Here is a 55,281-nt window from a genome sequence, read left to right as displayed (position 1 = left end):
CGGGGCGGACGGACGGCAGGCGCTGGGCGAATTCGGTGCTGGCAGCCAGAAATCGGCCGAGGGCGTCGGTCATGACTGCCAGTCTTTCGCCGCGAGGACGTTCTCGCTGGCGAAAATCCGACGTCGCGCTAGCGCTCGATGAACGCGGTCAGCGCCGCCACGACCGCGGCGGGCTGTTCGTCCGGAATGAAGTGTCCGGAATTCGGGATGACGACGCCGGTCGCGTTGTCTGCCCACGGGCTGATGGAAGCGGCCATGTCGGGGATCGAGCCGTGGGAGCTGGAGATTCCCAGGACCGGGACGGTCAGGTGCCGTTGTTCGAGAGCGGCGTGATTCTTGCGCGCCGATTCCGCGGCATCGCGGTAGTAGGCGAGCGACGCCCGGAGTCCGCCCTCGGCGGCGAGAGCGGCGGCGTAGTGGTCGATTTCGTTGCTGTCGAAGGTGCTCAGCGCTTTGGCCTTCAAGAACCAGTCGACGTATTCGCGCTCGCGACCGGTGAGGAGGGTTTCGGGGAGATCGGGCACCAGGTGGAACGCGAAGTGCCAGGTCTTCCAGGCGCGGTCGGGGTCGGTGGGGATGGAGTCCGGGAGGGTGATTCCGGGGATGCCGGCGTCCAGCAGTGCGAGGCCGTGCAGGTGCTCTTCGTGTTTCAGGGCCAGCGAGAAGGCGACCCAAGCCCCGATGTCGTGGGCGGCTAGCCAGTATTTCGGCACGTCGAGCGCAGTCAGCGCGGCTTGGATCCGCGAGGCGACGGTGTGCGTGTCGTAGCTGTCGTGCGGGCGGTCGGAGTGGCCTTGTCCGGGCAGGTCGATCGCGATGACGCGGAAGCGTTCGGCAAGACCTGGCATCACTGTGCGCCAAGCCCACCAGGTCTGCGGGAATCCGGCGAGGAGGACGACGGCGGGGCCGGTTGGCTGGCCGCCTTCCGCGGCGTGGAGGCGGATGCCTTCCGCGTCCACCCAGCGGTGAGTGAAGCCCGGCAGGTCGGGCAGCGGTAATTCGGGGGTCATGGCTCGAGCCTAGCTCATCTTGAACCGAACAGTTCAAGATGAGCTAGGCTGGGCACGGCGGCGAGAGAACGGGGTGCGGGATGGCCGGAAAGAAGCAGTTCGACGTGGACGTCGCGCTCGACGCGGCGATGGTCCAGTTCTGGCGGGCCGGGTACGCGGACACTTCTCTCGACGACCTCTCCCAGGCGACCGGGTTGAACCGCAGTTCCATCTACTCCTCATGGGGAGACAAGGTTTCGCTCTATCTGCGCTGCCTGGATCGCTACGTCGCGCGCTACGGCGACCGGTATGACCAGGCCTTATCGAGGGCGGCCGAGGATCCGCTCCGGGCGGTACGGGAGTTCTTCGGCATCACCCTCCAACGCATCGCCGACCCCGATGTGCCGGACGGATGTCTAGTCGCCCAGACTGCGATGGCGATACCGGTGCTGAGCCCGGACATCGCCGCGCGCGCGACCAAAGCTCTGGGTTTCCAGCAGGCGCGGCTGCGAAAAGCGTTGCGTGCCGCGAAGTTGGCCGACGCCGAGGACTTCGCCGTTCACCTCGCGGCGGTCAACCAGTCGTTGGCCGTGATGAGCCGGGCGGGGGCGAGTCCGAAGCAGCTTCGCGCGATAGTCGACGTTAGCTTGGGTGCGCTTTCGCGGGCATTGCGGGCGCGGAATTAGGGCAGGCCCGCGCTGGAGTCAGGTGCCGCGGCGCTCCGCGGTCAGCAAGTCGAGCAGGCCGGGGAGCCGCCGGTTGATTTCCGCCCGGCGCAACCGGATTCCCTTCCGGTTCCCGTAATTGATCTCGTGGATGAGCCCGGCCTCGCGCAAAACCCGGAAGTGGTGCGTCTGCGTCTGCTTGGACACCGGGAGATCGAACGAGTTGCAGGTGCGCTCGCGGTCGCTCCCGTCCGCCGCCAGTTCCGCGATCACGGTGCGGCGGTGCTCGTCGGCGAGCGCGCGGAACACCGTGCCCAGGTCTGCGTCCCCGGCCGGACCTGACTCGGTCATCGCCTCACCTCTTTCAGGTACGTCTTGCATCGTACCTCAAGGCCGTGCTTGACTGCAGGTACGACGAGAGACGTACCTGAGAACCCGCGCCTGACTCGAAAGCCCGCGCGGCGCTCGTCGTTTCCCTCCAACGAAAAGGTTGCGGCATGACGCCTTCCCGCGTCCTGATCCACGGCGCCGGTATCGCCGGTCCCGCTCTCGCCTACTGGCTGGCCCGGCACGGGTACCGGCCGACGGTCGTCGAGCAGGCCAAAGAGCTGCGGTCCGGCGGCAGTGCCGTCGTCGTCAAGGAACCGGCGCTGACGGTCGCCAGGAGCATGGGCATCCTCCCGCAGTTGCACGAGATCGCCACCGGCTCAAGGGTTCTCTCGCTGCTCGATCCGGACGGGCGGCAGCTCCTCCGGGTCCCGACGACGTCCCCGCAGTCGGTCGAAGTGACCCGGTCCGACCTGTCCGCGGTGCTCCACGGGGCAGCGCGCGACGACGCCGAGTTCCTCTTCGACGAGACGGTCACCAGGCTCCGGCAGGACCCGTCGGGCGTCGAGGCCACCTTCCGCCGGTCGCCGCCGCGCCGGTTCGACCTGGTCGTCGGTGCGGACGGCATCCATTCTCCGGTGCGCCGCATGGTCTTCGGGCCGGCGGAGCAGTTCACGACCGGCCTTGGCATGTACAGCGCGACGGTGCCGCTGGAGCCTGGTGCACTCGAAGACCCGGAGGTGGCGGTGATGCTGACCGCGCCCGGCCGGATGCTCACTCTCCACCCGTCCCGGGGCAAGCCGCTCGCGATGTTCACTTTTCGCGGCGGGCGCGTGCCCGGCTACGACCGTCACGACACCGCGCTCCACAAGCGTCTGGTGGCCGGGGCGTACGCGGGAATCGGCTGGCGAAGCCCGGAACTGGTCGAGGCGTACCAGAACCACCCCGCGCCGTTCTTCGATCCGCTCGCCAACGTGCGGATGGACAAGTGGTCGCACGGTCGAGTGGCATTGCTCGGCGACGCGGCATCCGCGGTGGCCCTGCTCGGCGACGGGTCGAGCATGGCGATGGCTGGCGCGCACACGCTGGCCGAAGCGCTCGCGGCGCATCCCGGTGACCATGCGCGCGCCTTTCAGGCCTACGAGGCGAAGCACCGGCGGCACGTGGAGCCGAGGCACCGGCGCGTCAGCTTCGTTGCCACGCTGCTTGTGCCACGGACTCGGTACGGGCTGGCGCTGCGCAATACTGTCGGCCGAGCTGTCGGCCTCGCCACTCGGAAACCCTTGCCCGCCAAGCAGAACGGCCGGGTTTGAACGGCCGGGCCGGGAGCCTTTAGCGGTCTTTGGCGATCTCGCAGAGGGAAGTGCGCAACGGCGAGCTGTGAGGTTTGCTGAGCGTCTCGTGCGTGTTCATCCCGGTGCTACCCGGCATAAACACACACGAGGCCCTCGCCCGTCAGCCAGCAAGAACCGAAGTCTCCCAGCCGAATCCGTCCGGGTCCGTGATCCGCCCCGCGTCCCCGCCGATCGTCAGCAGATGCGAACCCGAACCCTCCTCCGGAACCCCGGCGTCCTTCGCCAAAGCCTTCCGGCCGTAAAGGGCCAGCTTGATCGGGCTCGTCTCGAATTCCACATACTTTTTGCCGTAGCTCTTGCCCACAGCGAGCCCGTGCGAGACGTAAAACTGCTTGGTCGCCGCCACATCCGACGCGCCCAGCAGCAGCACCATCTGGTCGTATTCCCGGACCCCCGCGCCGGAATCCTTCTTCGTGGAAGTCGCGACCTTCCAAATCGCACCGTCCGGAGCCTGCACAACCCCGCCGAAACCCCACAGCGACTTGGCCGCTGGCTTCAGCGAAGTCGCGCCCGCGGCGAGGGCCGCGTCCAGGTAAGCGACGGCGTTCGCGGGCTGGGAAACGGTGAGCGACAAGGTAAATCCGCGGAAACCGGTGCTCGGCGCGGCGGCGTGGCGGAAGCGGAGACGGTCGCCCAGATCGAACGCGGCGGTGTAGAAGCGCTCGGCGGCGGCGACATCGGGAACGTCCAGGGTGACAAAGTCGAATGAGGTCATGCGGTAAACGCTAAGTCCGGCACCAGCCCCGACGCTTCTCGATTCCTGATCGCTTACCGAGCCGGACGCCCGGCCAGCCACGCTTCGCGCCGGCGCGGTGACGCTCGGGACAACCAGGCGTCCTCGACGACTTCGGTCAGCTCCTGCCGCGTCAACGAGCCGAGGTGGGCGGCGCGGACGAGCACCGACAGGTGGCCGTCGAAGTGCGGAGTGGTGAAAAACGGGCTGTCCGGGTCCTGGACCAGCGCCTGCTTGTCCGATTCGGACGGTACCCAGAACACGATCACGTCCGGGTATCGCTGCCCGGTGTCCGGGTCGAAGGCGTCCGGCCGCGGCGTCCGGAAGAACACGAACGACTTGCCGCCGACCTGGTAGACGGGGTTCTCGCGCGAGCCGCGCACCACCGTGACGTGGGGCATCCCCAGCGCCAGCTCGTGCACGTCCTCGACCCGCGCCCGCATGACTTGCACGATACGACTCCCAGCGCACCGCGTCAGGTATGAACAGGGCATGGTCACGCTGGATCGGCTCGTCAACGTCCTCGGTGGGTACGGCGCGCGGTTGTGCTGCTGTCCCGTCGCGCGCGCGGTCGCGTTGCGGGACGTGGTGATGGACGACCCCGCCGACCCGCGCGGGTTGCGCGGCGACGTTTACCTCGCGGTGGGCGTCGAATCAGTGCTGGAAGCCGTTGAACGGGCCGCTCAAGCGCGGGCGTCGGTCGTGTTGGTGCGCGGAGCCACGCCGCCGGGACCGGACGAGGTCGCGAAAGCCGAGGACGGCCAGGTCGCGGTGCTGCTCGTGGACCCGGAAGTGTCGTGGGGGCAGCTCGCGGGCGTGGTCTACGGCTTGGTGCTCGAAGGGCGCGAGACGGAATCCGGCCGCGGCCCGACCGACCTGTTCGCGCTGGCCGACAGCCTCGCCGACGCACTCGGCAGCGCGGTCACCATCGAGGACCAGCTGTCGCGCGTGCTCGCGTACTCCAGCCGTCAGCAGGGCGCGGACCGGGTGCGGCTGGAGACGATCCTCGGGCGGCGAGTGCCGGACCAGGTGCGCGAACTGTTCGAGCGCCGCGGCGTGTTCGCGCATCTCGCCCAGTCGGACGAGCCGTTGTTCGTCGAGGCCGATCCGGAGCACGGGCTGACCGGGCGCATGGTCGTCGCGGTCCGGGCCGGGCGCGAGACGCTCGGGTCGATTTGGGTGGAGTGCGAGGAGCCGCTGTCGGACGTCCGGCGCACTGTCCTGCACGACAGTTCGCGCACGGTCGGGCTGCATCTGCTGCGGTCGCGGGCGAGCGCCGACCTCGAACGGCAGGTCGAGTCGGACCTGGTGATCCGGCTGCTGGAAGGCACCCCGGACGCGGCGGCCGTGCTGAGCAGGCTCGGTTTGCCGCCCGGCCGGTTCCGCGTGGTCGCGCTCCAGGCGCACATCGCCGACGAACGGCACGCCGCGCTGCTGCTCGCGTTCGAGCGCGCGACCACCGGGTTCGGCTGGTCGCGGCCGGGCCGGAGCACGCTGTTCAGCAACACCGTCTACACCGTTCTGCCCGGCGAAGACGTCGAAACCGCCCGCGCGTGGATCGACGGGATCCGCGACGCGTTGCCCGCGCAGGTCACGGTCGCGGCGGGGATCGGCGCGCCCGCGTCCACCGCGGATCTTCCCGCCAGCAGGCGGGAATCCGACGAATGTCTCGCGCTGCACGACGTTCGCCCGGAACCCGGCGCGGCCGTCGCGTACGACGAGTCCTGGGACGACATCCTGATCCTCCGCCTGCGCGCCGCCGCGGCAGCGGGACGAGCCCCGGCGCGCGGTCCCATCGCGGATCTGGCCAGGCACGACGCGGCCAACTCGACCAGTTACGTCGCGACCCTGCGCGCGTGGCTCGAGACCCAAGGCGACCTCACCGAAGCCGCCGAACGGCTCGGCGTGCACCCCAACACCATCCGCTACCGGCTGCGGAAGATGGCCGACGTGACGCCGCTGCGGCTCGACCTGCCCGCGAAACGGCTGGCGATGATCATCGAGCTCGCCGTCGCCGATCCGCGGGATTGACCGATCCGGACAACCGGGCTTGCTCCGTTTGGCCGAACTCGACAAAGACCGTCCGCCGAATCCGGGTCATCCTGGCCGCACCAGCACAACCAGCGGCACGGCTCGGCGGAGGAAACACCATGGGCGATCTCGACCGGAAGGGCGGCGGACCGCGTTCGGCGATCGTGGTCGGCGCGGGCATCGTCGGACTGTCGACCGCCTGGTTCCTGCAGGAACGCGGCGTGCGGGTGACCGTCGTCGACCGCGAGGGCATCGCGGCGGGCTCGTCGTGGGGCAACGCGGGCTGGCTCTCGCCCGGGTTGTCGATCCCGCTCAACGAACCCGCCGTCCTCCGCTACGGCCTGCGCACCCTGCTCGACCGGCAGGCACCGCTGCACGTCCCGGCCACTCCGGACCCGCGGCTGTGGCAGTTCCTCGCCCGCTTCGCGGCGAACTGCACCCACCGTTCCTGGAACCGGGCAGTGCGCGCGAACCTGCCGTTCAACGAGGAATGCCTTGAAGCGTTTGACATCCTGACCGCGAGCGGCGTGGACGCGCCGACCATCGACGCGCCCATCACCGCCCTGTTCGAGACCTCGGCGAAGGCACAAACGCTCGTCAAGGAACTGGACCGGCTCGGCGACGCCGGGCAGAAGGTGTCCTGGACGCAACTCGCCGGACCGGAACTGCGCGAGCACTTCCCGCAGGTCACCGACCGGATCGGGGCCGGCATCCGGATCGACGGCCAGCGCTACGTCGACCCCGGCCGGTTCGTCGAATCGCTCGCCCGCGCGGTGGTCAGCCGCGGCGGCACGATCCGGCACCGGTTCGAGGTCGCCGCGATCCGCAGGCACGAGTACGCCTACACCCTGCTGTCAGCGAACGGCCAGACGGTTAACGCCAACGCCGTCGTGCTCGCGACCGGTGCGTGGCTGGGCGAACTGGCGCACAAATGGGGCGTGCGCGTCCCGGTGCGCGCCGGGCGCGGGTACTCCTTCACCGTGCCGACCGACGATCCGGTGCCGAGCCCGATGTACCTGCCGGACATCCGGGTCGCGTGCACGCCGTACCAGGGCGGGCTGCGGGTGGCCGGGACGATGGAGTTCCGCAAGCCGGACGACCCGCTGTACCCGGCGCGCGTCGACGCGATCGTCGCCTCGGCCCGGCCGCTGCTCAAGGGCCTGCGCTGGGACCAGCGCACCGACGTCTGGGTCGGCTCGCGCCCGGTCAGCGCCGACGGCCGGCCGGTGATCGGCCAGACCGGCGCGCCGGGGATGTACGTCGCGGGCGGACACGGCATGTGGGGCCTCTCGCACGGCGCGGTCACCGGGAAGCTGCTCGCCGAGCAGATCGCCACCGGCAGGCAACCGGAAGCGCTGCGGCCGTTCGACCCGCTGCGGTGACCCGACGGTGTCTGATCCAAGAATGTCCGCCGAACCCGCCGGTCCGCCGCCGCTGACCGGCGACGAGCACGCCGAGCTGATGTTCCTCCGCGCGGAGAACGCCTTGCTGCGCACCGAACGAGACATCCTGGTGAAAGCCGCCGGCTGGTTCGCCGCCGACGCCGGCGTGCTCGACCGCCGCACCGGGCCCGAGCCCCGCTGACCGCCGCGGGACTCCTCGAAAGTCCGTGGGGGCTGGACGCCTCCCGCTGGCCCGGCCCCCACGGACGACATCCGAAAGGCACCTCCCATGTCGACCACCTCTTCGCGTCCCTGGCTGACCGCCGACGCGCACGCCCGCCTCGCCGCGGAACTCGCTGACCTGCTGCGCGAACCCGAACTCGGCGAGGGGGCGGGCGAGCACGACCGGCTCGACCGCAGGCAGCACCGGCAGGCGCGGATCCGGCAGCTGCAGGACCTGCTGCGCAGCGCCGTCGTCGGCGAAGACCCGCCGGACGACGGAATCGCCGAGCCCGGCATGGTCCTGACCGTCCGCTACGACGACGGCGGGGTCGAGACGTTCCTGCTGGCCGCCCGCGACGAGGTCGGCACCGACCTGGAGGTCTACTCGCCGGACTCGCCGCTCGGACGCGCGCTGGACGGCGCCAAGCCGGGGGAGCAGCGGGAGTACGAGGTGCCCAGCGGCGCGGTCGTGCGGGTCACCCTGGTCGAGGCCTATCCGTACGGGCGCTATCAGAGCCATGGCTGAAGCCCGTTTCGTGGCTACCCTGAAAGAGTGACCGACGAAGAGCTCATCATCGAGTTCGCCCTCGCCCGGCTCGACAACCCGAGCCTCGACCTCGAGGAGGTCGCCGCGCTCCTCGTGCGCCGGGTCGGACCGGACCGGATGCTCGACCTCGCCGCGCGCAACCTCGAGACGCGCGGCGAACTGCGCGGCGCGATGTTCGAGTCGGCCGTCGAACACGTCTTACGCGTGGTCCTGACACTGCGCGGCCCGGCTGACTGAGCCGTGGACAATTCGCTGACCTGCGTGGACAACATCCCGCTTTGACCATGGACAGCGAGGGAGTTGAGGACAGAACGGACGGCGCGCTGGGATGAGTGCACCGGGATTTCCCGGCTGTAACTCCATTCCGTTTCGTCCGAGGGGACACCCATGAAGATCGGCAAGACGCTGATGGCCGCCTCCGCGCTGGGGATCGCATTCGCCGGGATCGCCGCGCCCGCCGCGTCGGCGGACACCGCGGCTCCGGTGAGCGCGCAGAGCAAGCACACCGCGAGCATCAAGTGCACGAAGCCGTCCGGGAAGAAGGCCAACTACTCGTGGGGCGACGGCGCCACGAACGTCACCGTGTACTTCAACAACCACTGTTCGCACAAGGTGTCCGCGGGCATCGTGCTGAAGGACACGGACGGCGCGATGAGCGTCCAGTGCATGACCACCAACGGCGGCACCAAGGGCAAGAAGAAGTTCCACATCGGCCTCGACCACTCGGTCGTGCGCATCCAGAAGGGCTGCAAGCTCTGAGCCCCGTTCGCTGACGAGCCGGGCGGGCCCGGGGCTGCGCCGCCCCGGGCCGCCTGGCAACCTCCAAGGGTCGATGTCGATCATTGGAGGTGTCATGAGCGAGCCCGCGGCCGGGCAGCCCCAGGCCCGCCGAGGTCGCAAGCACATCGTGCCCGACGCGGGCGCGGGTCCCGTCTCCCGTTTCGCCTGCGGGCTGCTGGACTTGAAGCGGGAAGCAGGCGACCCGTCCTACGACCGGATGCGCACGGAACTCGGCGCTGTTGCGTCGAAATCGGCGCTGTCGGCCGCCACGCGCGGACGCAGCGCGCCGTCTTGGCCGACGACCTGGGAGTTCGTCCGGAGTCTCGCGGTGACCGGCCTCGGCCGCGACGAGGAGACGGTGCGGCGCGAGTGGCTGGCGCGGTGGGAAGAGGCGGTCGAAGGGCAATCGGACCCGGCTTGGGCTGCTTCGGCGGGCTCTGCAGGCGAGACCGATTCACCGGACCAGGCATTCGATACCTCGGCGCACGCCGATCCGCCCGGCGCAGGGGACTGGAGCGCGGTCGACGCCGCTTCTCCTGTTGAGAGCCACCCCGCCGAGCCATTCTCCACTCCGCCCTGGGAGCCTGCCAAGACCCGCCGCTGGGGCTCGATCGTCGTCGCGGCCACCGTTCTGGTCGTCCTCGGACTCGTGGCCGCGGTCGTAGTCCTGGCCACCCCGTCGTCCCGCGACAAGGAAGCCGCCGCCCCGCACTACCCGCTGCCCGGCGACTCGTCCGGCTTCGGCGGCGACGGCCTCTCCGGCGATGTCACCTTCCCCGACGGCGCGAAAACCCGCTACGGCCGGACATTCACGAAGATCTGGCGGCTGAAGAACACCGGCTCAGTGCCGTGGCGCAGCCGCTTTCTGCAGGTCGCGGGCGGCACGACGGTGCTGTGCCCGTCCCCGCCGCGCGTCCCGGTCCCGGATGCCGAGCCGGGGCAACTGGTGGAGGTGAGCGTCCCGGTGAAGCCGACCGGCACCGGCGTCTGCCACGTCCTGTGGAAGATGGTCGACGAACGCGGCGCGCTGGTGTTTCCGGACCGGACCGGGATTTTCTACCAGGTCACCGTCGCTGTGGAGTAACCGGAGAACGCGCCGACAGTCCTTTTCGGACTGTCCACAATCGCGCATTGCCGCTGGTCACCGCCCTGGGCAAGAAAACCGTACCCTTTTTCCCGTTCGCTCGTTCCGTTCCCGCTGATTCCCTTGCGGACATTTTCCGCCGATGCCCGCGCCGGTCGCGGGGCGAATTGGCGAACCAGGAATGGCCGCCGGGGAACGGTAGCGGTCACATGACAATGAGTATCCGAATCGAACCCTTCGCAGGATCACCCCTCCGGGTGGACCGAGGCGCAATCCGCCAGGCGGTCCCCGATTCCGGTAGCTCAGCGTGAGAAAACCGCGTCCGCGACGCCGCGTTACATCACTCTTTAGTGGTTAAATTGCGATAATTGTGGTCACCGGAACCGTCGGGCGGGCGCGCTGCGCGACGGATCTTGCTTTGCGTTTCCGGGGCGTCTTGATAATGTCGCGCCCTGCCGGTGACCGACAGTTGTGTGCGGTCACGCGTGGATTCGGGGATCCGTGCGGCGGCTCCATTCTTGATGTTCGGAAGGACAATTCATGCGTTCTGCCCTGCTGCGCGGACGGACCGTCGGCCTCGCCGTTCCCGCGCTGGCTTTGCTCGCCACCGCCGTCGCCCCGTCGGCGCTCGCCGCCGAGTCGCCCGCCGGGTCGGCCTACGGCGCGTCCGCCTCGGTCTCGCTGCTGCCCGGCGTGCTCGGCGACAAGGGGATCACGGTCGACACCGGCAAGATCGCCCCGTCCTCGACCGAGGGCCCGGAGTCCGCGCAGGTGGTGAACGTGCCGCTGAAGGGCCTGGTCACGGCGAAGGTCATCAGCAGTTCGGCGAAGCAGGACGGCAGCAGCGGCCCGGTCGACTCGAAGGCCTCCATCGTCGACGCCGCGCTCCCGGTGCTCGCCCCGCTCGCCGGTTCCACCCCCACGGCCCGCGTGATCAGCTCCGAGTGCAAGTCCACTCCGGACGGCATCACCGCCTCGTCCGAGCTGGCCGGCCTCGACCTCGGCAAGATCGGCAAGATCCCGGTGTCGACCAAGCCGAACCAGAAGCTCGGCATCGACGGCGTGCTGCAGGTGATCGTCAACGAGCAGATCAAGCACTCCGACGGCAGCCTCACCGTCAACGCGCTGCACATCAAGCTCCTCGGCGGCGACGTCACCGGCGCGCTCGGCAAGGGCGACATCGTCCTCGCCTCGGCCACCTGCGCCAAGGTCGCGGGCAACCCGACCACCCCGCCGTCGTCCACCCAGCCCTCCGAGCCGGGCAAGCCGGGCACCCCGCCCGCCGAAGGCCCCGGCCAGGTGACCGTCGTGCCGGTCGGCGCGCCGGAGACCGGCGACGGTTCGCTGGCCGCGGTGACCGCCCGGTGACCCGTTCCCGGTTCGGGCTTTTCGCGCTCCTGCTGGCTTTCGTCGCGAACTTCGCCCTGCTGGGCTGCGGTTCGGCGGATACCCCGCCCGCCGCGGCCCCGGCGAGTTCCGCGGCGGCCGCCCAGCAGGTCGCGGACCCGGTCTCGCTCGACGTTCCCAGCATCTCCGCGCACTCGTCGCTCGTGCCGCTCGGCCTCAACGACGACAAGAGCGTCCAGGTGCCGCCGGTCGACCAGCCGCTGCAGGCAGGCTGGTACCACTTCGGCCCCAAGCCGGGCCAGGTCGGACCGGCGGTCGTCCTCGGCCACATCGACGGCAACCACCAGAAGGGCATTTTCTGGCGGCTGCACGAGATGAAGAAGGGCGACAAGGTCATCATCGGGCGCAAGGACGGGTCGACGGCCTCGTTCACAGTGACCAAGGTGGACCAGATCGCGAAGAAGACGTTCCCCACCGAAGCCGTGTACGGCAACACCACCGACTCGCAGATCCGCCTGATCACCTGCGGCGGCGCGTTCGACGCCGAGAAGAAGAGCTATCTCGACAACATCATCGTGTACGGCACGCTCGACAGCTGAGCGACCGATACCAGGGCCTCGTCGTTTCGCGCTCGGGCGAAGCGGCGAGGCCCTTTGTCATTCCCCGGACAGTTCGTCGGTCGCCGCCCGGCCCGCTTCGGCGGTGCGGCGGAGGAATCCGGCGATGAGCATGAGTTCGTCTTCGGTGTATCCGGCGCACAGGTCGTCCATGGCTGAGCTCATCCCGCTGTACACGCGAAACAGCTCCTGCGTACGCCCCGGCACCGCCCGCACGGTGACCGCGCGCCGGTCGGCCGCGTCCGGATCCCGTTCGCGCGCTATCCATCCGCCGCGCTGCAGCCGGTCGAGGATGCCGGTCACGGTCGCCGGGTGCAGGCCCGCGCGGCGGGCGAGCGCGCTGGGGCTCAGCGGTCCGGCGGACGAGATCAGTTCGAGGCAGTCGAGGTCGACGTCCTTGAGCTTCAGCCGTCCGCCGACCTGGTGGTTCAGCAGCGACAGCTGATTGCGCAGTTCCCGCAGCGACTCCTTGAGGGCCGCCGTGGTGCGCCGCCTGCGCCGCGCCGTGTCCGTTCCGGCTGCTCCGGAAGCCATCTGCTCCGCCCTCCCGTTCCCCCGCTGGTCAGGGTAGCCGGGGCGAGCACGGCGGGCACCGGTTGCCCGAGCGGCGCCGGTTCTCCCCGGATTTCGACCTAACCTGAGGAGGGAAAGCGGACCGGAAGAACGCGGGAGCCCCCATGCTGATCGACGACCTGCACACCGTCCTGCCGGACGACCGGATCGTGCGGGACCCCGACGTGCTGCGCAGCTTCGCGCACGACGAGGCGGAGTGGGCTCCATACGGCGAGCCGGCGGTCCTGGTCCGCCCGCGCACCGCGGACGAGGTGCGGGCGATCGTCCGGCAATGCGTCAAACACGGCACGCCGGTGGTGCCGCGCGGCGCGGGAACCGGGTTGTCCGGCGGGGCGAACGCGCTGGCCGGGTGCGTCGTCCTGACGACTGACCGGATGACCGCGATCAAGGAGATCGACCCGGTGGAACGGCTCGCCGTGGTCGAACCCGGCGTGGTCAACGACGACCTCCGCGCGGCCTGTGCCGAACAAGGGCTTTGGTATCCGCCGGACCCGGCCAGCTCGCCGTGGTCGACGATCGGCGGCAACGTCGCGACCAACGCGGGCGGCGTGTGCTGCGTGAAGTACGGCGTGACTCGCGACTACGTACTCGGGCTGCAGGTCGTCACCGGCACCGGCGAACTCGTCCGGCTCGGCCGCCGCACCGCGAAAGGCGTGGCCGGATACGACCTCGCCGGGCTGATGGTCGGGTCGGAGGGAACGCTCGGCGTCATCACCGAAATCACCGTGCGGCTGCGGGCGAAACGCGCGCCGGAGGCGACCGTCGCCGGGTACTTCGACTCGACGGTCGCGGCGGGGGAGGCGGCGGCGGCGATCCGCGCGGCCGGGATCGTGCCCTCGGCGCTGGAGCTGGTGGACCGGCATTGCCTGGCCGCGGTGGACGCCTGGAAGAACATGGGTCTGTCCGCGGACGCGAACGTGGTGCTGCTCGGCCGCAGCGACGTGCCGGGCGGGCACGAGGCCGCGGTGATGGTGGAGTGTTTTGAGAAAGCGGGCGCGACCTGGGCCGCGCAGTCGACCGACGAGGCCGAGGCGGACGCGCTGTTCGCCGCCCGGCGGCTGGCGTACCCGGCGCTCGAACGGCTCGGGCCGGTGCTCACCGAGGACGTCTGCGTGCCGACGCATTTGGTGCCGGAAATGCTCGCCAGGATCGATCTGGCCGCACAACGGCACGACACGCGAATCGCCAATATCGCGCATATCGGCGACGGGAATCTGCATCCCCTGCTGATCACGCCGACCGGGGACGACGACGCGCAGCGCCGCGCGCAGGCCGCGTTCGACGACATCGTCGCCGACGCGCTCGAACTCGGCGGCACGGTGACCGGCGAGCACGGCGTCGGCCTGCTGAAGCGGCCAGGGCTGGAGAAAGAGCTGGGACCAGCGGTTCTCGACCTGCACCACGCGGTCAAGAACGCCCTCGACCCGCACGGGATCCTCAATCCCGGAAAGGTCGTCGGAGGTCCCGCACAGCGTAACTCGACCGAGTGAAAGTAAACAGTCCACAAAGGATAGTCATCCGTTTGTGACCCTTGTCTCCCAGTCGTTTTCTTTTGTTGGTTGCCTACCGCAAGCAACTTGCTTAGCCTAGCTAAGGGAACGGCTGGGAGAGGGGTTTTCGACAGTGGCGGAGCGCAGGACGTATTCGATCGCGGAACTCGGTCCGCGGTACAAGTGGATCGCGCTGTCCAACACGACGCTCGGGATGCTGATCGCGACGATCAACTCGTCGATCGTGCTGATCGCGCTGCCCGACATCTTCAAGGGCATCGGCATCAACCCGCTGGAGCCGTCGAACACGAGCTACCTGCTGTGGATGATCATGGGATTCCTCGTGGTCACCGCGGTGCTGGTGGTGGCGTTCGGCAGGCTCGGCGACATGTACGGCCGGGCCAGGATGTACAACCTCGGCTTCGCCGTGTTCACCGTTTCCTCGATCATGCTGGCGATCACCTGGTTCGACGGCGACGCGGCCGCGCTGTGGCTGATCGGCTGGCGGATCGTGCAGGGCGTCGGCGGCGCGTTCCTGATGGCGAACTCGTCGGCCATCCTCACCGACGCCTTCCCGGCCAACCAGCGCGGGCTCGCGCTCGGCATGAACGGCGTCGCGGCCATCGCGGGCTCGTTCCTCGGCCTCGTGGTCGGCGGCGTGCTCGCGCCGGTGAACTGGAACCTGATCTTCCTGGTGTCGGTGCCGTTCGGCGTCGTCGGCACGGTGTGGGCGTACCTCAAACTGCACGACACCGGCGTCCGCCAGCACGCGAAAATGGACTGGTGGGGCAACATCACCTTCGCCGTCGGCCTCATCGCGGTGCTGGTGGGCATCACCTACGGAATCCAGCCCTACGGCACTTCGCAGACCGGCTGGGGCAGCCCGATGGTGCTGTCGTGCCTGATCGGCGGGGTCGCGGTGCTGATCGCCTTCATGGTGATCGAGACGAAGGTGCCCAATCCGCTGTTCCGGCTGTCGCTGTTCCGGATCCGCTCGTTCAGCTGGGGCAACCTGGCGAACCTGACGGCGTCGCTCGGCCGCGGCGGGCTGCAGTTCGTGCTGATCATCTGGCTGCAGGGAATCTGGCTGCCGCAGCACGGTTTCACCTTCGAGCAGACGCCGCTGTGGGCCGGGATCTACATGCTCCCGCTGACCATCGGCTTCCTGGTGGCCGCGCCGACGTCCGGCATCCTGTCCGACCGGATCGGCAGCCGCGCGCTCGCCTCCGGCGGCCTGGTCATCACCGCGCTCACGTTCTTGCTGCTGATGCTGCTGCCGGTGAACTTCGACTACTGGGCGTTCGCCGGGATCCTGCTGCTCAACGGCATCGGCATGGGCATGTTCTCCTCGCCCAACCGGGCCGAGGTGATGAACAGCCTTCCCGCCGACGCGCGAGGTTCCGGCGCGGGCATGATGACGACCTTCCAGAACGCGGCGATGGTGCTGTCGATCGGCTTCTTCTTCAGCCTGATCATCGCCGGTCTCTCGGACCACCTGCCGATCGCGATGTCGCAAGGCCTGACCCAGCACGGCGTCCCCGAGGCGGCCGCGCAACAGGTCGCCCACCTGCCGGCGGTCGCGGTGCTGTTCGCGGCTTTCCTCGGCTACAACCCGATCCAGCAGCTGCTGGGCGGCCAGTTGGGCAGTCTGCCCGCGGACCAGGCGAACTTCCTGACCGGCCGCAGCTTCTTCCCGAACCTGATCTCGGGCCCGTTCCAGGACGGCCTCGCGGTGGCGTTCGGCTTCGCGATCGTGGTGTGCCTGATCGGCGCCGTGGCGTCGCTGCTGACGAAGGACACGAAGAAGGCGTCGGAGTCGGTGGGGGAGGAACTGGCGGCGGTGGCTGGGGAATCTGGTGGCGGGCCTAGTGAGCTGGTGTCTCCCCGGAGCGACCGCTAGCGGGTTCCGGCTTCCGGCCAGAGCACGGCTTGGGCGACGATGACGTTCTCGCCGTTGAAGGTCAGCGCTGGGCCCTCGTGCAGGCGGTAGCCGAGCGCGAGGGCTTCGCTGACCCGGCGGCAGAAGGCAGCGTCGTCGGGTCCGGTGAGGACTCGGTAGGCGGGGAGACCGTCTGGGGGTTGGCTCATGACGGTCATGATTCCAGCTTCAGCGCAGCGGCTGCGCCCGGGAAGCGCGGGCCACCAGCAACGCCGTCCCCAGTGCCCCCACCGCGCCCACGCTGATCGCCCCGAATCCCAGACGGAACGCGGCATCGGCGTCCGGCAACCGTCCGGCGATCAGCACCGCGAACACCGCACCGCCGAGCGATCCGCCGACCCGCAGCAGGATCGTCACCTGTGCGGCCGCATCCGGAAGCCGTGCCGGTTCGACGGTCTTGTACGCCGCGATCCCCATCGGCATGCTCACCAACGCCACCGAAGCCCCGTACCCGGCAAGCAAAACCTGCACCACCACGCCAGGCGCGTCCACCGGCAAGAACGCGAACGGCACCGTGCTCACCACCGCCAGCACCGCACCCACCAGCGCGACCGGTGCGGCGCCGTACCGATCCACCGCCCGTCCCGTCACCGGCGCGATCGCCGCCGTCGCACCGGCGAAGCCGAGCAAACTCAGGCCGGTGCCAACGAAATCCAGGTGCCGGCCCAGCTGGAAATACAGCGTGACCACGATTCCGCTGCCGAAGATCAGCGCCCCGTTGAAAGCCGCGGCCAGGCTCGCCGCGCGGTAAAGCCGGTTGCGGTACAAGGAAAAGTCCAGCAGCGGATGCGGATGCCGAAGACATCGCAGCACGAACCACGCCAGTAAGGCCAGGCCAGGCACCAGAATTGGCAACTCAAGACGACCAGTGTCGCCCCACGTCGTCACGGTGTAGAGAACCAAGGGCAGCCCAGCGGCGATCAAAGCCAAGCCGACGAAGTCGATCCCGCCAGTGGCCGCCCGAGCGCCGCGGGGCACGTATCGAAGGCCGAGGAACAGGCCTGCCGCCCCGATCGGCAGATTGATCAGGAACAGCCACGGCCACGAAAGACCGTGCAGGATCAGCCCGCCAGCGAGCGGGCCGAGCGCGGGCGCGACGCTCACCGCGATCCCGAGCGTCGCCATCACCCGCCCAAGGCGTGCCGCTCCGACCTGTTGTCCCAGAACGGTTTGCCCGGCCGGGATCAGCACGCCCCCGGCCAGCCCTTGCAGGAATCGGAAAGCGATGAGCGCCACGACATCCGGGGCGAGCGCGCACAAGCCGGACGCCACGGTGAACGCGGCCAGCGCGACAAGCCACACCCGGCCAGCGCCGTAGCGGCGCGCCAGCCAGCCGGTCAAGGGAAGCGACAGGGCGAGCGCGAGCAGGTAGCCGCTCGCAACCCGTTGTGTCACCGAGAGATCCGCGCCTAAATCGCTGCTGATCGAGTCCAGGCCGATCGTCACGACAGAAGCGTCGAGTCCGCTGGCGAACGCACCGAACACGATGATCCAGCAGATCCGCCACGTCGCGCGGTCGATGGGGGCGGCGACGGTGGTCACGGCGAGACCCGCAGGGTGCGCAGCGCGGCCGACCAGTCGACAAGTTCCCCCAGCATCCGCGTCAGGATGCCTTCGTGGTGGTCGGCGGGGGCGAAGGTGCCGGGTTCGGCCAGGTCCGGGACGACGAAGTCGGTGAACAGTCCCAGTGCGACTTGGGAGCGCACGCAAGCGACTTTGACCTCGGCGAGCGTGAGCCGCAGGTGCTCCACCGCGCGCGTGCCGCCGTTGGTTCCGTAGCTGACGAAACCGGCGGCTTTGTCGCTCCATTCGGAAAACAGGAAGTCGATGGCGTTCTTGAGCGCCGCGGGCATGGAGTGGTTGTACTCGGGTGTCACGAAAACGAAGCCGTCGAAACCATCGATCAGCTGGGCCCAGCGCTGGGTGTGGTCGTTGCGGTAACCGCCGATCGCGGCGGGCAGCGGTTCGTCCAGGAACGGCAGGTCGATGTCGGCGAGATCGAGCACGCGCACCTCGGCCCGGTCGCCGAGGAAGGCGGCGGCACGGGCGCGGGTCCATTCGGCGACCTGCGTCGCCCGGCGGCCGGGGCGGGTGCTTCCGGAGATGACGGCGATGCGAAGCGGAGAAGTCATGCCCCGAAGGTACAACGCTCGTTGTAGTTTTTGCAACGATCGTTGTACTTCGGCATACTGAGCCGGTGCGGACAGACAAACAACGTGCTCTGCTCGACGGCGCCCTGCGGGTTTTCGCCCGGGACGGCTACTCGCGCGCCAGCATCGACGTGCTCGCGGCGGAGGCCGGCGTCTCGTCGCGGACGATCTACAACCACTACGGCGACAAGGCCGGACTGTTCCGCGCGGTGATCCTGGACAGCTCGGATCGCGTGGCCGAACGCCAGATCGCGGTCGCCGACAAACTGCTCGGCCGGATCGCCGACCTGGAGGCCGACCTCGTCGAATTCGGCCTCCAGTGGGCGAAACGCGACCCGGAAACCGAACCGCACTGGGCACTGGTTCGGCAGATCGAGGCAGATCTGGACCACATCGACCCGAAGACGGTCGCGGCCTGGAAAGAACGCGGCCCGACCCGCGTCCGGCAGGCGCTGGCCGGACATCTGCGCAGGCTCGCCGCGGAAGGCCACTTCGAACTGGAAGACCCGTCGCTGGCCGCGGTGCACCTCGTGCAACTCACCGCGGGCAGCGCCGCCGCGGCCGAGCCTGGGGAGGACTGGGAAACGGTGATCCGGTCGGGGGTTGGGGTTTTCTTGCGCGCTTACGCGCCGGGGCTACCAGCCGAATCTGATGGGGACGTGCTGCCATGAACCAGGATTTCAGGAAGTTCGACGAATTCGTGCGCGCGACCGATCCCGGACGCCGGAGCGACCTCAGTTTCCTGGCGGAAACTCGCCGCGTCGAGGAGTTGATCACTCGTGGGCTGCGGGAAAATCTGGCCCGCTCCGACTGGCGGTGGTTCCAGACCTATCTTTCTCTGGCCGGAGAACGTCCTTCGGCCCAGTATGTGCCGGTATTTACCGAGGCGTTGGATCTGCGTGACGGGGGCGTCAATCCGGGGGACGTGCTCGCCTACCTGCTCGACATCAAGGATCCTTCGTCGGTGCCCGCGATCGAACGCGCGTTGCACTGGCGGCCGGACTGGGACGAGTTTCACGATCTGGCGTTCAAAGCTCTCGACGCGTTGCTGGCGATCGATGACGACGCGGCGTGGCGGGTGATCGAGTCGGTGCGGGACGACGACCGGGAGCGTGTCCGCGAGATCGCGCGGAGGGTTCTGGCCAGGCGTGCGAACGGCTGGCCGGCGTCGAACCGCGCGATCTCGTCGGATCTCAGAAGCCGAAGCTGACTCGTTCGATCCTGACCGGCTTGGCAGGAAGACCGTCGAGCGGCCCGCGTTCGCTCGGAATGATCCCCGCCGCCACGATCCGGTCCAGCACGTCCATGCCGCGCACCACCTTGCCGAGCACCGAGTAATTCGCCGGAATGTGCGCAAACGAATGCACGATGAAAAACTCCGACCCATTGGTCCCCGGCCCCTGGTTCCCCATCGCCACAGTGCCGCGCTCGTAAGTCTCCGCACCGGTGACCTCGTCCGGGAATTTGTACCCGGGCCCGCCCTTTTCGACCTCGTAGATGTCGCCGCACTGCAGGACTCCGAGGCGCGCGGAGTTCGTCAGCCGCCAGCACTGCGAGCGGTCGTAGAAGTGCTGCAGCACCAGGCTCGCCATGTTCGCGACGGCGCACGGGGCCGCTCCGCCGCTGTTGAGGCGGACGGTGACGGGGCCGTAGTTGTAGTGGAAGGTGACGTCGATCGTGCCGCGGGTGAGCGCGAACGGCAGCGGGCGCAGCACGGGACGCGCCGCCGGGTTGTCCGGCGTCGGCGTGAAGGTGCATTTCACTACCGGCGGCTTCACCGACGGGGCAGCGCTGGCCGGGGCCGCGGTGCACAGGGAGAGACCGGCGATGACGGCGGCCGCGAGCGCGGCCCAGCGTGGCTTCATGGGCCCGGAAACTAGCGAATCAGGGGCCGCCGGCGCCAGGGCTTACTTGCGCCAGGCGGTGCGGCTCTTGCGCAGGTCGAGCAGCAGGAGCAGGACGATGAACGCGGCCAGCCCGACGAGCCACACGTTCTCGGTGTTGTTCTCGTGGTTGCCCTTGATCATCAGCAGCAGGATGACCGCGGACAGCCAGCCCGCGATGCGGGTGGCCTTCGGGAACGAGCCGTGCCAGCCCCACTCCGCCGACGGCTCGTCGCGCGGGTCGACCTCGGGGCGCTTCTCGACCGCCTTGCCTGCCACGACCACTCCTTCAAACTCCCCTGACGTTGTGCCCTCGCATGATCCCACACCGCTGGCCGCCGCGCGGACACGACCCGGGCGATAATGCTTGCTGATGACTACTTCGCGAAGCATCCTCGTGCTGGGCTCCACCGGGTCGATCGGGACCCAGGCGCTCGACGTCGCCGCACGTAACCCGCATTTGTTCACGATCGCCGGCCTCGCCGCCGGCGGTTCCGACCCGGCGACGCTCGCCGAGCAAGCGATCGCGCACGAAGTAGCGGCCATCGCCGTGACGAAGCCCACGGCGGTCGAAGACGTGCAGCTCGCCCTGTACGCCGAGGCACAGCGCAGGGGGTACTCGAAGGGCGAGTTCCGCCTCCCGCGCATCCTCGCCGGCGCCGACGCGGTCGGCGAGCTGATCGATTCGGTGCCGGTTGACGTCGTGCTCAACGGGGTGCCGGGTTCCCAGGGTCTCGACCCGACGCTGCGCGCGCTCGCCACTGGCGCGACGCTCGCGCTGGCCAACAAGGAATCCCTCATCGCCGGCGGCCCGCTGGTCCTCGCCGCCGCGAAGCCGGGACAGTTGGTTCCGGTCGACTCCGAGCATTCGGCGATGGCGCAGGCGCTGCGGTCCGGCGAGGACAACGAGGTCGCGCGGCTCGTGCTCACCGCGTCCGGCGGTCCGTTCCGCGGGAAGAAGCGCACGGACCTCGGCGAGGTCACCGTCGAGCAGGCGATGGCGCATCCGACCTGGTCGATGGGCCCGCTGATCACCATCAACTCGGCGACGCTCGTCAACAAGGGCCTGGAGCTGATCGAGGCGTCGCTGCTGTTCGGCATCGAGCCCGCGCGGATCGACGTGACGGTGCACCCGCAGTCGATCGTGCACTCGATGGTCACCTTCGCCGACGGCTCCACCATCGCCCAGGCGAGCCCGCCGGACATGCGGCTGCCGATCGCGCTGGCGCTGAACTGGCCGCACCGCGTGCCCGGCGCGGCCGCCGCGTGCTCCTGGGACACCGCGGCGAGCTGGACCTTCGAGCCGGTCGACAACGAGGCGTTCCCGGCTGTCGAGCTGGCTCGCGAAGCGGGTGCCGCGGGCGGTTGCCTGCCCGCGGTTTTCAATGCGGCGAACGAGGAATCGGTAGCCGCGTTCCTGGCGGGCAAGGCCGGGTTCCTGTCGATTGTGGACACCGTCTCGCAGGTGGTGTCCGACGCGGACGAATGGCGGCGCGAACCTCGCGACGTCGCGGACGTGCTCGCCGCCGAGCAGTGGGCTCGCACCCGGGCCGCCGAGCTGCTGGGATGAGCGCGACCGGTGCGCGAAGGCGGGCCGGTTGATGCAACACTGGTTTCACGCTGGCGGCGGATACTTGAACCCGTGACTTTCTCGGGTGGTCTCACCGCCTGAAGCCGTGAAAGACGACGAAACCTGCCGCCACCGCATCGCGGGCCGCGGCTGAGGGGTGAGGTGCAGGGCCCGTGCTTGCCTATGTGATCGGTGTGGTGCTCTTCGCGCTCGCGATCTGTGTTTCGGTCGCGTTGCACGAAGCGGGCCACATGGTCACCGCCCGGATGTTCGGGATGCGGGTCCGCCGGTACTTCGTCGGCTTCGGTCCGACGGTGTTCTCCTTCCGGCGCGGCGAGACCGAATACGGCCTCAAGGCGATCCCGCTCGGCGGCTTCTGCGACATCGCGGGCATGACCGCGCTCGACGAGGTCACCCCCGAAGAAGCGCCGCGCGCGATGTGGCGGTTCAAGACCTGGAAGCGGACCGTCGTGATGTCGGCCGGTTCCATCACGCACTTCCTGCTCGGCTTCATCGTGCTGTTCGTCATGGCCGCGACCATGGGCCTGCCGAACGTGGACATGAAGCCGATCGCCGCGCAGATCTCCGACTGCGTGCAGAACGCCACCACGGTCGAGGCGGCCAACAACCCGGTGTGCAAACCGGGGGACCCGGCGCCCGCCAAGCGGGCCGGTCTGCTCCCCGGCGACCAGGTGCTGTCGGTGGCGGGCAAGCCCACTCCGACCTGGGACGACATGGTCGCCCAGGTGAAGTCGCTCTCCGGGCCGGTCCCGGTGGTCGTGAACCGCGACGGGGCCGAGCGCACGTTCGTCGTCGACATCCCGAAGGTGATCCGGCCCGCCGCGAAGGGCGGCACCGAGTCGGTCGGCGCGGTGGGCATCGCCAGGGCCACGGCCATCCACTACAGCGTGGTCGGCGCGTTCGGCGGCGCGGCGTCGTTCACCGGCGACATGTTCGCCCGCACGTGGGACGGGCTGATGGCCTTCCCGAAGCGGATCCCGGCGGTCTTCAACTCGATCTTCGGCGGCGAGCGCGACCCGGACACCCCGGTCAGCGTCGTCGGCGCGAGCAGGCTCGGCGGCGAGGCGGTCGAGGCCGGGCTGTGGCAGGTCTTCCTGCTGCTGCTGGCCAGCCTGAACTTCTTCATCGGCGTGTTCAACCTGCTGCCGCTGCTGCCGATGGACGGCGGGCACATCGCGATCGTCTGGTACGAACGCGTCCGCGACTGGCTGCGCGGCCTGCGCGGCAAACCCGCGGGCGGCCCGGTCGACTACACGAAGCTGTCCGCGATCACGATGGTCCTGGTGGTGATCGGCGGCGGCGTCACGCTGCTCACGGTGACCGCCGACATCGTCAATCCGATCCGCCTGCAGTAACCGCGCGCACCGGCCGGGTCACGCGCGCGTCCCCGGCCGCCCGAGAAGGGGTAACGCTGCTCACCGCGTCGGCTGACTTCGTTGAAACGCGCCCGGGTGGGGTGGGTACGCTGGAAGCGTGACCGTCGCGTTAGGTATGCCCGCTCTGCCCCCGCCCGTCCTCGCCGAGCGTCGCAAGACCCGCCAGCTGATGGTGGGGTCGGTGGGCGTCGGCAGCGACCACCCGATCTCGGTGCAGTCGATGACCACGACGCTGACCTCCGACGTCAACGCCACCCTGCAGCAGATCGCCGAGCTGACCGCGGCCGGCTGCGACATCGTGCGGGTGGCGTGCCCGTCGGCCGACGACGCCGAGGCGCTGCCCGCGATCGCGAAGAAGTCGCAGATCCCGGTGATCGCCGACATCCACTTCCAGCCCAAGTACGTGTTCGCCGCGATCGAGGCCGGGTGTGCCGCGGTGCGGGTGAACCCGGGCAACATCCGCAAGTTCGACGACCAGGTCAAGGAAATCGCGCAGGCCGCGAAGGACCACGGCACGCCGATCCGGATCGGCGTCAACGCCGGGTCGCTCGACAAGCGGCTGCTCGAGAAGTACGGCAAGGCCACTCCCGAAGCGCTCGCCGAATCGGCGATGTGGGAGGCGTCGCTGTTCGCCGAGCACGACTTCCACGACATCAAGATCTCGGTCAAGCACAACGACCCGGTCGTGATGGTGCGCGCCTACGAGATCCTCGCCGAGCAGTGCGACTACCCGCTGCACCTCGGCGTCACCGAGGCCGGGCCGGCGTTCCAGGGCACGATCAAGTCCGCCGTCGCGTTCGGCGCGCTGCTGCGCCAGGGCATCGGCGACACCATCCGGGTGTCGCTGTCCGCGCCGCCGGTGGAGGAGGTCAAGGTCGGCATCCAGATCCTGCAGTCGCTGAACCTCAAGCAGCGGAAGCTGGAGATCGTGTCGTGCCCGTCGTGCGGGCGCGCGCAGGTGGACGTCTACACCCTCGCCGACCAGGTCACCGCCGGGCTGGAGGGGATGGAGATCCCGCTGCGCGTCGCGGTGATGGGCTGCGTCGTGAACGGTCCCGGCGAGGCGCGCGAGGCCGACCTCGGCGTCGCGTCCGGCAACGGCAAGGGCCAGATCTTCGTGAAAGGCGAGGTCATCAAGACCGTGCCGGAGCACGCGATCGTGGAGACCCTGATCGAAGAGGCCATGCGGATCGCCGAGGAATCCGGCGAGAGCATCGGCGAGGGTGCGCCGAGCGTCACCGTCGGCTGAGTTTTCGGTCCTTCACGGCTTTCCGGGGTCAGACGCGTTCCAGGAGGACGACGGGGATCTGGCGTCCGGAAGCGGCCTCGAACTCGGCGAATTTCGGGACCAGCGCGATCTGTTCCGCCCAGATCCTGGCGCGTTCTTCCCCCGCGGCGAGCCGTGCTTCGACCGGGATTTCTCCTGTGCCCGCTTCGATGACGGTCCGCGGATTCGCCATGAGATTGCGGTACCACGCGGGGTCGTGCGGACTGCCGCCGTGCGTCCCGAAGACGGCCCAGTTCTCGCCGACCGGCCGGTAGAACAGCGGGCTGATCCGCGTTTTCCCGGTTTTCGCGCCGACGTGGTGCACGAGGATCAGCGGCATCCCCTTTTCCGGAAACCCCGGCATATGCGGCGGTATCGGACGGCCTGCGGCGGATTCCTCCGGACTGCTCCACGCGACATATCCGGCGTTCTCCCGGAATTCGGCGCGGATCCGGACATTCCAGTCGTCGAGGGTCGGCACGGCATCTCCTTCACTTTGCGGAGCACTTGCTCCGCAAAGTAGCACACTAGGAGGAGCATGTGCTCCGGGTAAGCGAGTATGCTCGGCGCATGGCCGTGGCTGAACCGCACACCCCCACTCGTCGTCGGGCGCTTCGCGCGGACGCGATCCGCAACCGGGAGGCGATCGTCGAAGCCGCCGCCGAGGTGATGGCGGAGCAGGGAGCCGCGGTCGACGTCCGCGAGATCGCGCGACGCAGCGGGGTCGGCATGGGGACGCTGTACCGGCACTTCCCGAAGAAGGAAGACCTGGTCCGGACGGTTTTGGACCAGGACTTCTCCCGGTGGGCCGAGGCCGCGCGCCAGGCCGCGATCGAGGCGGAAGACCCGTGGGCGGCGCTGACCGACTTCTACCGGCAGGCGTTGTCCGGCTGCGCCCGGCACCGCGCGATCATGGAAAGCTTCGCGCTGACGTGGACGGATCCCGATCCGACGGGGATTCCGCAGCTTCGCGCGGTTCTGGAGGAGCTGCGGGCTCGGGCGGCGGAGCTGCTGCGTCCTGGGGTCACGACGGATGATTTGGTGCTGTTGCTGATTTCCTTGGGGTACGCGGCGCAGTTCACGGACGAGTGCCGTCCGCACATGTGGAACCGGCTGTTGCTGATTTCGCTGGACGGGTTGCGGGCGGAGCATCGGGAGCCGTTGCCGGAAAGCTAATCGCCACCGCCGGGAGTGATGGCGAGGCCGTGGCGCGGGTCCGGCACGGCTTCGAGCGCTGCCTTCACTGCGGGCTGGTCGCAGAACTCGTCACGGATGGCCTCGGTCCTGAAGGCGATCTCGAAGACGACGCCGCGTTCGTGCGTCCGCCACGACCATCGCACGGCGCGGTCGATGATCGCGGCTTTGAGGAGAGCGTCGAAGTAGGTGCGGCGCCAGGTGCTCGCCGGGGTTTCTCCGTCGAGCACTTCGATGAGCAGCCAGGGGTCTGACACTATTCGGCGTCGCTCAGCAGGAGAAGCGCGTAGTAGGCCAAGAAATGCTCCACCGCATACGGCCCCTCGGTCACCTGCGGCAGCGAGGCATCCGCATGCTCCCGCGAAGCCGCCTCGATCGCCGAAACCCGGCCGTCCCCATCCGGCAACGCGGCCACGATCCGCCGCCAACACCAGGCGCGGTGCAGGTTGAGCCCGTGCAGATGGGCGATCAACCCGTCGGAAGCATCGGTCACCACCGCCGGAGTGAACAACGCCGCCGGGTTCCGGTCGTCGATTCCCGGCAGGAAACCTTCCAGCCAGGCCCCAAAGTCGGCGGCGGGCATCAGGCGGCTCATCAGTTCAGCCTCGGCCAGCGCGGGGGTCAGGAAATCGGCTCCGGACGGTTCCCAGGCACCGGGGTAATCACGGTCCGAGCCGAACCAGCGCCAGGCCGTTTCGGTGATCACCTCCCGCAGGTGCGGTTCGCCCTGGGACGCCAGGTAGTCGGCGTACGGAAGCGCGCGAGAGAGCCCGAAAGCGCCGTTCTCGTGCAGGCCGTAGCGGATGGGGTAGGTGACCTTCGGCAGCCACTCGAGGAAGCGGGTCACGAAAAGCCCGCTCAACGGCTGGAGCGCAGCGGACCAACGCGCGGCATCAGGATCGTCCCAGGTGGCGGTTTCCCTGGTCAGAGCCAGCAGGATCGACCAGCCATACGGGCGCTGGGTCGTCCGATGGTGCTCCGGCGCGAAGCAGGCGGCTTCGGCGGCCAACGCGGGCTCGGTCAGGTGCGCATTCACCACGGCGCGGATCTCGTCGGCGGGGACGAAGGCAGGGTAGTGGCGCAGCAGATGTGCCAGCACCCAGAACATTTCCACGCACGAATGCCAGTCGAAGCTGCCGTAGAAGCACGGGTGCAGCTCGCGGATCGGCGGGACGGGAGTGTCGTCGATGCGCCAGTGGCTCTCGTAGTGCGGATACTCGCGCACGACATTGGCCAGCGCGATGCCCGCGAACTCCCTGGCGTGCGCGGCCAGCAGCCCGGCCACGTCAGCCGCGCAGGTGATGTTGTGCGGCTTCGCGGATCTGGAGGCGCACGTTCTCCAGCGAAGCCGCGACCTCGTCGATCTGCCGGATCGCGATCTGCACCGACCCCTGGATCGCCGTCGCGGAGCCGGTTTCGCCGAGCAGGCCGAGCACCTGGGCCTGCAGGCCTTCCAGCTCGTCCTTCGTGGCGAGGGCGATGCCGGTCGGCACCTGGTCGGCGAGCAGTTCGAGCTGCTGCGCCTGTTCCTGGATCGTCATCGGGCTTCTCCTCATCGTGGGGACCGCCCTCCCGTGGTAGCACGAATTCGCCCGCGTCCGGGGCTAGCCTGGTCACGTGAGTCAGAGCTGGGCCGCCCGTCCGCCGCATCCGGCGCTGCGGGGGCTGGTCACGCGCTACGTCGGGTACGCGCAGGAGAACGTCACCCTCGAAGTGCACCGCGGGCTGCCTTCGCGGCACATCACGCTCGTGATCAGTCTCGAAGAACCGATCCGCTACGCCGGACTGGACGGAGCCGGAGCGCTGCAAAGTGTCGTCGGCGGCCTGCACACCGAACCCGCGCTGATCACGCAGGACCGGGTGCAGCGAGGCGTGCAATTGGAACTGGACCCGCTGGGAGCGCGGACGCTGCTGGGCGTCACGGCCGCGGAACTGACCGGCCGGGTAACTGACCTGGCCGACTTCGGCGGCGACCTCGCCAGCCTGCCGGACCGGCTGGCGTCGGCGGGGGATTGGCGTACCCGGTTCGCGATTCTCGACGAGGTACTGGCCGCGCGGGCGGTCGAACCCGCCGAGCAGCCGCCGGAACTGAACCGCGCGTGGCACGAGCTGCGCCGCAGCGGCGGGCTGTTGCGGGTCGGAGATTTAGCGGAGGAGGTCGGCTGGAGCCGACGGCATCTGGGGGAGAGGTTCCGCGCCGAACTGGGGCTGGCCCCCAAGCAGGCGGCGCGCGTGCTGCGGTTCGAGCGCGCGGTCCGGTTGTTGCGGGCCGGGCATCGTGATCTGGCCGGGATCGCTTATGCCGCGGGGTATTACGACCAGGCGCACTTCTCGAACGAGTGGCGCGCACTGGCGGGGTGCTCGCCGCGGACGTGGATGGCGGAGGAGCTTCCGGCGCTGAGTTATCAGCCCGACGATGACGGCCTTTGAGTAAACAGCACGAGTCCGTGAAGTCCTCATATGCCTGGTTATTGAGCAGCAAATCCGTGGGTATTCCGCCGAACGGAGCGCTCGAAGGGCAAGTACCGGTCTCTCCGGCGACGGTCACCGATACCGGCACGATGCGGCTGCCTGTTACAGCGGTGTGGCTGCCGGAGGAGCTCCCGTTTCTCCAAGACGAGACGAAGCCCGCCGCAGCAAAATCGACGGCATGACACCACAACCGACAGTCTGGCCGGCCTTCCGCTACAACGACGCCCGAGGCGCGATCCGTTTCCTCACCGACGTCCTAGGCTTCGAGGAGGCCCTCGTAGTACCCGGCGAGAACGGCGTCGCGCACGCTGAACTCCGGTGGCCCGAAGGCGGTTCCGTCATGCTGGGCAGCTGCGGCGGACCCGCCGACGGTGTGCACGACGAGATGAAACCCGGTGCCAGCGCGGTGTACGTGGTGTCGGATCGGGTGGACGAGATTTACGCCCGCGTGCGCGAAGCCGGTGCCGAAATCAGCCTGGAGCTGCACGACACCGACTACGGCTCGCATACGTTCACCGTCCGCGATCCCGAGGGGAATGCCTGGACGGTCGGGAGTTACCGGGGCGCTTAGCCCTCGGGGTAGAAGACGAACAGCGTGCAGCCGGTCGCCGTCGCGGGGACGTGCCACGATCCGGCCGGGGCGTGGATGAAGGTGCCTGCCGGGTAGTCGCGGGCACCGTCGTTGAAGGTCCCGGACACGACGAAGACCTCTTCGGAACCGGGCTCGTGCACGTCGCGTTCGGGCCATGTGCTGCCGGGGTCGAACTCGACGACGTTGGCGTGCGCGCCGTTTTCGCCCTTCCACAGCGGGCGTAGGCGGATGCCGGGGAACAGCTCCTTCACCGGGGCTTCGTCGACCGGGACCGAGGTGTAGCCCGGCTGGGCAAGGATTTCGGGGTGCATGGTCCCAGCTTGGCTTTACCGGCGCACGCGGGACAGTGTCAGGAAAGACGTCATAGGGTACTTTCTTGCCATGCATCGCGTGGTGGCTCTCGTCCAGCCGGTGCAGTCGACGTTCGAACTCGGCTGCGGCGTCGAAGTGTTCGGCACGACCCGGGGCGGGGTGCCGCAGCACTACGAATTCGAGGTGTGCACCGAGAATCCCGGGCCGGTGCCGACCACGGCCGGATACGAGATTCACGTGTCCAGCGGGCTTTCGGCGCTTGCCAAGGCCGACACGGTGCTGATCCCGGGCTGGACACCGGTCGAAACGCCGCTCTCGCCGAAGGTGCGCCGGGCGTTGCTGCGTGCGCACGAACGAGGCGCGCGGCTGGTCACGATCTGCTCGGGTTCCTTCGCGCTGGCCCAGACCGGGCTGCTGGACGGAAGAACGGCGACGACGCACTGGGCGCGGCTCGACCAGCTGCGGCAGGATTTCCCGAACCTGCAAGTGGAACCGGACGTGCTGTACGTGGACCACGGCGACGTCGCCACCAGCGCGGGAGCGGGAGCGGGCATTGACCTGTGCCTGCACCTGGTCCGGCGCGACCACGGGGCGGCGCACGCGGCGCTCATCTCGCGGCACATGGTGATGCCGACGCATCGCGAGGGCGGCCAGGTGCAGTACGTGCCGCGGCAGGTGTCCGTGGAAGCGTCGTTGGACGGGCTGCTCGACTGGGCGGGGGAGCGGCTGGGGACGCCGTTGTCGGTCGAAGATTTGGCTGCCCGCTTGACGATTTCCCCGCGGACGCTGGCTCGCCGGTTCGCGGATCAGCTCAGCACAAGCCCGGGCGCGTGGCTGCTGTCGCGGCGGGTGGCGGAGGCGCGGCGGCTGCTGGAGGAGACGGATCTGCCGGTGGACGCGATCGCCGCACGGGTCGGCCTGGTGTCGGCGGTGAACTTGAGGCGCCGGTTCCGGGCGCAGGTCGGAACAACGCCGGGGGCGTACAGAAGGGCATTCCGGCTGGGGTGAACGGTGGTCGGCGCGTACCGGCAGGGAGGTCCGGTACGCGCCGACCACCGGGGTTACGCGGTGGTGGCTTGCACCGTCGCCGCGGGGCCGACGCCGGTTCCGGTGACGGCCGCGATCGTGAACGTGTACGCGGTCCCGGACTTCAGCCCGTCCACGACGCGGGTCAGGCCCTTCTGCGTGGGCTGGCTGACGATCGTGTCGCGGCCGACGACCTCGATGGTGCGGCCGTCGGACACGGTGATCCGGTAGCCGATCACCGGGGTCGACCCGGTTTCCTTCGGCGGCGTCCAGTGGATGCTCGCCGCGTCAGTGCTCGGCAGTGCCTTCGCCCCGGTCGGGACGGCCGCGAGCTGGGTGCCCGGCTGCCCGACCGTGACCGGTGCCGACGGCAGCGACGGCAGGCCAACCCCGAACCGGTTCCGTGCGGCAACCGTGACCGTGTACGTCTGACCATCCGTCAGCTTCGGGATCACCGTGTACCCGGTGCGCGCGAAGTCCTTGGCAGACACCGAACTCGTGACGCTGTGCTTGCCGTCCGAAGCCGTCAGCACGTAGTCCTGCACCGGCGCACCGTTCTCCGCGACCGTCGGGTTCCAGGTCGCGTACAGCTGACCGGACACCGAGAACGTGCCGATCCGCGACGGAGCCTGCGGAGCGGACGCGCCGTCGATCCGGCGGTTCAGCACCGAACGGTGGCCCGGTTCGATGCCTGCGTTGTCCACAATGGACCTAGGAGCGGCGGCCGGGTTGTTCAGCAGGTGATTGCCCGACGTGATAACGCCCTTCTTGTTGCCGTCCGGATCGCCCTGCTCCCAGTAGTTTCCGGAGATGACCGTCGGGTCGTTGTTGCCGAGCGAGTCGCGGTAGTCGACGTGCGTGGAGGCGACGTTGGCGTACGCCGCGTGGTAAAGCACGTTGCCGGAAACGGTTTCGTAGGTGCAGCCGTTGTCGGTGTAGACGGACTTGCCGAGACCCCACTGGTCGTAGATGACGTTCCCGGTCACCTTCTCGCCCTCGGCCTGCGACGGGCCGGTGATGCCCTGGGTGTAGATGCCGCCGCCGTCGTCGAGGGAAAGCATGTAGTCGTGGATCAGGTTGTTCGACACCACGTTGTTGCGTGAGACGTTCGGCGTCGCGGCCTGCTTGATCTTGTCCGGCCAGCCGCCCCAGCCCATCGAGATGCCGGAGTACGCGACGTGGTCGATCTGGTTGTGCGACACGACATTGTCCTGCGAATACCCGTTGACGATCGGCACCCCGCCGGTGAATTCGCGCGGCATGCCGTACAGGTGGTTGTTGGTCACCTTGACTCGCGTGGTCAGGTCCGCACCGGCCGCGGTGGGCTTGCTGACGCCGCCGATCTCGACGCCGTTGCCGGAGATGTCGGTGAACACGCTGTCGGACACGCTGCTGTCCTGCGCGCCCTCGCCGAGGTCGAGCCCGGCCGCGCCGAGGTGTGCGAACACGGTGTCCTGGAACTCGATCCGGTGCCCGTGCGACAGCGAGACGTTGCCGGGTTCCTTCGTCCAGTCCGCGTACGGGCAGGAACCGCCGGGCGTGAACTGGCACAGGCCCTGCGTGGCCCAGCCGCGTTCGCCGGTGATCCGGTAGCCGGCCTGGATTTCGGAGAACCCTTCCGGCGACGACGGTTCGAGCCAGGTCGCGTAGGAGAACTGGATGCCCCGGAACGAGATGTCGTGGATCGGCTTCTCCGCGGTGCCGCGGCCGTCCACGAGCTTCTCCAGCGCGGGCATCTCGACGTCGGCCCAGTGCAGGTTCTCGCCCTTGCGCGGCAGGTAGTACACGGTGTGCGCGGCGCGGTCGAGGTACCACTCGCCGGGGGTGTCCAGCAGCTCGAACGCATTCTCCACATAGGACGGTTGCCGTCCGTTGGTGAGATCGCCCGGGCCGACCATGTTGACCGAACGGCCGGGGATGTCGGCGAACATCACGCGGCGGGTCGAGTTGTCCCAGCACGGCTGCGCCATGGTGATCGTGGTGCCGGTCGCCGACGCGACCGGGCAGCGCGGCTCGGTCCACTGGCCGAGGCCGTTGCGCTCGACGTTCCACAGCTCCTCGCCGCTGGTGTAAACCAGCTCGAGGTCGCTCGGGTTTCGCCAGTGCGCCATGGTGTCCGCGGACGCGGTGTACCCGGTGTCGGTCGCCTTCACGGTCACCGGAAGCCGTCCGGAAGCTCGCTGCGCGCGGACGCCGTCGACGTACAACTGGCGAGTGTTGTCCAGCCCGGCGGGCGCGGGCGCGGAGTAGAGACCAGGCCGTCCGGCGACCGGACGCCAGCCGCTGACCTGCTTGCCGCCGCTGACCACGGTGCCCGGCGAACCCTGCCAGACGACCCGGTGGCCATTCGTGCCGGAATCGGCCGCGTCGAGTTCGAGCGGCTTGTCGAGCCGGTAAGTGCCGGAGGAGACGTGCACGGTCAGGTCGGAGTTCAGATGCGCGGCGCGTTGCCGGACCAGCTGCTGGGCGCGGGGGAGCGTGCGCACCGGCGACCAGACGGCGCCGGACCCGGAGTCGTTGCCCCACGGCGAGACGTACACGTCCTGGTTGCCCGGCCACGCGGCCGCCGCACCCGCGGGCAGCAGCGCGGTCGCGGTCAGCACTGCGGCGGCGAGCCCGAGGGCGCGCCTCCCGCTGGCGCGCGCTGGTCTGAGCTTCATCCGGGACCTCCGTGTTCGCCAGTGAACGACGCGAGTCTGCGCCGCAAGAAAGATAGGATCTATTCGCGATCGTGTCGAGAGGATTCGAGTGGATATTCCGAGCATTCACGGTGGTGAACAGGGTTGATCCGGTCGGCGGGTTCCGTCCCGGCTAGCGGTCAGTGATCCGATGAATCATTGCTGACCCCGGTTCGGCGCGCGTACAACGAAGCGATCCCCGGGAGAGGTGGTCGCGATGAAGCGAAGTCGGATCGGTGTGCTGGCCGCGACGGTGGCGGTGCTGGCCGGAGCGCTGGCGGGAACAGCGGCGGCGGAGAGTCAGCCGGTCGAATCCTGGACGCCGGTGGCGAGAACGCCGCCGATGGGCTGGAGCAGCTGGAGCGCGCTGCGCCGGAAGTTCACCGAGGAGACGATCAAGGCCCAGGCCGACGTCATGCACGACCGGCTCGCCGCCTACGGCTACCGGTATATCAACATCGACGCGGGCTGGAACGACCACGTCGACGAGTTCGGCCGGGTCGCGCCGGACTCGAAGAAGTTCCCGAACGGCATCGCCTCGCTGGCCCGGTACCTGCACCAGCGCGGCCTGAAATTCGGCATCTACCTGGTGCCCGGAGTCCCCGCGCAAGCGGTTGCGGCCGATTCGCCGATCGAGGGCACTCCCTACCGGGTGCACGACATCGTCATGCCCGGCGCGGGCAACACCGCGGACGACAAATCCGCGAAGCTCGACTTCGGCAAGCCTGGCGCGGCCGCATACGTCCGCTCGCAGGCGCGGCAGCTGGCGTCGTGGGGCGTCGACTACATCAAAATGGACTTCGTCGGACCCGGCGGCGGAAAGATTCCGGCCGACAACCGCGAGGACATCCGGCAGTGGCATTCGGCGATCCAGGCCACCGGCCGTCCGATCCACTTGGAACTGTCCAATTCGCTCAGCATCGCCGAGGCCGCGACCTGGCAGCGCTACAGCAACGGCTGGCGGATCGAAGGCGACATCGAGTGCTACTCGCACTGCGTCGGCCTCACGAACTGGGACGTGCGGGTCAAGCTCCGCTTCGCCGACGCTCCCCAGTGGACTGGCTTCGCGGGCCCCGGCCACTGGAACGACCTGGACTCCGTCGAGATCGGCAACGGCGAAGCGAACGGCATCACCCCGGACGAGCGGCAAAGCGTCATGACGCTCTGGGCGATCGAATCCTCGCCGCTGCTGCTCGGCACCGACCTGACCAAACTCGACCCGGACGACCTGAAACTGCTCACCAACCGCGAAGTCCTGGCCGTCGACCAGGCAGGCCGACCGGCTCGGCCGGTTTCGCAGGCAACACAGCAGCAGGTGTGGTTCAGCCCCGACGGCCGGGGCGGGGTGACGGTCGCGCTGTTCAATCTGGGCTCGACGGAAGCCCCGGTGACCGCGTCCTGGCAGGACTTGGGGCTGCGCGGCCCGGCAGCGGTACGGGATCTGTGGACGCATCGGAACCTGGGGGTGAGCCGGGACAGCTTCACCGCGACGCTCGCACCGCACGCTTCGCGGCTGCTGCACCTGGTTCCGCGTCACCACTGAGCCGGGCCGCGCGGCTCCCCTCACGTACTTCCGCATCGCCCACCTGGCCAACGCGCCTGTGCACCCGCCAGCGAGAAAACCGCATTGGGGCGCGTCTCGCCCGCCGCCGGGCGAGAAAGCTCCGGAGGTGCCCGGGTGGGGTGCCTCCGGGGCGCTTTGGCATGCGCGCGGCCGGTTCGGGCACTGTCGGTGGCGGAGCCCGCCGGGGCGCCGCCGTTCGGGTGTGAGAGCCGTTCATCTCAGCGTGTCGACCGGCTCGCGTTCCGTTCACCCGGTTCATCTGGCACTCTGGACCCCGTGTTGCGGCTTGCAGGTGCACGGCTGCTCGATGATCGGGACTATCCGGCGGTGCGCGCTGCACTCGCCGCCGACCCGGTGGGCAGCTGCATGGTCAGCGCCCGGGTCGAGGCGGCCGGTCTCGACCCGTGGCGTCTTGGTGGCGAGCTGTGGGCGTCCGACGCCCGTCCGGTGCGCGCCGGACGGCTCACCGGTTTGTGTTTCGCCGGACCGAACCTGATCCCGTTGCGCGGCAACGCTTCGGCGCTGCGGTCGTTCGCCGACCGGGCCCTGCGCCGCCAGCGCACCTGCTCCTCGCTCGTCGGGCCCGCGCCGCAGGTGCTCGGGCTCTGGGACGAGCTGTCGGCGGAATGGGGACCGGCCCGCGAGGTGCGCGGCGACCAGCCGCTGATGGCGCTCGAAGGCGACCCGCTGGTGCCCGCCGATCCGCAGGTCCGCACCGTCCGCCCGCACGAACTGGACCGCTACCTGCCCGCGGCGGTGGCGATGTTCATCGAGGAGGTCGGCGTCGACCCGCGCGCGGGCGACGGCGGGGCCAGCTACCGCGCCCGGGTGAGCGAGCTGATCTCCACCGGCCGCGCGTTCGCCCGGTTCGAGGACGGCGAGGTCGTGTTCAAGGCCGAGATCGGCGCGATGTCCGCGCGGGTCGGCCAGATCCAGGGCGTGTGGGTGCACCCGGACCGGCGCGGCGGCGGGCTCGGCACCGCGGGCACGGCGGCGGTGGTGAACCGCCTGGTCCACGGCCTCGGCCGGACCGCGAGCCTGTACGTGAACGGGTTCAACGCCCCCGCGCTGGCGGCGTACCGGCGGATCGGGTTCCAGCAGGTCGGGCAGTACGCGACCGTGCTGTTCTGAGCTGGCTGCGCCGCGATCGGGTGACGTCGTAGTCTGGGGACATGTCCGTTCGCGCCCCGTTGAAGCCCGGCGTCCAGACGCCGCGCCGTGCCGTCCCCGCCGACATCGCCCGCCCCGAGTACGTGGACCGGCCGGCGCCGAAACGGGACACCGGCAACGGGGTGCGCACGCCCGAGGTCATCGAGGCGATGCGGGTCGCGTCGAAGATCGCCGCGCAGGCGCTCGAAGAGGGCGGCAAGGCGGTCAAGCCGGGCGCGACCACCGACGACGTCGACAAGGTCGTCCACGAATTCCTGCTCGACCACCGCGCGTACCCGTCGACGCTCGGCTACCGCGGCTTCCCGAAGTCGTGCTGCACCTCGCTGAACGAGGTGATCTGCCACGGCATCCCGGATTCGACGGTGATCGAGGACGGCGACATCTGCAACATCGACGTGACGGCCTTCATCGGCGGCGTGCACGGCGACACCAACGCGACGTTCCTCGCCGGCGACGTCTCCGAGGAGGTGCGGCTCCTGGTCGAGCGCACCCGCGAGGCGACCGCACGCGCGATCAAGGCGGTCCGCCCCGGCCGCCAGCTCAACGTGATCGGCCGCGTGATCGAGGCGTACGCGAAGCGCTTCGACTACGGCGTGGTCCGCGACTTCACCGGCCACGGCGTCGGCCCGGCGTTCCACACCGCGCCGACGGTGCTGCACTACGAGGAGCCCTCGGTGCAGACGCTGATCGAAGAGGGCATGACCTTCACGATCGAGCCGATGATCACGCTCGGCACCATCGACTACGACGTGTGGGGCGACGACTGGACGGTCACCACGAAGGACAAGAAGTGGACCGCCCAGTTCGAGCACACCCTGGTCGTGACCGCTAACGGCGCGGAGATCCTGACGCTCCCGTAAGACGAGCTGTCCGTGAAGGGCTCCTTGAGGGAATCTGATTCCCTCAAGGAGCCCTTCACGGACTTCTACAGGTCCTCTGCCCGGGCGATCAGCTCGTCCAGGAACCCTGCCGCCTCGCTCGCCGCCCGCGCGGCGTCGCGGGCTTCGATCGCGTCCACCAGTTCCCGGTGCCGGATCATCTCCGCGTGCTCCGGATTGTCCGAAGTGGACGCCACGCTCGCCGTGATCGCCTCCATCAGGCCGCGGTACAGCTCCAGCAGCAGCCCGTTGTGCCCGCACCGGACGACGACCTGGTGGAATTCCGCGTCGCTGCGGGCGAAGTCGTCGAGGCGGCCCTCGTCCCAGTCGGTGTCGCGGCGGTTGAGCAGGACGCGCAGCTCGGCCACGTCTTCCTCGGTGCGCGCGGTCGCGGCCAGCCGAGCGCCCTCGACCTCCAGCAACCGGCGCACGTGCAGCACCTCGCGCAGTTCCGTGCCGCACAGCCGGCGGATCGCGCCGGACACCTCGCTCGTCGCGCGCACGTAGGTGCCGTCGCCTTGGCGGACCTCCAAGATCCCGGTGTGCGCCAGCGCGCGCACGGCCTCACGGACCGTGTTGCGCCCGACGCCCAGCTGCGCGGACAACTCCGGCTCGGTCGGGATCCGGTGCCCGATCGGCCATTCTCCTGCGGTGACCGCCTCGCGCAGCTGGTCGATGACCTGGTCGACGAGTCCGGCGCGGCGGGTGGTGGCCAACGGCACAGCCTGATCCCTTCATCCAATCATCCTACGTATGCGATAGTAGCGCACATGTCCGCCGATTCCCGAGACTCCGCTGCCGTGTCCACCGCCACCTATTCCGACCGGCTCGAGCTCGAACTGGAAGGCAGCCTCGAGGAAGAGGTGCCCGCCGGCCGCCGGCCGGGCGTGGTGGCCGGCGGCGTGCTGCTGGCGGTCGCGGTGGTGCTGACGGCGATGAACCTGCGGCCGGCGATCACGAGCGTCGGCCCGCTGCTCGCGGAAATGCGCGGAAGCCTCGGCGCGTCCGCGGTGTGGGCGAGCATCCTCACGACCCTGCCCGGCCTGTGCTTCGCCGGGGCCGGCCTGGCCGCGCCCGTGCTGTCGCGCCGCCTGGGCATCGGCCCGGCGATCGGCCTCGCGCTGGCGGTGCTGACCGCGGGCCTGGTGGTGCGGGTGCTCGACGGACCGTACGTCGTGCTCGGCGGCACGCTCATCGCCACCGCGGGAATCGCGCTGGTCAACGTGCTGATCCCGGTGGTCATCAAGGATTCGTTCCCGGCTCGCGTCGGGCTCATGACCGGCGTCTACACCGCGGCCCTGCAGGGCGGCGGCGCGGCGGGTTCCGCACTGAGCCCGCCGCTCGAATCGGCCTTCGGCGGCTGGCGTGCCGCGCTCGGCGCGTGGGGCGTGCTGTCGGCGATCGCTTTGGTGGCCTGGCTGATCGCTTCGCGCGGCGCGGGCCGCCCGCCGCGTCCGGCCGCAGGCGCCGCTCGCGCCCGGTCGCTGATGCGCAGCCCGCTCGCGTGGATCGTCACGATCTTCTTCGGCCTGCAGTCGTTCATCGCCTACGTCGTGATGGGCTGGCTGCCGCAGGTCTTCATCGACGCGGGCGTCAGCAAGGCCGACGCCGGTCTGCTGCTCGGCCTGATCTCGGTGATCGCGGTGCCGATCAGCCTGGTGATCCCGCCGATCGCGGCGCGGCAGAAGAGCCAGAGCCCGTGGATCGTCGGAATGGGCGTCTTCGGCGCCGCCGGGATGCTCGGCTTGGTCCTCGCGCCCGGGTTCTCGCCGCTGCTGTGGAGCGTCCTGCTCGGCATCGGGATGAGCGTGTTCTCCCTGGCGCTGACGGTGATCGCCCTGCGAGCCCGCAGCGGCGCCGAGACCGCGCGGTTGTCGGGGATGGCGCAGGGCTTCGGATACCTGCTCGCCGCGGTCGGCCCGTTCGTGTTCGGCTTGCTGCACGACGCGACGGGCAGCTGGACGGTGTCGTTGATCGTGCTGCTCGTGGTGATGGTGACGCAGATGATCTTCGGTGCCCTCGCCGGGCGGCGTCGCTTCGTCTGATCCAACGGAAGAACGGGCGGCTGGTAATCCACCGGCCGCCCGTTTCGTGTGGTCCTCGGCCTCGACGGCGTCTGCCCACTGTGGACACTCCCGCCGGATGGCCGCTTAGCTCGCCAGCGCCGCGTCTTCCAGCACCGGCCCGGGAAGCTGGCCCGTGCGCCGGACGTCGTCGAGCGCGGCCACCGCGACCGCGAGGCATTCGGCGGCCCGTTCGGACGGCATCGCCCGCAGCTCCTCCAGCAACGTCAGCGTCGCGGCCGTCGTCCCGAGCTCGGCCCGCCGCGCGGCGAACATCAGCTCGAGATCCGTGACCTCGCTCCAGCGAGCGGCCAAATCTTTCGCGGCCACAACGATTCCCCCGGCGATCATGTCGGTCATGTCAGTCCCCGCACCTCCGCGAGAACACTAACAACGCGACATCCTTGTTACCCGATTTGGGAATCGCCTCCCCGCTAGATCAACTCTGGGTATCCCCGGGGTCAGTCGAGCGGCAGGTTCAGCAGCGCGTTCTCCACCAGTTCCGGCATCGCCGGGTGGATCCAGTACTGCCCGCGCGCCATCGACCGCGCGTCCAGGCCGAAGCTCATCGCCTGGATCAGCGGCTGGATCACCGTCGACGCCTGCGGTCCGATGATGTGCGCGCCCAGCAGCTGTCCGGTCGCCGGGTCGGCGAGCAGCTTCGCGAAACCGGTGGTGTCCTCCATCGCCCAGCCGTAGGCGATGCCCGCGTAGTCCTGCTTCGAGACCACAAAGGACAGTCCGCGCTCGGCCGCCTGCGCCTCGGTCAGCCCGACCGATGCCACCTGCGGCGACGTGAACACCGCGTGCGGCACGAAGCGGTGGTCGGCCTTGATGCGGTCGTCCGGGTGCGCCAGATTGTGGTGCACCACACGGGCTTCGTGGTTCGCGACGTGCTTCAGCTCCAGCGGCGACGAGATGTCCCCGAGCGCGTAGACGCCTTCGACGGACGTCTGCTGGTAGTCGTCCACCACGACGTGCCCGCGCTCGGTGGTGGCGACGCCGGTCGCGCCCACGTCGAGCAGGTCCGAGTTCGGCTTGCGGCCGGTGGCGACCAGGATCAGGTCGGCCTCGACGGTCTCGGCGCCCTGCGGGCCTTCGAGATCCAGCGCGACCCCGTTGTCCGTGCGGCGCGCGCGAACCGTCTTGCGCTCAAGCCGGACGTCGAACCGCTGCGAAGCCAATTCGGTGAACCGGGCGCTGACGTCCGCGTCCTCTTGGCGCAGCAGGGCACCGGAGCGGTTCACCATCGTGACCGCGACGCCGAACGACGCGAAGACGTGCGCGAACTCCGCCGCGATGTAGCCGCCGCCGAGGATGACGATCCGCTCCGGCAGTGCGTCGAGCCGCATGATCGTGTCGGAGGTGTAGTAGCCGGTTTCGGCCAGCCCTGGCACGTCCGGGATCACCGGCCGCCCGCCCGCGGCGAGCACGAACCGGTCGGCGGTGACGACCTCGTCCGGACGGCCGTCGGGGAAGCTGACGCGCAGTTCCTTCATGCCGGTGAACCGGCCCTCGCCGCGGTAGACGTCGACGTTGCGGTTGTCCTCGTGGTTCTCGCGGTACTCCGCGCCGCCCTCGGCGATCGGGTCGATCCGGCCGAAGATCCGGTCCCGGATGTCCGGCCAGCGCACCGCGGTGAGCTCCTCGTCCACGCCGAAGCGCGAGCTGCCCGCGGGCGTCGCGGCGACGTCGGCGGCGTAGACGAACATCTTCGTCGGGATGCAGCCGACGTTCAGGCAGGTCCCGCCGAACACGCCCTTCTCGACGATGGCCGTCCGGAGGTCGGCGAACTCCGGCCCGAGGATCGAGTTTCCCGATCCGGTCCCGATGATCACCAGGTCGTAGTGCGGCACGGCGGTCCTTCCCGAAAGCGGTCTGCTGCCAGCCTAGTCAACCCCGGCGCCCCGCCCGGGTGTTCCCGGATCATTCGCCGTTGGCTGTGAAATGCATCCGGTCGACCGGCGACTTCCACGCCCCGCCCCACTGCCAGCCCACTCCGGCGAACGCGCGCACGATCGGCCCGTCGGCGATGACCATCCCCGGCCGCACGTTCGCGCGGTCGACATAGGCGGACGCCAGCTCCGGGACCACGAGGTCGTCTTTGGTGTACGGGTTGCAGAACGGATTGACGTCCACCGCGAGCCCGTACGCGTGCGCGGACCAGTTCTTCTGCCCGCGCATCGGACGGCAGACGAACGCGCTGGTGTCGTTGCCGTCGCCGGTCGGCGGTGCGTCGAGCTCGGCGGGGGAGGTGATGCGCATTTCCTCGATGGGGAACTGCTGCGCGTACAGCTCGCTGAACGCCTTCACCACCGCCGATGCGCCGTCCTTGTTCACCAGCAGCTCGCCGGTGTGCGCGTGATGGTCGAAGCCCCAGAAAGAAAGCGTGACGTAGCGGAGGTCGGCTGACGACACCGGGCACGCGGCCTGCCAGGTGCTGCGCTTGAGCACGGTGTCGGGGACGTCGGCGATCTTCGCGGTGTACGTGGTGCTCGTCGGCGGCGGAAGGAAGTCCCGGGTCGGCAGCGAGCGGTTCACCAGTTCAGGTGGAGTTGGCTGGATCTCGCCGAAGCCGTCCGGACGCAGCGGCAACGGACGAGCACCCACCTGCCAGGTGACGGCGGGCGCGCTCGTCGCTGTCCGAGTTGCCGGAAGTGTCGGACTGGGCGGTGCCGACAGCGCGCTCAGCGGGCTCGGAGGGGGTGCCGCCGGGGTGCTCGTGGCACATCCGGCCAGCAAGAAGACCGTCAGCGCGCCGGCCGTCGCGGCTGTTATCCGTCGCATGACTCCACCTAAGCGAATGCGCCCGGTGTATAGAGAGTCCACCCGTTCCAGTGACACCGTTTTGGGCTTGGCCCGTTTAGGGTAATCGCGGCCGTGTGTGCACGCGCCGGAGTCACTTGATTCCTGAGCGCGTCCAGGCTGTGCTGTCGTAGTGCCGATGAAGGGAAAGCCCATGCCCGCGAAGTTCCGTCGTCCGGTCCTGCTCGCGGCGGGGACGCTGCTCGCCGCCGCGATCGCGGTCCCGGTCGGCTCGGCCTGGGCGTCGACGCCGTCCGATCCCGGCTCGCACGCGCAGCCGCGGATCGTCGGCGGCAGCGAAGCCTCGCTGGCCGACCATCCGTACGCGGTGTACCTCACCGACCAGAGCGGTTCGCAGTTCTGCGGCGCGGTGATCGTGAGCCCGTCCGCGGTCGCGACCGCCGCGCACTGCGCGAAAGCCCTGCCGAAGTCGTCGGTCCACGTGGTCGCGGGCCGTCAGGACAAGCGCGGCGACGACGGCGTGGAACTCGGCGTCTCGCGGGTCTGGGTGAACCCGGACTACAGCGACCCGACCAAGGGCGACGACATCGCGGTCCTGACTGTGCGCGGACGGCTGCCCTACCGCGCGGCGAAGCTCGCGGGCAAGAGCGACCAGTCGCTGTACGCGGAAGGCACCCAGGCGACCGTGCTCGGCTGGGGACGGCTTTCCGAAGGCGGGGATCGGTCGGACGTGCTCCGCAGCGCCCAGGTGCCGGTCGTCAGCGACTCCACCTGCAAGACGGCCTACGACACGTACGACCCCGCGAGCATGGTGTGCGCCGGGTATCCGCAGGGCGGCCAGGACGCCTGCCAGGGGGATTCCGGCGGCCCGCTCGTCGAAGGCGACACCCTGGTCGGCATCGTGTCCTTCGGCGACGGCTGCGGAAAGCCGGGCAAGCCCGGGGTGTACACGCGGGTTTCGCAGTTCTCGGACGACATCGCGGCGCAATCCCAGGCACGGCTTTTCGGCTGAGCTGTGTTAAGCAGGGTGGTGTGACGACTCTGCACCGCGCCGCTGGGCCCGACCTCGCTGCTGCCGACCTCTACGAGATTCTCCGGCTGCGGTCGGAGGTGTTCGTGGTGGAACAAGACTGCGTGTACGCCGACATCGACGGGCGCGATCTGCTTCCGGAGACTCAGCACCTGTGGCTGGCTTCCGACACGGAGATCCTGGCGTACCTGCGGGTGCTGGCCGAGCCCGGCGGTGGGCGGATCGGCCGCGTGGTGACGGCGAAATCGGCGCGCGGCCAGGGACTGGCGGCGCAGTTGATGGCGGCGGCGTTGGACGGTGCGGTGGGGGAGTTCGTGCTGGACGCGCAGACTTATGCGCAGGGGCTTTACGCGCGGTTCGGGTTTGTGGCTGAGGGCGAGGAATACCTCGAGGACGGGATTCCGCACATCACCATGCGCCGCCCGGGTTAGCCGCGCGGAGAGCACCTTTCCGCAGCTTGGGTATCTGCGTGAGCTTGCCGAGCCTGGTCGCGGATTGCCCGGGCGGTGTCGGCGCAGTTGACGCGGCGTTGGGCGGTGCCGCCGAGGAGCGCGTGCTGGATGCGCAGCGGCTTTATGCGCGGTTCGGGTTCGTCGCCGGGGACGAGGAGTTCCCGCGCATCACCATGCGCCGCTGCGATCAGCCGCGAGGCGCGGTCGCCGAGATGACCTTCACCGCGCGGTCGACGTCCGCCTCGGACAGGTCCGCGCGGGCGGTGAGACGCAGCCGGGAAACGCCGTCCGGCACGGCGGGCGGACGGAAGCACCCGACCTGGATTCCTTGCTCCGCACAGGCTTCTGCCCACGCTGTGGCCGCTTGCGGCGACGGCGTCTGGAGGGCGACAACTCCGGCTTCCGGCAGCTCGACCGGCACACCAGCGTTCTTCAGCCCCATCGCCAGGTTTCCGGCGTTCTCGATGACCTTCGCCGGCAGATCCGGTTCGGACTTGAGCACCTGCAACGCGGTCAACGCGGCGGCGGCGCTGGCCGGGGCGAGGGCAGTGTCGAAGATGAAGCTGCGCGCGGTGTCCACGAGATGCCGGATCACCCGGCGCGGACCGACGACGGCACCGCCTTGCGCGCCAAGGGCGTTGGAGAGCGTGAGAGTGGTGACGACGTCCGGCGCGGACGACAGTCCCGCCGCGTGCACCGCGCCCCGGCCGCCTTCGCCGAGGACGCCGAAGCCGTGCGCGTCGTTGACCACCAGCGCGGCACTGTGCGTACGGCAGATTTCGGCGAGTTCGCCCAGCGGCGCGAGTTCACCGTCGGCGGAGAACACCGAATCGGTGACCACAATCGCGCGCGGTTTGCGGCGCGTGGCCAGCGCGTGCTTGATCGCCGACGGAGTCGAGTGCTCGACAGCCGCGATGTCCGCGCGGGACAGGCGGCAGCCTTCGACCAGCGACGCGTGGACGTACTTGTCGGTGACGATCGCCGACTCGGACCCGGACAGGGCCGTCACCGCGCCGAGGTTCGCGGTGAATCCGGAGGAGAACACCAGCGCCGCTTGGGCTCCGCAGAACCGGGCCAGCTCGTGTTCGAGCTCCGCGTGGAGCTCGGTGGACCCGGTGCCCAGCCGCGATCCGGTGGCCCCGGCACCCCACCGCAACGCGGCCGCGGCGGCTGCCCCGGCGACGCGCTTGTCCCGGGCGAGACCGAGGTAGTCGTCGCCAGCGAGGTCGAGCGCGGTGTGCTGCGCCGGACGCGGATTCATCCGTCGAGAGAGACCGGCTTCCGCGCGCCGCTGGCCTTCGGTTTCAATCCAGTCGAAGACGTTCTCAGGCGGCAGCGGCGGAGTGTCAGTCACCCAGGCAGTGTCGCATCCGGCCGGGTAACGCGTTTGCCACCCCCGCCTCGGCAACACCGGGAAGCGGGGCGGGACAACGGAAACCAGCCTGGTGCGGCGGTTCCGGGCATGGCTCGCTGGCGGTGTGTGGTCGGCTGGGTGGGGTGTTGTTCGGCGGTGGTTGCTGTGCTGGGTGTGGTCGTGCTTGGTGGTGCGGGCGTGGGGCGTGGCTGGCTGGTGGAGTGTGGTCGGCTGGGTGGGGTGTTGTTCGGCGGCGGTCGCTGCGCTGAGCGAGATCGTGCTCAGTAGTGACCGCTGCGGCTGCGGCGCATAGCTGGCTGGCGGAGCGTGGTCCGCCGGGCGAGGCGCTGTTCGGCGGTGGTTGCTGTGCTGGGCGTGGTCGTGCTTGGTGGTGGCCGCTGCGGGTGTGGGGCGTGGCTGGCTGGCGGAGCGTGGTCCGCCGGGCGAGGCGCTGTTCGGCGACGGTCGCTGCGCTGAGCGAGGTCGTGCTCGGTAGTGACCGCTGCGGCGGGCGAGGCATTGTTGGGCAGCGACCGCTGCGCTGGGCGAGATGTTGTTTGGCGGCGACTGTCGCGGCAGCGCTTGTTGCGCTGGGCGTGGCGTTGTTCGGCGACAAGTGTTCGCTTGGTGGGACGTTGTTCGGCGACGGCCGCGGGGGCGGGCGTGCTGCTGTTGGGCAGCGCCTGTCGCACTGGGCATGGTGCTGTTCGGCGACGATCGCTGCGGTGGGCGAGGCCCGGTGCGGCCACGGCCGCTGCGCCGGGCGTGACTTCCGGGACGTGATGACTGGCGCGGGCTGGCAGCGAGCCCGGGCCCGGCCGTTGCGGTGCGCGAACCGGCCCTGTGCCCGAAACCTGCCCGGAAATGAAGAACGGCCCCGCCGAAGCGGGGCCGTTCTCAGTGTTCAAGCGTCAATCAGGCGTCGTGTCCGCGACGCGGGCCGCGGCTCGGGCGGCCGAAGCTGCCGCCGGAGCGCGACTGCTGACGGCTGCGGCTGTAACCGCCACCGCCGCCGCGGTTTTCACGGTAGCCGCCGCCTTCGCGTGCGTAGCCGCCCTCGCGACCGCCTTCACGCGAGTAGCCGCCTTCGCGACCGCCCTCGCGGGCGTAGCCGCCATCGCGCGAGCCGCGACCCTCGTACGAGCCACGGTTGTAGCCGCCTTCGCGGGAACCTCGGTCGTCACGCGAGCCGTAACCGCCACGGTCGTCGCGGGAGCCGTAGCCGCCGCGGCCGCCTTCGCGGGAACCGCGGTAGCCGCCGCCTTCACGCGAGCCGCGGAAGCCGCCGCGGTCGCCGCCGCCGAAGCCGCGGCCGCCGGAGCGGCGCGGGGACTCCCGGCGGCGCTCCACCACCGGCTCGCCGCTCGGCTCGCGGGCGCCGGTGATGCGCGACAGGTCCTCGTCGTGGGTGCGGATCATCGTGGTCTCGGCGCGCACGCCGGCCCGGTCGGTCATCCGGCGGACGGTGCGCCGCTGGTCGTGCGTCACCAGGGTGACGACGATGCCGGACGCGCCCGCCCGGGCGGTGCGGCCCGCGCGGTGCAGGTAGTCCTTGTGGTCCGCGGCCGGGTCGACGTGCAGCACCAGCGAGATGTCGTCCACGTGGATGCCGCGCGCGGCGACGTCGGTGGCCACCAGGACCGCCGCGTGGCCTTCCTTGAAGTCGGCGAGGACGCGGTTGCGCTGGCCCTGGGTCTTGCCGCCGTGCAGGGCGACCGCGTGCACGCCGCTCTCGCGCAGCCGCTCGGTGAGCCGGTCCACGTGGTGCTTGGTGCGCACGAACATGATCGTGCGGCCCTCGCGGGCGCCGATCCGGGTGATGATGTCCTGCTTGTCGGAGTGCGACACCTGGAACAGGTGGTGGTCCATGGTGGTGACGCTCGCGGTCGACGGCGCGACCGAGTGCGTGACCGGGTCGGCGAGGTACTGCCGGACCAGCTTGTCGACGTCGCCGTCGAGAGTCGCGGAGAACAGCAGCCGCTGCCCGCCGGGAGGGGTCAGGTCCATGATCTCGCGGACCTGCGGCATGAAGCCCATGTCGGCCATCTGGTCGGCCTCGTCGAGCGCGATGAAGTTGCAGTCGCCGAGCGAGGCGGTGCCCTGGCGGACGTGGTCCGACAGCCGGCCCGGGGTGGCGATCAGCAGGTCGACGCCGCGGGCGAGCGATTCGGCCTGGCGGCCGAAGGACATGCCGCCGACCGCGGTGCGGCACCACAGGCCGAGCGACTTGGCCAGCGGGGTCAGCGAGTCGGCTACCTGCATGGCCAGCTCGCGGGTCGGCACCAGCACGAGCGCGCGGGGGCGCTTCGGGCGGGCCTTGCCGCCGTCGAGCCGGGCCAGGATGGCCAGGCCGAAGGCCAGCGTCTTGCCGGAACCGGTCTGGGCGCGGCCCAGCACGTCGCGGCCGGCCAGCGCGTCCGGGATGGTCGCGGACTGGATCGGGAACGGCGAGTCGATGCCCGCCTCGGCGAGCGCCCGCAGCAGCGGCTCGGGCAGGCCCAGCTGGGCGAAGGTCTTCACGGCGGGGGTTTCCACCGTGTCGTTGTGGAGAACGTCTCCACCGGCCGGCCGGTGCCGCGGCTTGCGCTCGGGGCGGTCCCCGCGGGAGCGGGAAGACTGGCCGGGTTCGTACGTGACTGTCACAAATGCCTCTCGGACGTGGCACGTCGCAAGGGAGGCCCGGGCTGCCCGCGCGCAGGCAGGGCAAGATGGTGTGGCGATGGGCGTTCACAGGGACGGACCCGGTGCGCCGAGCCATGGCGTGGCACACCGACGGAAATTGCTTCGGATGGCCGCGAGTCCTTCTGCGGACTGTGGAGGCGACGGACACCAACTCATCCACGCCGCCGTTGCGGTCTTGACACACTCTACCTGAGAGAGAGCGGTTGCCCCGCACCCAGGTGCGCGGTTGTGGGCGGGGTCGCAGGTGTGCGCTGCCGCACACTCGCGGCCCCGCCGGCCCGCTCAGCCGAGCCCGGCCGCGTTTTCCAGTTCCCGCACCAGGTCATCGGTGTCGGTGACCCGTTCGGACAGTCCCCGGCCGTGGAACCAGCCGGCGAGGTTCGCGACGTCGCGGGCGAGGAATTCCCGGCCGCGCGGGTTCGCGATCACGTCGACCGCCTGGGGAAGGTCGATCACCATCAGGTGACCTTCGTGCACCAGGAGGTTGTACGCGGACAGGTCGCCGTGCGCGAGCCCTTGTCCCGCCAGGAGTTCCAGCGCGGACACGGCTTGCTCCCACAGGTCGGCCAGCTCGTCCGGTTCGGGCCGCAGCTGCGCCAGCCGCGGCGCGGCGGTGCCGTCGGATTCGCCGAGGAACTCCAGCAGGATCTCGGTGCCGTGCCGCTGCACCGGATACGGCACCGGCGCGCCGATCGTCCACAAGCGACTGAGGACGGCGAACTCCGCCACCGCCCACTGTTCGGCGATCAGGTTGCGGCCGAACGAGGTTCGCCCGGCCATCGCGCGCATCTCGCGGGACCGGCGCATCCGCCTCCCCTCGAGATAGCCCGCGTCGCGGTGGAACAGCTTGTGCTCGTCTGAGCGGTATCGCTTGGCCGCCAGCAAAACGCCGTCCTCGCCGGGAAGATTGCGGCGCAGCAGATGGACATCCGCTTCCTTGCCGGTCTTGAGCACGCCGAGGTCGGTGTCGACCGCGGCGAGTTCGGTGACCACCCAGTCCGGCCGCGGATGCGGGCCTTGGTCGGCGTCGTCCCAGTTGGTCCACCGGTCGGCGCCGTCGGGCAGTTCGGTTTCGGTGTAGGCGTCTTCGCGAAGCTGGGAGAGCCGGACTCGCTCGGCTTCGGTGAGCCGTCCCCGGCGGGCCGGGGCAGGTCCGTCGTCGTAGCCGGGGCGACGGCGCATCCGGCGGTCGGTGTAGTCGGAGGCGTCGGAAAATTCGTCGAAATCGTGCTCGCGCACTGGTGGGTTCTCCTAGATCAGGGTGCCCACCGGGCGAGCGCGTGCTCTAGCCGAGGCGGGCGGGCGGAAGAGGGCAGGACAGCGCCCGGACAATCTCCACGACGCACCTCCCTTTCTTCCGGCAGCCGACGGCAACCCGCCGGACGCCGCTCACTGTGCCGCCCGCCTCGAAACTGCGCAACTGATTTATTTCGCCCCCGCCCAGCGCGCGAGCGCGGCGTCGAGGAGCTTCTGGTCGTCGCTCCCGGAACCCGCCCACACGATCACTCCGTCCGGGCGGACGAGGAGGCTCGGTTCGCCGGCCGGATCGGCGACGTACGCGAGCCGGTCGTCCAAGCCGGACACCGCGAATCGGCCGTCGGGGGAGCGGTCGACGAGCACGAACCGGCCGTCGTGGGCGTGGTCGGCGAGGCGGGTTCCGGACGTCAGTTCGACGTCCCCGGCGATTGAGCCGACCGGTTCGGCAGCGTCATCGGCAGTGCCGGAGACGTCGTAGTGCTGCAGGATTCCGGACGACAGCGCGACGATCCGGTTCATCGCGGCGGGCACCCGGAGCAGCTCGTCGCCGACGATCTTGCGTAGCTGCTCGGTGCGCTCGTCTCCGCGCAGGAGCGCGACCTGGGCGCGGGTCCAGTCGAGCACCCCCGCGCCGACCGGGTGGCGTTCGGTTTCGTAGGTGTCGAGCAGCCCCGCCGGGGCCCAGCCCTGGACGGTCGCGGCGAGTTTCCAGCCGAGGTTCGCCGCGTCGCCGAGGCCGAGGTTCAGGCCCTGCCCGCCGAGCGGAGAGTGGACGTGCGCCGCGTCGCCGGCCAGGAACACGCGGCCGTGCCGGTAGTGCCGGGCCTGGCGCGCGTTGTCGGTGAACCGCGTTGCCCGGCCGCGGATTCCGGTGATGGTGACCGGCGCCCCGGTGACGTCGCGGACGGCTTCCTGCAGCTCTTCGACCGACACCGGAACGTCGCGATCCTCCGGCGGCTGCCGGAACCGGCTGAGGAAGATGCGGCCGGGGACCGGGCCATACGCGTAGACGCCGCGCGGCGTCCACGTCCAGCCGGGACGCAGGCCGCTCGCGTCTTCGAAGTCGGCGATGGCCTGGTAGCCGGTCATTTCCGGGTCGGTGCCGTCGAACTCGATACCGAGCTGCTTCCGGATGACGCTCCGCCCGCCGTCGGCCGCGACGAGCCAGCCCGCAGTGAACTCGCCCGCGCTCGTTTCGACCGTCACGGATTCGCCGGCGGTCTGAACACCGTGCACTTCGACCCCGCGCCGGAGGTCGACGCCGAGCTGAGCGCAGTGTTCGGCGAGCATCTGCTCGACCTCCTGCTGCGGCACGCCGAGCCCGTTCGACACCGCCCGGTGCGCGGCGAGCACGGGGTCGCTCTGATCGATCAGGTCGTTGTCGAACAGGAAACCGGCGAAGTGTCCGGCGGCCAGGAACCGGTGCCCTCCCCGTTTGGCGGCCTCGACTGTCGGGCCGAATTTGCCGACCGACGCGAGGAACCGCCGCTGCGCCGCCTCCGCCGCGGGCAGCAGACCGCGCCGGTCGAGCAGTTCGGCGCTGGCCACGTTGACCGACCCGGCCTTGATGTTCTGGTCCGGCTCCTCCAACCGGTCCAGCACGGTCACCCCCACCCCGCGCAGCGCGAGCTCCCCGGCGAGGAACAGCCCGGTGGGCCCTGCCCCGGCGACGATCACCTCAGTCCGCTCCATCACGTTCTCCCCTTTACCCTTGCTCGACGGCTTACCAAGTGTGCTTACTGAGTAAGCTTACCGGATAAAGATAGCACGGAAGGGTGAACTCATGCCGAATCGCGGCGATCGAGGCGGGGCCAAGACGCGGGCGCGGATCGCCGAGGTCGCGACCGGGCTGTTCCTGGAGCGCGGGTTCGACGCGGTCACGATCGCCGAGGTCGCCGCGGCGGCCGGGGTGTCCAAAGTGACGGTGTTCTCGCACTTCGAGCGCAAGGAAGACCTGCTGCTGGACCGCTTGCCGGAGGCGATCGAACTGGTGCGGTCGGCGGTCCGCGAACGGACGGGCGGCGTGGTCGAGGCGCTTCGGCGGCTCGCGCTGCGGTTGACGGAGGAGCAGCACGTGCTGTCCGGTGTCGGCGGTGACGTCGAGCCGCTGATGCGGACGGTCGCGGAGTCGCCCGCGCTGATCGCGCGGCTGCGCGCGTTCGGGTACGAGATGGAGTCCGAGCTGGCCGGGGAACTCGCCGCGGACGCGCGGTTTTCCGGGGACGCGGCGTTGGTCGCCGCGTTGGTGGTGGCGGCTTACCGGACGGTGGCGGTGGCGACGATCCGGCGTCGGCTGGCGGGGGAGGACCTGGCTGGGCTGGCGGAGTCGCACCGCGAGCGGTTGACGGAGGCGTTCGACGTGGTGGAGCGCATGGTCAGCGAGTGAAGCCCGGCCAGATCTCGCCTCGGCGAGGGATCCATCACCAAGCCTGTCGCGGCGGGCAGCGTCCGCCAGACCTCGTCGGAGACGACGAGCCCGGGAAAATCGGCCGCGGCGAGCCGGTCCGCGTAGTCGGAGCGCAGTTCGTCGAGGGTCAGGTTCTCGGTGCTGTCGGCGATCTCCGCGGGCAATCCGTAGCCAACTTCGCGCGGCACACCCGGCCCGGTTCCGTGTGGCGGGTCGAGGCGACGCCGGACAGCGGGCGTCCAGCGTCGCTTCGAGGTCAGCGGTTGACGAACGCGAGGTGCGCCGCGTCGTAGCGCTCGCCCGCGAAGTTCTCCGGAGCGGCAACGGCCTCGATTGCGGCGAGGTCGTCGGCGGTCAGGTCGACGGTCAGAGCCGCGAGGTTTTCCTCCAGGTACTGCTTCCGTCGCGTGCCCGGGATCGGCACGACGTCCTCGCCGCGCGCCTGCACCCACGCCAGCGCCAGCTGTCCGGTCGTGACCTCCTTCGCAGTGGCCAACTCCTCCAGTTTCGCCACGATCGCGAGGTTCCGGTCGAGATTGCCGTCGGCGAAGCGCGGCTGGTAGCGCCGTACGTCGTTGTCCGCCATCGTTTCGGTGGAGCGGTAGCGGCCGGTCAGGAAGCCGCGGCCGAGCGGGGAGAACGGGACGAGACCGATGCCGAGTTCGCGGCAGGTGGGCGCGATTTCGGCTTCCAGGTCGCGGGTCCACAGCGACCATTCGCTCTCCAGCGCGGCGATCGGGTGCACCGCGTGCGCGCGCCGGACGGTCTGCGCGCTCGCCTCGGAAAGCCCTAGGTGCCGGACCTTTCCGGCCCGCACCAGTTCCGCCATCGCACCGACGGTTTCCTCGATCGGCACGTCCGGATCGACGCGGTGCAGGTAGTACAGGTCGATGTGGTCGACGCCGAGCCGTTGCAGGGAGGCTTCGCAGGCCTGGCGCACGTAGGCAGCGTCGCCGCGGACTTGGGTCGGTTCGCCGAGGCGGTTCGCGATGCCGAATTTGGTGGCCAGCACTGCCTCGTCGCGACGGCCGGCGATCGCGCGGCCGATGAGTTCCTCGTTGTGCCCGGAGCCGTAAAAGTCAGAAGTGTCAAGGAAAGTCACGCCGAGGTCGAGGGCGTGGTGCAGCGTTTCGATCGACTGCGCGTCGTCGGTCGCGCCGTAGCCGTGGCTCATTCCCATGCAGCCCAAGCCCTGTGCGGAAACCGTCAGTCCGCCGAGATTCCGGGTCGGGACGTCGGTCATGGTCGCTCCTTCTGCGCCGGATCTTGTCGTTGGCGACGCTAAGACCTGGAGCGCGCTCCGGGTCAAGCATTAGGCTCGCCGTGGTGGACTACGACGCGGTGATCGTCGGCGGCGGGCACAACGGGCTCGTCGCCGCTGCCTATCTGGCCCGGGCCGGACGGTCGGTGCTGGTGCTGGAACGACGTGCGGAGATCGGTGGTGCGGCGGTCTCGTTCCGCGCTTTTCCTGGCGTGGATGTTCGGCTGTCGCGCTATTCGTATCTGGTCAGCTTGTTGCCGCGGCGGATTGCGGCCGAGCTGGGGCTGGACGTCCGGTTGCTGAGGCGGCGGATGTCGTCGTATACGCCGGTGGGCGATACGGGTCTCCTTGTCGACACGGGGGATGAGTCGCGGACTGCTGCGTCTTTTCGTGCGATTACTGGGTCTGCGCAGGATTATGTTGCCTGGCAGCGGTTTTATGCCGCTGCGGCGCGGGTGGCCGGGGTGACGTTTGATTCACTGACTGAGCCGTTGCTTACGCGGGCTGAGTTGCGTCGTCGGATCGGCGATGACGAGGCGTGGGAGACGTTTTTCGAGCGTCCGGTCGGGGAGACGCTGCGGGGGTTGTTTCGGGATGATGTTGTGCGCGGGGTTGTGCTCACTGATGCGTTGATCGGCACTTTCGCCGCCGCGGACGACGAGCAGCTTCGGCAGAACCGCTGCCTGCTCTACCACCTCATCGGCAACGGCACCGGTGACTGGGACGTCCCGGTCGGCGGAATGGGCGCGGTCACCGATGCGCTCGCGGACGCGGCACGCCGCGCTGGGGCGAGGCTGGCCACCGGCGCGGAGGTGCTGTCGGTGACACCGGATGGCGAAGTTCTTTACCTCGAAGGCGATACGGAACGCGTGGTGACCGGCGGGCACGTGCTGGCGAATGTCGCGCCGCGCACGCTCTCCCGGTTGCTCGGCGAGGAGCCCGCGGAGTCGCCGGAGGGGGCCCAACTGAAGGTGAACATGGTGCTGCGGCGGTTGCCTCGGTTGCGCGACGCGGCAGTCGATCCGCGCGACGCGTTCGGCGGGACCTTCCACGTCAACGAATCGTTCGCCCAGCTGGAAACTGCTCATCGGGAGGCCGCGGCAGGCCGGATCCCGACAGTGCCGCCGTGCGAGATCTACTGCCATTCGCTGACTGATCCGTCGATCCTCGGTCCGGCTGAACGAGCGGCCGGGGTGCAGACACTGACGTTGTTCGGCCTGCACATGCCTGCCCGGCTGTTCGAAGCGGACAACGACGGTGCGCGGGCGGAGGCGTTGCGCGCCACGGTGGCGTCGCTGGACAGCGTGCTCGCGGAGCCGATCTCGGACTGCCTGCTGCTTGACGGCGACGGGAACCCGTGTGTCGAAGCCAAAACGCCGCTGGATCTGGAGGCGGAGCTGGGTTTGCCGCGCGGGCACATCTTCCACCGCGACCTGTCGTGGCCGTACGGCGACGACGAGACGGCGGGGACCTGGGGCGTCGAGACCCGGCACGAGCGGGTGTTGCTGTGCGGGGCCGGCGCGGTTCGCGGCGGTGGGGTGAGCGGGATTCCCGGGCACAACGCGGCGATGGCGGTGCTCGGCCGGCGTTCCGGCGGCGGGCAGGCAGGGTGAAGACGGTGCGCGTGACCCGTGGGCGCCGGTTCAGTCGGTGAGCAGTTCGAGTGCGTGGTCGCCGGTGCGTTCTACGGTCAGGCCGGCTTTGGCGATTACGCGCACTAGTTGGTCCACAGTGGACGGTTCGCTTCGCGAGGTGGCCAGTACCGCGGCCAGTTTTCCTTTGTAGGCCTTGTTGAAGTGGCTCACCGTGGTGCGGTTGCCGTTGGCGTCTTCGGTGACTACGCGGACGGTGACTGCGTCCGCGCGCAGCTTGGCGAAAGCGGCGTAGGTGCCGGAGCGGAGATCCACGATCAGACCTTCGACCTCGTGCAGCACTGGTTCCAGGACCGGCTTCCACAGGCCTCGGACGGTGCCCAGCGCGGGCACTGTGTTGCCGCCCGAGAGGCGGTAGGCGGGGATGGGGTCGGTGGCTGCGACGACGCCGAACAGGGAGGACGTGACGGCCAGTCGCTGTTGTGCCTTGGCCAGACCGGTGCGGGTGAAGCTTTTGACGTCCAGTGCGTCGTAGAGGACGCCGGTGTAGCGGCTCAGCGCGGGCATCGTCGGGGAGGTCCAGAGCTGGGCGTTGCGGGTGACCTCGTCGGCCTGGCGCGCGGAGATGCCCAGCGCGGAGAGGCTCGCGGGGACGTCGGCCGCGAGTTCGACCAGGGCGTCGGCCAGTTTGGCGCGCACCGGGTTCAGTTCGGGGAACGACAGCGCGTCCAGGTCCAGCGGCGCGCCTTTGCCGCCGTCGGCCTTGGTTTCTGAAGGGGGGAGGAGCACCAGCACCCCCGGAGCGTAACTGCCGGGTAATCCAGGTGCGTTGGCCGTGTGCCGCTCCTTACTCTGGCTCGCATGGAACTCACCTGGCGCCCGCTCACGCTCGCCGACGTCGGCGCGGTCACCCGGCTCTGCACGGTCGCGGAGGAAACCGATCGCACTGGCGAGCATTGGGACGAGGGCGACGTGCGCCAGGAACTGTCGGGCCCGTCGGTGGACCTGCCTGGAGCGAGCGTCGGCGCTTGGGCCGGGGAGCGGCTGGTGAGCTACGCGCTGGTTATTGCCCGCGACGCTGCCGATCCGGTGCATCAGCCGCATGTCGCGTCGTTGACTGACCCGGAGTATCGGACCGACGAGGTCGCTTCGGTGCTGACGGAGTGGCTTGTGCGCACGGCTCGGAGCGTCCACGCGCGGCACTTCCCGGGCGCCGAGCTGGAACTGCACGCCGGTGCGCACGAGAACGAGCATTGGTACATCTCGCTGCTCGAACGGGGTGGGTTCAAGCAGGAACGCACCTTTGTGGAGATGCGCGCGGACCTGGCCTCGCTGCCGTCGGCCCCGCCGCTTCCGGACGATCTTCCGCTGGTTGCCTGCGAGAAGCGCTACGACGCATTGGTGCTCGACGCGCGCAACGCCGCGTTCGCCGGGCACTGGGGCAGCACGTGGCTCTCCGCGGACGAGTGGGAACACCGGTTTCGCGGCAACAAGGACTTCCAGCCTGAGCTGTCGTTTCTTCTCCTTTCCCCGGAGCGGGACCGGGTCGTGGCGTTCGTGATGTCGTCGTTCTACGAGGCGGACGCTGCGGCGACCGGTGTGCGGGAATTGCATGTCAACTACGTCGGCACCCTGGCGGAGGCTCGAGGGCGAGGCCTGGCGTCGGCGCTGCTGGCACACACCCTCGAGGCCGGTCGTGCGGCTGGCTTCGAGAGGTCGTCGCTGTCGGTGGACGTGGATAACACCCACCGGGCGCTCGCTGTCTACGAACGGTGCGGGTATCGGGTGGCTGAGCGGAATTACGGCTACGTTTTGCCGCTCGGCTGACTGCTGCCCGAGGTTCTTGCGCGGGCAGCTTCGCTTGGGTGCCGCGTTCGTTGGCGACCTTGCGCGGTGGCGTTCGCGGGTGAACGCGAGCCGTGGGCGGTGGTGTTCGCGGGCAGCCTGGCACCGTCGCGCTCACGGGTGACCATGGGCCATCTCGCCATCGCTGGCGCCCGTCGGTCGGATGCCGTCGCGGTCGCGGGCTTCCCGCGCCCAGCGCGCCGTCACGGTCGTGGGCGGTCACCGGTCGTGGCGTTCGCCGATGACCATGTAACAGCGCGTTCGACGTGCACCGCGAAATCTGGACCCTGTCATGATTTCCGTGTAAGCCACGGATGGTTTCTTCTTTTATTCTAGTG

The 55,281-nt window shown here is 69.5% G+C and carries 58 protein-coding genes (1 of these 58 only partly in view); 31 read left to right on the top strand and 27 right to left on the bottom strand.

Translation table 11 applies throughout. The features are described from left to right. Both ACFORO_RS27760 and ACFORO_RS27755 read right to left on the bottom strand, forming a co-directional pair. Positions 1–73: the start of a TIGR03086 family metal-binding protein gene (locus tag ACFORO_RS27760; RefSeq protein WP_377875951.1), read on the bottom strand. It extends 533 nt beyond the left edge of the window; 73 of the gene's 606 nt are visible here — the first part of the coding sequence; it begins with the start codon at positions 71–73; the stop codon falls past the left edge of the window. 55 nt (positions 74–128) lie between these two features. Then, positions 129–1,010, bottom strand: a complete 882-nt coding sequence (locus tag ACFORO_RS27755; protein ID WP_377875953.1) for an alpha/beta fold hydrolase — start codon at positions 1,008–1,010, stop codon at positions 129–131. Positions 1,011–1,090: 80 nt separating this feature from the next. On the opposite strand from ACFORO_RS27755, the gene ACFORO_RS27750 reads away from it, so the two are divergent. After that, on the top strand, positions 1,091–1,675 hold the full coding sequence (locus tag ACFORO_RS27750) for a TetR/AcrR family transcriptional regulator (protein WP_377875955.1): 585 nt from the start codon (positions 1,091–1,093) through the stop codon (positions 1,673–1,675). 18 nt (positions 1,676–1,693) lie between these two features. Here ACFORO_RS27750 and ACFORO_RS27745 read toward each other — a convergent pair whose 3' ends face one another. Beyond that, positions 1,694–2,005, bottom strand: coding sequence for an ArsR/SmtB family transcription factor (locus tag ACFORO_RS27745; protein ID WP_354737487.1), 312 nt, complete (start codon positions 2,003–2,005; stop codon positions 1,694–1,696). A 146-nt stretch (positions 2,006–2,151) separates the two neighbouring features. On the opposite strand from ACFORO_RS27745, the gene ACFORO_RS27740 reads away from it, so the two are divergent. Beyond that, positions 2,152–3,294: an FAD-dependent monooxygenase gene (locus ACFORO_RS27740; RefSeq protein ID WP_377875958.1), complete on the top strand. Its 1,143-nt coding sequence runs from the start codon at positions 2,152–2,154 to the stop codon at positions 3,292–3,294. Between the two features lie 142 nt (positions 3,295–3,436). Here ACFORO_RS27740 and ACFORO_RS27735 read toward each other — a convergent pair whose 3' ends face one another. Together ACFORO_RS27735 and ACFORO_RS27730 are read right to left on the bottom strand one after the other, a co-directional pair. Then, entirely contained in the window at positions 3,437–4,051 is a 615-nt protein-coding gene (locus tag ACFORO_RS27735; protein WP_354737483.1) for a glyoxalase, read from the bottom strand. Between the two features lie 53 nt (positions 4,052–4,104). After that, positions 4,105–4,512 carry an MmcQ/YjbR family DNA-binding protein gene (locus ACFORO_RS27730; RefSeq protein ID WP_377875961.1) on the bottom strand — a complete coding sequence of 136 codons (408 nt, stop codon included), beginning with the start codon at positions 4,510–4,512 and terminating at the stop codon, positions 4,105–4,107. A 49-nt stretch (positions 4,513–4,561) separates the two neighbouring features. Here ACFORO_RS27730 and ACFORO_RS27725 point away from each other — a divergent pair, with 49 nt between their 5' ends. The 9 genes from ACFORO_RS27725 to ACFORO_RS27685 all read left to right on the top strand — a co-directional run bounded on the left by ACFORO_RS27725 (position 4,562) and on the right by ACFORO_RS27685 (position 12,061). Beyond that, the gene (locus ACFORO_RS27725; protein ID WP_377875963.1) at positions 4,562–6,100 is read left to right on the top strand and encodes a PucR family transcriptional regulator; all 1,539 of its coding nucleotides are present in this window, start codon (positions 4,562–4,564) and stop codon (positions 6,098–6,100) included. Between the two features lie 119 nt (positions 6,101–6,219). After that, the gene (locus ACFORO_RS27720) at positions 6,220–7,482 is read left to right on the top strand and encodes an NAD(P)/FAD-dependent oxidoreductase (RefSeq protein WP_377875965.1); all 1,263 of its coding nucleotides are present in this window, start codon (positions 6,220–6,222) and stop codon (positions 7,480–7,482) included. A 22-nt stretch (positions 7,483–7,504) separates the two neighbouring features. Next, on the top strand, positions 7,505–7,684 hold the full coding sequence (locus ACFORO_RS27715; RefSeq protein ID WP_377875967.1) for a hypothetical protein: 180 nt from the start codon (positions 7,505–7,507) through the stop codon (positions 7,682–7,684). 87 nt (positions 7,685–7,771) lie between these two features. Then, complete coding sequence (locus tag ACFORO_RS27710; protein WP_377875969.1) at positions 7,772–8,230, top strand: GreA/GreB family elongation factor; 459 nt, start codon at positions 7,772–7,774, stop codon at positions 8,228–8,230. 27 nt (positions 8,231–8,257) lie between these two features. Further along, complete coding sequence (locus ACFORO_RS27705) at positions 8,258–8,488, top strand: hypothetical protein (RefSeq protein WP_116200055.1); 231 nt, start codon at positions 8,258–8,260, stop codon at positions 8,486–8,488. Between the two features lie 150 nt (positions 8,489–8,638). Next, the gene (locus ACFORO_RS27700; protein WP_354737465.1) at positions 8,639–9,010 is read left to right on the top strand and encodes a hypothetical protein; all 372 of its coding nucleotides are present in this window, start codon (positions 8,639–8,641) and stop codon (positions 9,008–9,010) included. Between the two features lie 94 nt (positions 9,011–9,104). Next, a complete protein-coding gene (locus tag ACFORO_RS27695) occupies positions 9,105–10,115 on the top strand; it encodes an NBR1-Ig-like domain-containing protein (protein WP_377875972.1) in 1,011 nt (336 codons plus the stop codon). Positions 10,116–10,655: 540 nt separating this feature from the next. After that, positions 10,656–11,483, top strand: a complete 828-nt coding sequence (locus tag ACFORO_RS27690; protein WP_377875974.1) for a choice-of-anchor P family protein — start codon at positions 10,656–10,658, stop codon at positions 11,481–11,483. Further along, the gene (locus ACFORO_RS27685; protein ID WP_377875976.1) at positions 11,480–12,061 is read left to right on the top strand and encodes a class F sortase; all 582 of its coding nucleotides are present in this window, start codon (positions 11,480–11,482) and stop codon (positions 12,059–12,061) included. The genes ACFORO_RS27690 and ACFORO_RS27685 overlap by 4 nt, the downstream gene beginning before the upstream one ends. A gap of 57 nt (positions 12,062–12,118) precedes the next feature. On the opposite strand, the gene ACFORO_RS27680 is transcribed toward ACFORO_RS27685, so the two are convergent. Next, on the bottom strand, positions 12,119–12,613 hold the full coding sequence (locus ACFORO_RS27680; RefSeq protein ID WP_354737457.1) for a MarR family transcriptional regulator: 495 nt from the start codon (positions 12,611–12,613) through the stop codon (positions 12,119–12,121). A gap of 143 nt (positions 12,614–12,756) precedes the next feature. Here ACFORO_RS27680 and ACFORO_RS27675 point away from each other — a divergent pair, with 143 nt between their 5' ends. Together ACFORO_RS27675 and ACFORO_RS27670 are read left to right on the top strand one after the other, a co-directional pair. Continuing rightward, positions 12,757–14,142, top strand: a complete 1,386-nt coding sequence (locus ACFORO_RS27675) for an FAD-binding oxidoreductase (RefSeq protein ID WP_377875978.1) — start codon at positions 12,757–12,759, stop codon at positions 14,140–14,142. 133 nt (positions 14,143–14,275) lie between these two features. Continuing rightward, positions 14,276–16,042 (top strand): MFS transporter, encoded by a 1,767-nt coding sequence (locus tag ACFORO_RS27670; RefSeq protein ID WP_354737453.1) that lies wholly within the window; start codon positions 14,276–14,278, stop codon positions 16,040–16,042. Here the strand turns inward: ACFORO_RS27670 and ACFORO_RS27665 are convergent. The 3 genes from ACFORO_RS27665 to ACFORO_RS27655 are packed head-to-tail and all read right to left on the bottom strand — an operon-like array spanning position 16,039 to position 18,213. Continuing rightward, a complete protein-coding gene (locus tag ACFORO_RS27665; RefSeq protein ID WP_354737451.1) occupies positions 16,039–16,230 on the bottom strand; it encodes a DUF1737 domain-containing protein in 192 nt (63 codons plus the stop codon). The two genes, ACFORO_RS27670 and ACFORO_RS27665, sit on opposite strands and share 4 nt — an antisense overlap. A gap of 19 nt (positions 16,231–16,249) precedes the next feature. Beyond that, positions 16,250–17,623 carry a DHA2 family efflux MFS transporter permease subunit gene (locus ACFORO_RS27660; RefSeq protein WP_377875981.1) on the bottom strand — a complete coding sequence of 458 codons (1,374 nt, stop codon included), beginning with the start codon at positions 17,621–17,623 and terminating at the stop codon, positions 16,250–16,252. Further along, the gene (locus tag ACFORO_RS27655; RefSeq protein WP_377875983.1) at positions 17,620–18,213 is read right to left on the bottom strand and encodes an NADPH-dependent FMN reductase; all 594 of its coding nucleotides are present in this window, start codon (positions 18,211–18,213) and stop codon (positions 17,620–17,622) included. Before ACFORO_RS27655 ends, ACFORO_RS27660 begins: the two co-directional genes overlap by 4 nt. A gap of 65 nt (positions 18,214–18,278) precedes the next feature. Between ACFORO_RS27655 and ACFORO_RS27650 the strand changes: the two genes are divergently transcribed. Both ACFORO_RS27650 and ACFORO_RS27645 read left to right on the top strand, forming a co-directional pair. Then, positions 18,279–18,902, top strand: a complete 624-nt coding sequence (locus tag ACFORO_RS27650; protein ID WP_377875985.1) for a TetR/AcrR family transcriptional regulator — start codon at positions 18,279–18,281, stop codon at positions 18,900–18,902. Beyond that, on the top strand, positions 18,899–19,441 hold the full coding sequence (locus tag ACFORO_RS27645; protein WP_377875987.1) for a HEAT repeat domain-containing protein: 543 nt from the start codon (positions 18,899–18,901) through the stop codon (positions 19,439–19,441). The genes ACFORO_RS27650 and ACFORO_RS27645 overlap by 4 nt, the downstream gene beginning before the upstream one ends. On the opposite strand, the gene ACFORO_RS27640 is transcribed toward ACFORO_RS27645, so the two are convergent. After that, positions 19,425–20,096, bottom strand: coding sequence for a peptidylprolyl isomerase (locus ACFORO_RS27640; protein ID WP_377875989.1), 672 nt, complete (start codon positions 20,094–20,096; stop codon positions 19,425–19,427). The two genes, ACFORO_RS27645 and ACFORO_RS27640, sit on opposite strands and share 17 nt — an antisense overlap. A gap of 42 nt (positions 20,097–20,138) precedes the next feature. Continuing rightward, a complete protein-coding gene (locus ACFORO_RS27635) occupies positions 20,139–20,393 on the bottom strand; it encodes a DUF2631 domain-containing protein (RefSeq protein WP_067591018.1) in 255 nt (84 codons plus the stop codon). A 94-nt stretch (positions 20,394–20,487) separates the two neighbouring features. On the opposite strand from ACFORO_RS27635, the gene dxr reads away from it, so the two are divergent. The 3 genes from dxr (at position 20,488) to ispG (ending at position 24,330) form a co-directional block, all read left to right on the top strand. After that, positions 20,488–21,684, top strand: coding sequence for a 1-deoxy-D-xylulose-5-phosphate reductoisomerase (dxr, locus tag ACFORO_RS27630; RefSeq protein WP_377875992.1), 1,197 nt, complete (start codon positions 20,488–20,490; stop codon positions 21,682–21,684). 173 nt (positions 21,685–21,857) lie between these two features. Beyond that, on the top strand, positions 21,858–23,060 hold the full coding sequence (locus ACFORO_RS27625; protein ID WP_377875994.1) for a M50 family metallopeptidase: 1,203 nt from the start codon (positions 21,858–21,860) through the stop codon (positions 23,058–23,060). 118 nt (positions 23,061–23,178) lie between these two features. Then, entirely contained in the window at positions 23,179–24,330 is a 1,152-nt protein-coding gene (gene ispG, locus ACFORO_RS27620; RefSeq protein ID WP_377875996.1) for a flavodoxin-dependent (E)-4-hydroxy-3-methylbut-2-enyl-diphosphate synthase, read from the top strand. Positions 24,331–24,358: 28 nt separating this feature from the next. Here ispG and ACFORO_RS27615 read toward each other — a convergent pair whose 3' ends face one another. After that, positions 24,359–24,829, bottom strand: coding sequence for a nitroreductase/quinone reductase family protein (locus ACFORO_RS27615; RefSeq protein ID WP_377875998.1), 471 nt, complete (start codon positions 24,827–24,829; stop codon positions 24,359–24,361). Between the two features lie 89 nt (positions 24,830–24,918). On the opposite strand from ACFORO_RS27615, the gene ACFORO_RS27610 reads away from it, so the two are divergent. Continuing rightward, complete coding sequence (locus tag ACFORO_RS27610) at positions 24,919–25,524, top strand: TetR/AcrR family transcriptional regulator (protein WP_377876000.1); 606 nt, start codon at positions 24,919–24,921, stop codon at positions 25,522–25,524. On the opposite strand, the gene ACFORO_RS27605 is transcribed toward ACFORO_RS27610, so the two are convergent. From ACFORO_RS27605 to ACFORO_RS27595, 3 genes are read right to left on the bottom strand one after another with little or no spacing between them, the layout of a single operon-like run. Further along, entirely contained in the window at positions 25,521–25,799 is a 279-nt protein-coding gene (locus ACFORO_RS27605) for a hypothetical protein (protein WP_377876002.1), read from the bottom strand. The two genes, ACFORO_RS27610 and ACFORO_RS27605, sit on opposite strands and share 4 nt — an antisense overlap. Beyond that, positions 25,799–26,827: a DUF2891 domain-containing protein gene (locus tag ACFORO_RS27600; RefSeq protein WP_377876004.1), complete on the bottom strand. Its 1,029-nt coding sequence runs from the start codon at positions 26,825–26,827 to the stop codon at positions 25,799–25,801. The genes ACFORO_RS27605 and ACFORO_RS27600 overlap by 1 nt, the downstream gene beginning before the upstream one ends. Position 26,828: 1 nt before the next feature. Further along, entirely contained in the window at positions 26,829–27,083 is a 255-nt protein-coding gene (locus ACFORO_RS27595; protein ID WP_354737427.1) for a hypothetical protein, read from the bottom strand. A 76-nt stretch (positions 27,084–27,159) separates the two neighbouring features. On the opposite strand from ACFORO_RS27595, the gene ACFORO_RS27590 reads away from it, so the two are divergent. Together ACFORO_RS27590 and ACFORO_RS27585 are read left to right on the top strand one after the other, a co-directional pair. Next, positions 27,160–27,972, top strand: a complete 813-nt coding sequence (locus ACFORO_RS27590; RefSeq protein ID WP_377876006.1) for a helix-turn-helix domain-containing protein — start codon at positions 27,160–27,162, stop codon at positions 27,970–27,972. A 220-nt stretch (positions 27,973–28,192) separates the two neighbouring features. Further along, positions 28,193–28,585 carry a VOC family protein gene (locus ACFORO_RS27585; RefSeq protein ID WP_377876008.1) on the top strand — a complete coding sequence of 131 codons (393 nt, stop codon included), beginning with the start codon at positions 28,193–28,195 and terminating at the stop codon, positions 28,583–28,585. On the opposite strand, the gene ACFORO_RS27580 is transcribed toward ACFORO_RS27585, so the two are convergent. Then, positions 28,582–28,917: a cupin domain-containing protein gene (locus ACFORO_RS27580; protein ID WP_354737420.1), complete on the bottom strand. Its 336-nt coding sequence runs from the start codon at positions 28,915–28,917 to the stop codon at positions 28,582–28,584. The genes ACFORO_RS27585 and ACFORO_RS27580 overlap by 4 nt on opposite strands. A gap of 70 nt (positions 28,918–28,987) precedes the next feature. Here ACFORO_RS27580 and ACFORO_RS27575 point away from each other — a divergent pair, with 70 nt between their 5' ends. Further along, positions 28,988–29,926, top strand: coding sequence for a GlxA family transcriptional regulator (locus ACFORO_RS27575; protein WP_377876011.1), 939 nt, complete (start codon positions 28,988–28,990; stop codon positions 29,924–29,926). A gap of 53 nt (positions 29,927–29,979) precedes the next feature. Here the strand turns inward: ACFORO_RS27575 and ACFORO_RS27570 are convergent, their stop codons facing one another. Beyond that, on the bottom strand, positions 29,980–32,604 hold the full coding sequence (locus ACFORO_RS27570; RefSeq protein ID WP_377876013.1) for a fibronectin type III domain-containing protein: 2,625 nt from the start codon (positions 32,602–32,604) through the stop codon (positions 29,980–29,982). A gap of 235 nt (positions 32,605–32,839) precedes the next feature. Here ACFORO_RS27570 and ACFORO_RS27565 point away from each other — a divergent pair, with 235 nt between their 5' ends. The 3 genes from ACFORO_RS27565 to map all read left to right on the top strand — a co-directional run bounded on the left by ACFORO_RS27565 (position 32,840) and on the right by map (position 36,216). Beyond that, positions 32,840–34,165: a glycoside hydrolase family 27 protein gene (locus tag ACFORO_RS27565; RefSeq protein WP_377876015.1), complete on the top strand. Its 1,326-nt coding sequence runs from the start codon at positions 32,840–32,842 to the stop codon at positions 34,163–34,165. 297 nt (positions 34,166–34,462) lie between these two features. Then, positions 34,463–35,317, top strand: a complete 855-nt coding sequence (locus tag ACFORO_RS27560; RefSeq protein ID WP_377876017.1) for a GNAT family N-acetyltransferase — start codon at positions 34,463–34,465, stop codon at positions 35,315–35,317. Between the two features lie 41 nt (positions 35,318–35,358). Beyond that, positions 35,359–36,216: a type I methionyl aminopeptidase gene (gene map / locus ACFORO_RS27555; protein WP_354737410.1), complete on the top strand. Its 858-nt coding sequence runs from the start codon at positions 35,359–35,361 to the stop codon at positions 36,214–36,216. 65 nt (positions 36,217–36,281) lie between these two features. Here the strand turns inward: map and ACFORO_RS27550 are convergent, their stop codons facing one another. Then, a complete protein-coding gene (locus ACFORO_RS27550) occupies positions 36,282–36,956 on the bottom strand; it encodes a FadR/GntR family transcriptional regulator (protein ID WP_354750423.1) in 675 nt (224 codons plus the stop codon). 48 nt (positions 36,957–37,004) lie between these two features. Between ACFORO_RS27550 and ACFORO_RS27545 the strand changes: the two genes are divergently transcribed. Then, positions 37,005–38,279 (top strand): CynX/NimT family MFS transporter, encoded by a 1,275-nt coding sequence (locus tag ACFORO_RS27545; protein ID WP_377876020.1) that lies wholly within the window; start codon positions 37,005–37,007, stop codon positions 38,277–38,279. 105 nt (positions 38,280–38,384) lie between these two features. Here the strand turns inward: ACFORO_RS27545 and ACFORO_RS27540 are convergent, their stop codons facing one another. The 3 genes from ACFORO_RS27540 to ACFORO_RS27530 form a co-directional block, all read right to left on the bottom strand. After that, on the bottom strand, positions 38,385–38,657 hold the full coding sequence (locus tag ACFORO_RS27540) for a hypothetical protein (RefSeq protein ID WP_354750419.1): 273 nt from the start codon (positions 38,655–38,657) through the stop codon (positions 38,385–38,387). A 101-nt stretch (positions 38,658–38,758) separates the two neighbouring features. Then, the gene (locus tag ACFORO_RS27535; RefSeq protein WP_377876023.1) at positions 38,759–40,153 is read right to left on the bottom strand and encodes a mycothione reductase; all 1,395 of its coding nucleotides are present in this window, start codon (positions 40,151–40,153) and stop codon (positions 38,759–38,761) included. A gap of 70 nt (positions 40,154–40,223) precedes the next feature. Next, positions 40,224–41,084, bottom strand: a complete 861-nt coding sequence (locus tag ACFORO_RS27530; RefSeq protein ID WP_377876025.1) for a M15 family metallopeptidase — start codon at positions 41,082–41,084, stop codon at positions 40,224–40,226. A gap of 172 nt (positions 41,085–41,256) precedes the next feature. Here ACFORO_RS27530 and ACFORO_RS27525 point away from each other — a divergent pair, with 172 nt between their 5' ends. Continuing rightward, positions 41,257–42,075 (top strand): S1 family peptidase, encoded by an 819-nt coding sequence (locus ACFORO_RS27525; protein ID WP_377876027.1) that lies wholly within the window; start codon positions 41,257–41,259, stop codon positions 42,073–42,075. 20 nt (positions 42,076–42,095) lie between these two features. Then, positions 42,096–42,524: a GNAT family N-acetyltransferase gene (locus ACFORO_RS27520; protein ID WP_377876029.1), complete on the top strand. Its 429-nt coding sequence runs from the start codon at positions 42,096–42,098 to the stop codon at positions 42,522–42,524. Between the two features lie 208 nt (positions 42,525–42,732). Here the strand turns inward: ACFORO_RS27520 and ACFORO_RS27515 are convergent, their stop codons facing one another. From ACFORO_RS27515 to ACFORO_RS27500, 4 genes are all read right to left on the bottom strand, one after another. After that, complete coding sequence (locus ACFORO_RS27515; protein WP_377876031.1) at positions 42,733–43,899, bottom strand: 8-amino-7-oxononanoate synthase; 1,167 nt, start codon at positions 43,897–43,899, stop codon at positions 42,733–42,735. A 915-nt stretch (positions 43,900–44,814) separates the two neighbouring features. Next, positions 44,815–46,542 (bottom strand): DEAD/DEAH box helicase, encoded by a 1,728-nt coding sequence (locus ACFORO_RS27510; RefSeq protein ID WP_377896653.1) that lies wholly within the window; start codon positions 46,540–46,542, stop codon positions 44,815–44,817. A gap of 321 nt (positions 46,543–46,863) precedes the next feature. After that, on the bottom strand, positions 46,864–47,820 hold the full coding sequence (locus tag ACFORO_RS27505; protein ID WP_377873290.1) for a serine protein kinase RIO: 957 nt from the start codon (positions 47,818–47,820) through the stop codon (positions 46,864–46,866). Positions 47,821–48,006: 186 nt separating this feature from the next. After that, positions 48,007–49,530: an FAD-dependent oxidoreductase gene (locus ACFORO_RS27500; protein WP_377873291.1), complete on the bottom strand. Its 1,524-nt coding sequence runs from the start codon at positions 49,528–49,530 to the stop codon at positions 48,007–48,009. A gap of 91 nt (positions 49,531–49,621) precedes the next feature. Here ACFORO_RS27500 and ACFORO_RS27495 point away from each other — a divergent pair, with 91 nt between their 5' ends. Further along, entirely contained in the window at positions 49,622–50,224 is a 603-nt protein-coding gene (locus ACFORO_RS27495; RefSeq protein ID WP_377873292.1) for a TetR/AcrR family transcriptional regulator, read from the top strand. Positions 50,225–50,501: 277 nt separating this feature from the next. Here the strand turns inward: ACFORO_RS27495 and ACFORO_RS27490 are convergent, their stop codons facing one another. Next, positions 50,502–51,488: an aldo/keto reductase gene (locus tag ACFORO_RS27490; RefSeq protein ID WP_377873293.1), complete on the bottom strand. Its 987-nt coding sequence runs from the start codon at positions 51,486–51,488 to the stop codon at positions 50,502–50,504. Between the two features lie 80 nt (positions 51,489–51,568). On the opposite strand from ACFORO_RS27490, the gene ACFORO_RS27485 reads away from it, so the two are divergent. Continuing rightward, positions 51,569–53,119, top strand: coding sequence for a phytoene desaturase family protein (locus tag ACFORO_RS27485; RefSeq protein WP_377873294.1), 1,551 nt, complete (start codon positions 51,569–51,571; stop codon positions 53,117–53,119). A 30-nt stretch (positions 53,120–53,149) separates the two neighbouring features. On the opposite strand, the gene yaaA is transcribed toward ACFORO_RS27485, so the two are convergent. Beyond that, entirely contained in the window at positions 53,150–53,893 is a 744-nt protein-coding gene (yaaA, locus tag ACFORO_RS27480) for a peroxide stress protein YaaA (RefSeq protein ID WP_377873295.1), read from the bottom strand. 66 nt (positions 53,894–53,959) lie between these two features. Between yaaA and ACFORO_RS27475 the strand changes: the two genes are divergently transcribed. Continuing rightward, positions 53,960–54,925 (top strand): GNAT family N-acetyltransferase, encoded by a 966-nt coding sequence (locus tag ACFORO_RS27475; protein ID WP_377873296.1) that lies wholly within the window; start codon positions 53,960–53,962, stop codon positions 54,923–54,925. Positions 54,926–55,281 lie beyond the last annotated feature (356 nt).

This window comes from Amycolatopsis halotolerans (genome assembly GCF_042647905.1).
In the GTDB taxonomy this organism is placed as follows: Bacteria; Actinomycetota; Actinomycetes; order Mycobacteriales; family Pseudonocardiaceae; genus Amycolatopsis; species Amycolatopsis halotolerans.
The sequence above is the reverse complement of the archived record's forward strand: the minus strand, read 5'-3'. Positions and strand labels throughout refer to the sequence as shown.

Coding starts and splice junctions, on each gene's coding strand:
- ACFORO_RS27755 (WP_377875953.1), bottom strand. CDS start 1,010: ATGACCCCCGAATTACCGCTGCCCGACCTGCCGGGCTTCACTCACCGC.
- ACFORO_RS27750 (WP_377875955.1), top strand. CDS start 1,091: ATGGCCGGAAAGAAGCAGTTCGACGTGGACGTCGCGCTCGACGCGGCG.
- ACFORO_RS27745 (WP_354737487.1), bottom strand. CDS start 2,005: ATGACCGAGTCAGGTCCGGCCGGGGACGCAGACCTGGGCACGGTGTTC.
- ACFORO_RS27740 (WP_377875958.1), top strand. CDS start 2,152: ATGACGCCTTCCCGCGTCCTGATCCACGGCGCCGGTATCGCCGGTCCC.
- ACFORO_RS27735 (WP_354737483.1), bottom strand. CDS start 4,051: ATGACCTCATTCGACTTTGTCACCCTGGACGTTCCCGATGTCGCCGCC.
- ACFORO_RS27730 (WP_377875961.1), bottom strand. CDS start 4,512: ATGCGGGCGCGGGTCGAGGACGTGCACGAGCTGGCGCTGGGGATGCCC.
- ACFORO_RS27725 (WP_377875963.1), top strand. CDS start 4,562: ATGGTCACGCTGGATCGGCTCGTCAACGTCCTCGGTGGGTACGGCGCG.
- ACFORO_RS27720 (WP_377875965.1), top strand. CDS start 6,220: ATGGGCGATCTCGACCGGAAGGGCGGCGGACCGCGTTCGGCGATCGTG.
- ACFORO_RS27715 (WP_377875967.1), top strand. CDS start 7,505: ATGTCCGCCGAACCCGCCGGTCCGCCGCCGCTGACCGGCGACGAGCAC.
- ACFORO_RS27710 (WP_377875969.1), top strand. CDS start 7,772: ATGTCGACCACCTCTTCGCGTCCCTGGCTGACCGCCGACGCGCACGCC.
- ACFORO_RS27700 (WP_354737465.1), top strand. CDS start 8,639: ATGAAGATCGGCAAGACGCTGATGGCCGCCTCCGCGCTGGGGATCGCA.
- ACFORO_RS27695 (WP_377875972.1), top strand. CDS start 9,105: ATGAGCGAGCCCGCGGCCGGGCAGCCCCAGGCCCGCCGAGGTCGCAAG.
- ACFORO_RS27690 (WP_377875974.1), top strand. CDS start 10,656: ATGCGTTCTGCCCTGCTGCGCGGACGGACCGTCGGCCTCGCCGTTCCC.
- ACFORO_RS27680 (WP_354737457.1), bottom strand. CDS start 12,613: ATGGCTTCCGGAGCAGCCGGAACGGACACGGCGCGGCGCAGGCGGCGC.
- ACFORO_RS27675 (WP_377875978.1), top strand. CDS start 12,757: ATGCTGATCGACGACCTGCACACCGTCCTGCCGGACGACCGGATCGTG.
- ACFORO_RS27665 (WP_354737451.1), bottom strand. CDS start 16,230: ATGAGCCAACCCCCAGACGGTCTCCCCGCCTACCGAGTCCTCACCGGA.
- ACFORO_RS27655 (WP_377875983.1), bottom strand. CDS start 18,213: ATGACTTCTCCGCTTCGCATCGCCGTCATCTCCGGAAGCACCCGCCCC.
- ACFORO_RS27645 (WP_377875987.1), top strand. CDS start 18,899: ATGAACCAGGATTTCAGGAAGTTCGACGAATTCGTGCGCGCGACCGAT.
- ACFORO_RS27640 (WP_377875989.1), bottom strand. CDS start 20,096: ATGAAGCCACGCTGGGCCGCGCTCGCGGCCGCCGTCATCGCCGGTCTC.
- dxr (WP_377875992.1), top strand. CDS start 20,488: ATGACTACTTCGCGAAGCATCCTCGTGCTGGGCTCCACCGGGTCGATC.
- ACFORO_RS27610 (WP_377876000.1), top strand. CDS start 24,919: ATGGCCGTGGCTGAACCGCACACCCCCACTCGTCGTCGGGCGCTTCGC.
- ACFORO_RS27595 (WP_354737427.1), bottom strand. CDS start 27,083: ATGACGATCCAGGAACAGGCGCAGCAGCTCGAACTGCTCGCCGACCAG.
- ACFORO_RS27585 (WP_377876008.1), top strand. CDS start 28,193: ATGACACCACAACCGACAGTCTGGCCGGCCTTCCGCTACAACGACGCC.
- ACFORO_RS27580 (WP_354737420.1), bottom strand. CDS start 28,917: ATGCACCCCGAAATCCTTGCCCAGCCGGGCTACACCTCGGTCCCGGTC.
- ACFORO_RS27575 (WP_377876011.1), top strand. CDS start 28,988: ATGCATCGCGTGGTGGCTCTCGTCCAGCCGGTGCAGTCGACGTTCGAA.
- ACFORO_RS27570 (WP_377876013.1), bottom strand. CDS start 32,604: ATGAAGCTCAGACCAGCGCGCGCCAGCGGGAGGCGCGCCCTCGGGCTC.
- ACFORO_RS27565 (WP_377876015.1), top strand. CDS start 32,840: ATGAAGCGAAGTCGGATCGGTGTGCTGGCCGCGACGGTGGCGGTGCTG.
- map (WP_354737410.1), top strand. CDS start 35,359: ATGTCCGTTCGCGCCCCGTTGAAGCCCGGCGTCCAGACGCCGCGCCGT.
- ACFORO_RS27545 (WP_377876020.1), top strand. CDS start 37,005: ATGTCCGCCGATTCCCGAGACTCCGCTGCCGTGTCCACCGCCACCTAT.
- ACFORO_RS27540 (WP_354750419.1), bottom strand. CDS start 38,657: ATGACCGACATGATCGCCGGGGGAATCGTTGTGGCCGCGAAAGATTTG.
- ACFORO_RS27530 (WP_377876025.1), bottom strand. CDS start 41,084: ATGCGACGGATAACAGCCGCGACGGCCGGCGCGCTGACGGTCTTCTTG.
- ACFORO_RS27525 (WP_377876027.1), top strand. CDS start 41,257: ATGCCCGCGAAGTTCCGTCGTCCGGTCCTGCTCGCGGCGGGGACGCTG.
- ACFORO_RS27500 (WP_377873291.1), bottom strand. CDS start 49,530: ATGGAGCGGACTGAGGTGATCGTCGCCGGGGCAGGGCCCACCGGGCTG.
- ACFORO_RS27495 (WP_377873292.1), top strand. CDS start 49,622: ATGCCGAATCGCGGCGATCGAGGCGGGGCCAAGACGCGGGCGCGGATC.
- ACFORO_RS27490 (WP_377873293.1), bottom strand. CDS start 51,488: ATGACCGACGTCCCGACCCGGAATCTCGGCGGACTGACGGTTTCCGCA.
- ACFORO_RS27475 (WP_377873296.1), top strand. CDS start 53,960: ATGGAACTCACCTGGCGCCCGCTCACGCTCGCCGACGTCGGCGCGGTC.